This is a genomic window from Vibrio sp. FF145, assembly GCF_041439075.1.
Taxonomy (GTDB): Bacteria; Pseudomonadota; Gammaproteobacteria; order Enterobacterales; family Vibrionaceae; genus Vibrio; species Vibrio tasmaniensis_A.
Genome location: NZ_JBGONH010000022.1, coordinates 1 through 57,671, shown reverse-complemented (window position 1 = coordinate 57,671; position 57,671 = coordinate 1). Strand labels below are relative to the sequence as shown.

The following is a 57,671-nucleotide window of genomic DNA, read 5'->3' as shown; positions in this document are numbered from 1 at the left end:
GATTTCTAGTTCGTTGCCGATCTCTGATTTTTCGATCAAATCGGAGCTATCAGGTAAGTCTTGTTCAACTGTTTCAACTGTTTCTTTCTCGTCACTGCTAGGTTTTTCTTCCGATGTTGGCGTATCTTCATTGCCGTCTTCGACATCGAGTAGTGGGTTCGATTCAAGTGCTTCTTGAATCTCTTGTTGCAAATCCAAAGTAGACAATTGCAACAAACGAATCGCTTGTTGCAATTGAGGAGTCATTGCTAACTGTTGGCCTAGCTTAAGTTGTAATGAGGGTTTCATTCAGTGTTACTTACCTAGTTATTATTCTAAGAACTCTCGATACTCTCTATCTAATCATAGACGGAATTGTTCGCCTAGATAAACTTGTTTAACTTGTTCGTTATTGAGAACATCTTCAGGAGTTCCCTCAGCTATTAGATGCCCTTGACTTACGATGTAAGCTTTTTCACACACGTCTAATGTTTCACGAACGTTGTGGTCGGTAATCAAAACGCCTAAGCCGCGATCGCGTAAGTGAACAATGATTTTTTTGATATCGATAACCGATATAGGGTCAACACCGGCAAAAGGTTCGTCCAGAAGAATGAACTGAGGGTTTGCTGCTAGCGCACGAGCAATCTCAACACGGCGACGCTCACCACCTGACAAAGCCATACCATTACTCGCTCGAATATGTTGGATGTGGAACTCTTCGAGAAGATCTTCCAGCTTGTCTTGACGTTGCGCGTTAGTCATCTCATCGCGCGTTTGCAAAACAGCCATGATGTTGTCTTCAACTGACAATTTACGAAAAATGGATGCTTCTTGAGGAAGGTAACCGATACCAAGACGAGAACGACTGTGCATTGGTAAGATACTGATGTCTCGGTCGTCAATGCTGATAGTACCTTCATCACGCGCAACCAGGCCCACTATCATATAGAAAGAGGTGGTTTTACCTGCACCGTTTGGGCCAAGTAGCCCGACGATCTGACCTGACTCTACTTGCAAGCTTACGTCTGTTACAACTTTACGTTTTCCGTAGGTCTTCGCTAGGTTCTTTGCTGTAAGGACTGCCATGATTACTTATTCACTTCCGCTGGTTGTAAAACCGTTGATACACGCTCACTGCTATCACTATCGGCAACCAACTTTTGAGAGGTGATCTGATAGGTAATCTTAGAGCCACGAATGATACTGCCATCTTGAGATAGCATCGCGTTCTTAGTCATGATCAATCTATCGGCAATCAGCTGGTAATGTAAATCGTCAGCTTCACCATAGAGTGTTTTCCCATCGTCAGTAAGTTGAGAAAAGGTTGCGGGCTTTCCGAAACCTTGTATTTCTTCAATTTCACCGTTGACGGCATTACGTGTAACAATGACCTTATCGGCATTGATATTGATGCTACCTTGTTTAAGGTTCACATCGCCAAGAAAGGTTACTTGATTGCTTTTCATATCTAATTGCTGACTGTCTGAATCAATATAGACAGGCTGCTCGCTATCCGAAGATAGAGCATAGACATTAGACGCCGCAAGGGTCAAAGCCAATAAACTAAGGTGTGAGAGTTTCATATCTACCCTGAACAGAATTAAAGAGAGTCGCATTGTTGGTACCGAAGTTCCCTTTCATTGCTTGCCCCTCATTTTCAAAAAATGTACCGATCATATGGACCGGAGTGTCTGAATAAAAATCTCGGCTAGTCAGTTCAACAACCATTTTATCTGTGGTCATTGTATCGAAGCTAGCATCTGGCAACAGGTTTTTCGCCACAACATTGTCATAAAAAGTGATGACTTGATTTTCATCCATAATTGCGCGATCAGCGGTCACTCGCCATTCTATCGTATGCCCTTCACGGAATACTGAAAGAACAGGGTCTTGAAAGTGCGTATCGCCAACGACCGAGTAATGCTCTAGATAGGTCGATTCAACCTGATAGCTACGAATACCGCTTTCGCCATAACTAATATTATCAAGATTCTTGCCACTAAATGCAGGCAGTTCCAAGTTTGGATCTACTTGTATCGTCGAAGTTTGCTCTTTGTCGTACAAGTAATAAGCCGACCAAGAGGCAATAAAGATGAGTATTAAGTAGATAATACGATTAAAACTCATATGCTTAAACCTTTGTGCACGTCGAGTTCGTTTCTTGCTTGTAAAATAAGGTCGCAGACTTCACGTACTGCACCGTAACCGCCGTTAATGGTTGTTACGTAGTTGGCTCTTTGTGCAAGCAATGGGTGACCGTCTGCCACACATACCTTCAAGCCAACCTTTTCCATTACAGGCCAGTCGATTAAATCGTCTCCGATATAACCTGTGTTTTCAGGATTAACTGAAAGTTTATCGCAAATGTCTTGATAGGCTTTAACTTTATCATCCTGACCTTGATAAATTAGCTTAATACCGAGAGCGGTCATTCGATTCTCAACAATTTGAGATTTACGGCCAGTGATGATTGCGATTTCAACGCCCGCGTTCATCAACGATTTAATGCCGTAACCGTCGCGCGTATGGAAAGTTTTTAGCTCTTCACCATTGTTACCCATGTAGATGCGACCATCTGAGAACACGCCATCGACATCGCAAATAAGCAATTTGATCTCTTTTGCTACGGCAAACACTTCTGAATCTACCGTGCCGTATAGAGTTTCGACTGTTTGTGACATTACATTACTCCTGCTTTCAGTAAGTCATGCATATTTAAAGCGCCTACTAATTTGCCACTATCACACAACATCAAGCCATTGATGCTCTTAGCTTGCATCAAATTTAAGCCCTCAACTGCGAGCATGTTTGGTTCTGCTACCGTTGGGTTCAGTGTCATTACATCGCCGATCTGCGTGCTATGAATATCAATACGTTTATCTAAGATACGGCGTAAATCACCATCGGTAAAAATGCCCTTCATTTGGCCATCTTCACCGACGATTGCCGTCATGCCCAAGCCTTTTTGAGATATCTCTAACAGGGCATCTCGAACTAGTGCATCCGGAGCAACAGTTGGGAGTGCATCGCCGGTGTGCATGATGTCGTCTAGTTTCAACAGCAGTTGACGGCCTAAAGCACCACCAGGATGAGACAGTGCAAAATCTTGAGCGGTAAAACCTCTTGCCTGTAAAAGTGCAACGGCTAATGCATCACCCATAACCAAGGTAGCGGTAGTACTGGTTGTTGGTGCTAAACCAAGGGGACACGCTTCTTCGGGTACTGAAATCTGTAAATGAATATCAGATAAAGTCGCCATGTTTGATGCCGGCTTGCCAGTCATGCTGATAATCTTAATGTTTAAACGCTTTAATACTGGGAATAGGCTGAGGATTTCTCCTGATTCACCTGAGTTGGATATTGCTATCACAATATCGCCAGGTTCGATCATTCCCAAATCACCATGCGCCGCTTCACCTGGGTGTACAAAGAAAGCCGATGTACCAGTGCTTGCCAGTGTAGCTGCTATTTTGTTACCAATGTGGCCTGATTTTCCCATGCCCATCACTACGACTTTGCCTTTGTTGTTCAGGATTAGGTCGCAAGCTTTGCTAAAATCATCATTAAAATATTGGTCTAATTGCGTGAGACCTGCAACTTCAGTTTCCAAAACTTGTTTTGCAACGCTGCAATAATCAAATGGCTGAGACATCAAATACTCCAAGTACGGGAAGTTAAATCAACAATTAAGCTGACATGTTCATTAGTAGGTAACTTTGATATGCCACAAACGTCACGATTAACACGCCGCCTTCGATACGATTCACGCTACGAGATTTGCCTAGTGCCATGATAACAAGGAGTAGTGATACGCCTAGCATCACCCAGAAGTCACGACCCATTGCAAACTCGCTCAAGATGGAAGGGTTTAGGATGCCTGGGATACCCATCACGGCAAGGATGTTGAATACGTTTGAGCCAATGATATTACCCACAGCCATATCATCTTCACCTTTCATAACACCAGCTAGTGATGCTGCAAGTTCAGGTAAACTTGTGCCAACGGCAATAATGGTTAAACCAATCACAAGGTCGCTCATACCAAAGAACTTCGCGATAACAACCGCGTTATCAACCAACATGTTGGCCGCTAGAGGTAGAATAATCAGACCAACCACCACCCACATTGCGGCTTTGGGGTTGCTCACGCCTTCAGGAACTTCAGATTCTTGTTCGTCAAGAAAGGCATCACCGTTCTTTTTCTCACTACGGCTGATTTGCAGCATCGCAAATAAGAAAGCGGCAAAAAGAACAAACAACAACACACCTTCATAGAAACCTAAGTGATTATCCCAAAGCAGTGCGCCCGCTAATAGAGTGACACCTATCATTAAAGGTAGTTCACGACGAATCACACCAGAGCTAATCGATAATGGCTTGATAAGGGCTGTAATACCTAAAATCAGCGCGATGTTAGCGATGTTTGAGCCTAATACGTTACCTACCGCCGTATCTGTTTTACCATCAAGGGCTGCTGTAGCAGAAACCATCATTTCAGGAGCTGAAGATCCCATTGCTAAGATTGTCATACCGATAACTAGTGGTGAAATACCGAAGTTGCGAGCAAGAGCAGCGGCACCGTAGACCAGCTTATCTGCACTCCACACCAAAAAACCTAGACCGATAATAAGAAACGCAATCGCTTCAAGCATGATGATTCCTAAAAATTAATAAAAAACGGAGAATTAACCGCTAATTTTGACTTGTTGCTAGATAAAAGGGAAGTCACTCGACAAATTAATTGCTAGTTAGTGGTAAAGAAATGTTGATGAGGAATGAATTTCTCAATGCTTTCAAATCCCTGCCTTTGTTTTCTGTTTTTAATAATTAATTGAACAGCGCTTTTAATTCTAAAGTAGACTCATTACTATTGCAGCCATAATTGGCGTTTTTAAAGCAAGGAAACAACAAAAGTATGTTGAACACTGAGCTTGTGAAAGTTAAGAATCTCAGCTTCTCACGCGGTGAACGAATTATCTTTGATGACATCAGTTTAGAAGTTCCTCAAGGAAAAATAACCGCGATCATGGGGCCGTCAGGGATCGGTAAAACAACCTTATTACGTCTGATTGGTGGACAATTACCACCAGATGAAGGTGAAATTTGGTTTGATGGCGACAACATCCCTGCATTGCCACGTCGAAAGCTATATCAAGCACGTAAGAAAATGAGCATGCTTTTCCAATCGGGGGCACTTTTCACGGATCTGAATGTCTTTGATAATGTGGCGTTTCCTTTGCGAGAGCACACTGAACTTAACGAAAAATTCATTCGTACCATTGTATTGCTTAAGCTTGAGGCGGTAGGGTTGCGAGGCGCGGCGCAATTAATGCCGAGTGAGTTGTCTGGTGGTATGGCGAGACGAGCGGCGTTGGCCCGTGCGATCGCATTGGACCCAGAACTTATTATGTATGATGAGCCTTTTGTTGGCCAAGACCCAATCACCATGGGTGTTTTGGTTGAGTTGATTCGTAACCTCAATCAAGCCTTGGGTTTAACCTCGATTGTGGTTTCTCATGATGTCCCTGAGGTGATGAGCATTGCTGATTGGGTTTATTTGATGGCTGATGGGAAAATTATTGCTGCAGGTTCTCCTGATGAGTTGTACAACAACAGCGACCCAAGAGTGCAGCAATTTTTGCAAGGTGAATCGGATGGCCCTGTGCCATTTAGGTTTCCTACAAATAGCTTAGAAAAGGATTTGTTTGAATATGATTGCTAAAACTATTGCGGGTGTCGGTAAGCGCGCACTTGCGATCTGTGAGTCATTTGGTCGAGCAAGCCTAATGCTATTTGGGGCTTTGTTTGGCATCCCGAAACTAAAAAACTTCCCTCTATTAGTTAAACAATTTTATAGCGTTGGCGTTCAGTCATTGGCTATCATTTTAGTTTCGGGTTTGTTTATTGGCATGGTACTCAGTCTGCAGGGCTATGTCGTATTAATCGACTATGGCGCAGAGGGTAACCTTGGGCAAATGGTCGCGCTCTCGTTGTTACGGGAATTGGGCCCTGTGGTGACAGCACTTCTGTTTGCTGGCCGTGCGGGTTCAGCATTAACGGCTGAGATCGGCTTAATGAAAGCAACGGAACAGATCTCTAGCCTTGAGATGATGGCGGTTGATCCCCTTAAACGCATTATTGCGCCACGTCTCTGGGCCGGCCTTATTTCTATGCCACTGCTCGCTATGATCTTTATGGCGGTCGGGATTTGGGGTGCTCAGTTAGTCGGTGTGGATTGGAAAGGTATTGACCACGGCAGTTTCTGGTCTGCGATGCAATCTTCCGTTGAGCTTGGGCGTGATATTGGTAACAGTATGATCAAATGCATGGTCTTCGCTATCACCGTAACTTGGATCGCACTTTTTAATGGTTATGATGCAGTACCGACATCCGAAGGTATTAGTCAGGCAACCACACGCACAGTAGTACACTCTTCTCTAGCGGTATTAGGGCTAGATTTTGTTCTTACCGCATTGATGTTTGGGAATTAATCATGCAACAAACTCGAAAATTAGAATTATGGGTCGGCACCTTTGTTATTGCCGGAATTTGCGCAATCTTAATCATGATCTTTCAAGTCGCTGACGTAAAAGGTATAGGTTCAAACCATACTTATAACCTAAAAGCGACCTTTGACAATATTGGCAGCCTAAAGGTTCGCTCACCAGTAAAGGTGGGGGGCGTCGTTGTTGGTCGAGTTCAAAGTATTGAACTTGATACTGAGAGCTACCTTCCTGTGGTTGAACTGTCTATTGATGCGAAGTACTCACAATTTCCTGATACCTCTAGTGCTCAAATCTTAACGTCGGGTTTGATCGGTGAGCAGTACATCAGCTTAGTTCCAGGCTTCATCTTTGAAGATGAAGAGATGTTGGTTGATGGTGATTCTATCGAAGACACCAAGTCGGCATTAGTATTAGAAGATTTGATTGGTCAAGTGCTGTATAGCGTCGGTGGCTCTGATAATAGCGAAGCTAAGGAGTAGGCTCATGTTAAAGACGAATAATTTATTGAAGACTAATTACTTATTGAAAAGACTGCTTCTGACAGCTGTCGCTTTGCTGATGTCGACTCCAGCTTTTTCGGCAAAACCGATTGACCGAACTCAGCCTTATCAGATGATGACTCAAGTTGCAGAAGAGGCTTTCGCCCGTTTGAAGAACGAGCAAGAGAATATCCAACAAGATCCAGAGTTACTGAAGGTCATCGTGGAAGAAGAGTTGATGCCTTATGTGAATGCTCAATATGCGGCGCTGAAGTTGCTAGGGCCGAACTTGAAAGGTGCTGATAGAGGAGACGTGCGCGTATTTATTGATGCATTTCGTAAATATCTCGTTTCTTCTTATGCTCAAGTGTTAACTCAATATACAGATCAGACGATTAAATTTGGTCCAGAACCAACAATTAAAACAGATAGCCGTATTACCAGTATTAAGGTTGATATCATTGATACGCCTCGACCAAACATTAACCTTGAGTTTAAACTGCGCAAAGATAAGAAGTCAGGTGAGTGGAAGGCATTTGATATGGTTGCCGAAGGTATAAGCCTGCTATCAAGCAAGAAGTCTGAGTGGAACACTAAGATTCGTCAAGAAGGTATCTTACAAGTAGCTGACGAACTCGAGAAACTGGCTTCTCAACCGATTCGTTTTGAGAGTAATAAATAATGAGCCATTCCCAATGGCAAGCGCTAAGCTCTAAAGAATATCAACTTCTTGGTGATATAGATCGAGATAGTGTACCTGCAATCTGGCGTATATTGGAAAAGTGGCAAACGACGGAATCGAGCGTTGAAATTGACCTTAGCCATATAAATCGAGTCGATTCAGCAGGAATGGTGATGCTAATTCACTTATTAGAGCATGCAAAAAATCAAAACTGTCATATAATGCTCAGTTTCGTGCCAGAACAATTACGAACGTTGTTCCAATTGAGCAATATCCAGCCAATGATGGCAGAACACATAAAAAATTAGGCAGGATCTATTTGTGGACAGCACAAAAGTACAAGAATTATTAGCAGAGGCTCTGAACCTTCAGGAAATTATCGTGAAGGGTGAAGGCAGTCATTACGAAGTTGTTGCGGTTGATCCATGTTTTGACGGCATGAATCGAGTTAAGAAGCAGCAACTAATCTACGGCCCACTAATGGAATACATTCAACGCAATGATATCCATGCTCTTTCTATTAAGGCTTTCACGCCGGAAGAGTGGGAACGTGATAAGAAACTGATGTCACTTTAAGGTTTATGATGGAAAAGTTTCGAGTTATTGGATCGGATAAGCCGCTAAGCGGTGAAGTGACGATCTCAGGCGCAAAAAATGCAGCCCTACCAATCCTATTTGCTTCAATTCTAGCTGAAGAGCCGGTTGAAGTGAGTAATGTTCCTCACCTACGTGACATCGATACTACGATGGAACTACTTAAGCGTTTAGGCGCAAAAGTATCACGTAACGGTAGTGTTCATGTTGATGGCAGCGAGATTAATGAATTTTGTGCGCCTTATGATTTAGTAAAAACAATGCGTGCTTCTATTTGGGCTTTAGGTCCTCTAGTCGCTCGTTTTGGTGAAGGCCAAGTGTCCCTTCCTGGTGGTTGTGCAATTGGCGCTCGACCTGTTGATTTACATATCCATGGCCTAGAGCAACTAGGTGCGACCATTAAGTTGGAAGATGGTTATGTAAAAGCAAGTGTTGACGGCCGTTTGAAAGGCGCGCACATCGTGATGGATAAAGTAAGTGTGGGTGCCACCATTACTATCATGTGTGCAGCAACGCTAGCGGAAGGTACAACTGTATTAGATAACTCAGCGCGTGAGCCTGAGATTGTTGATACGGCTGATTTCCTAAACAAACTAGGTGCTAAGATTTCTGGCGCAGGTACAGACACGATTACTATCGAAGGCGTTGAACGTCTTGGTGGTGGTCATCACTCTGTGGTTGCTGACCGTATCGAAACGGGTACGTTCTTGGTTGCTGCTGCTGTTTCTGGCGGTAAAGTGGTTTGTCGCAACACCAACGCTCATCTTCTTGAAGCTGCATTAGCGAAGCTTGAAGAAGCGGGTGCGAAGGTTGAAACGGGCGAAGACTGGATCAGCCTTGATATGACAGATCGTGAGCTGAAAGCGGTGAAAATCGTAACAGCACCTCACCCAGGTTTCCCTACCGACATGCAAGCACAGTTTACTCTGCTCAATATGATGGCGAAGGGCAGTGGTGTTATCACTGAGACTATCTTTGAAAACCGCTTTATGCACATTCCTGAGTTACAGCGAATGGGCGCAAAAGCGGAAATCGAAGGCAACACGGCTATCTGTGGTGAAACGGAAAAATTAAGCGGCGCTCAAGTAATGGCAACGGATCTTCGTGCATCTGCGAGTCTAGTTATTGCTGGCTGTATTGCCCAAGGCGAAACTATCGTTGACCGTATTTATCACATCGATCGTGGCTACGATAAGATTGAAGATAAACTTTCAGCTTTAGGCGCAAACATTACACGATTTAGCGAGTCGAACTAACTTAGGTTAGTGGATTCATGAATCAGTAAGATGAAAACATAAAAGTCGGAACCTTGGTTTCGGCTTTTTTATAGTTGTATTTACCGCAAGTGAATCTATTGCCTATTTTGTGTGAATAGATGAATCAACTTGGCGGTTGTGAGGAGCAAAATGATAGCAATATTACGTATTTTCGCAGTGGCGATATTTGCGATTTTTATGTTTGTATTTGGTTGTGGCTATTGTCTATTAAGCCCACGTAACCCGAAACACGTATTTACCTTTGGCCGTTATTTCGGTCGCATGTCGAAAATCTTTGGCATGAAGTTAGAGCTTCGCATCCCGGAAGATGCTTACTCTCGTGGCCAACATGTTTATGTCGCAAACCACCAAAACAGCTGGGATCTATTCACGATTTCATCAGCGGTAACACCTAAAGTCGTGACTGTTGGTAAGAAAAGCTTAGCGTGGATGCCTCTTTTTGGTCAGCTGTATTGGCTGACGGGTAATATCCTAATCGACCGAGCTAACCGCAGCAAAGCGGTAGGTACGATTGACCAAGTGGTTACTAGCCTTAAAGAGAGTGATGTTTCAGTATGGATGTTCCCTGAGGGGACTCGTTCTCGTGGTCGTGGTTTGCTGCCATTCAAAACGGGTGCTTTCCATGCTGCGATTGGCGCTGGCTTACCTATTATCCCTATCGTGTGTAGCTCAACAGGTGGCGTGAAGCTGAACCGTTGGAACAATGGTCATGTGATTGTTGAAATGCTGCCACCAATCAGCACTGAAGATTACGATAAGTCTAATGTTCGTCAACTGGCTAACCTAGCTCGTGAGCAGATGGCTGCGAAGCTTGAAGAGTTAGACAAAGAAGTGGTTGAGCTTAATAAGAAGTAATCATCTAAGCGAAACGATGAACAATAAAAAAGGTTGCCAATTGGGCAACCTTTTTTGTATCTGATAAACGCTCAGCATTATGCCAACTTGTTTACTAGAAACCGTTTATTCTAGATATTAAAACCTATTTGCGAACCGCAATAGCTTCGATCTCGATACCTACATCTTTTGGCAGACGCGCTACTTCAACACATGAACGTGCAGGGTAGTTTGCAACACCGTGCTCATCAAAGAATTTACCGTAAACTTCATTTACTGTACCGAAGTCGTTTAGGTCTTTAACGAATACCGTTAGTTTTACGATGTCTTTTACAGTCAGGCCAGAAGCTTCAACAACCGCTTGAACGTTGTCTAGAGATTGGCGAGCTTGCACTGCGATATCAGCAGATACTTCACCAGTTGCTGGGTTTACTGGGATTTGACCAGAAGTCAGAACCATATTGCCAAGGTCAACACCTTGTACGTATGGGCCGATTGCAGCTGGAGCAGATTCTGTGTGAAGTACTTTAGTCATTGGTTATTCCATCAGTTATTGGATAAAAAGCGATTTTTAGTGTGCCTTCAAACTTAGGATAGGTAAAGAGCAAAATACCCCGCACAGGCGAGGTATTGAATAGTTTTTGCGTTCGATCGGCGTTGCCGTATGACGTTATCTTTCTGTAACGATCTCACGAGAGAAGACTTTTTCGCAGTATTTACACTTCAATCGAATATCTTCTTTCTTTTCAAAGATCTTAAAGCTGCTTTCAACGGGTTCATTGTGAGTAATACAGTTGGTGTTTGGACACTCGAACACATCGTTGATTTGCTCAGGAAGTTCTAGTGGTAGCTTCTTAACCACTTCGTAATCTTCGATTTGGTTTACGGTCGCGTGAGGCGCGTAAAGTGCTAACTTGCTCGCCTGTTCTTCAGTGATAAACACATTCTCTATCTTGAGCAGGTCTTTACCGCCTAGAGCAGAGGATGGCAGGTTTAGGCCAATCGTTACTCGCTGATTAGAGTTATGCATGTCGAACAGTTTGAGTACCTTGATCCCGATGTTGGCTGGGATATGGTCGATAACCGTTCCGTTCTTGATTGCTTCAACTTTTAATTGAGTCTCTTTAGACATGATATCTCTCCTCTACAGCGTTTCGTTAAGAACAAGGGCTAACAATGCTTCACGTGCGTAAACACCGTTCTCAGCTTGCTGGAAGTAGTAAGCGTAAGGTGTTTTATCGACATCGACAGTAATTTCATCAACACGCGGAAGAGGGTGAAGAACCTTTAGGTTATCACGTGCATTTTCCAACATCGGAGCTGTCAGGATGTACGCTGATTTGATGTGTGCGTATTCCGATTCATCAAAACGTTCTTTTTGAACTCGAGTCATGTACAGAACATCCAACTCTGGAATCACATCTTCCATGTCTGTTAGCAGTTGGTACTTGATGCCCGCTTCATCAAGTTCTTCACAAATGTAGTCAGGCATCGCCAGTGCTTCTGGTGCAACGAAGTAGAAACAGATGTTGTCGAATTTCGCGAGTGCTTGAGTCAACGAGTGAACCGTACGGCCGTACTTAAGGTCACCAACGAATGCAACGTTAAGGTTATCTAAACGGCCTTGAGTTTCGGCGATAGAGAACAGGTCTAATAGCGTTTGTGTTGGGTGTTGGTTTGCGCCGTCGCCCGCGTTAATCACAGGTACACCGTTAGAGAACTCAGAAGCCAGACGCGCTGCGCCTTCTTGAGGGTGGCGCATTACGTAAGCATCAACGTATGAAGAAATAACCTGCACTGAGTCTGCTAGCGTTTCGCCTTTCTTCGCCAGTGACGTGTTACCACCGCTATCGAAACCAATCACATCACCACCGATGCGCTGAATAGCCGTTTCAAAAGAGAGACGAGTTCGCGTTGAAGGTTCGAAGAAGCAGCTTGCAACAACTTTGTTCTTGATGAGTTCTGGGTTTGGTTCAGCTTTAAGTTGACCTGCCGTTTGAACAATTAATTCTAGCTCTTCACGAGAAAGCTCTGGAATTGAGATGATGTGCTTTTGATAGAGCGAATTCGCCATGATCTTCTTCCCCACAATAATGTATTGGCCATAAAAAAGCCCCCCATAATGGGAGGCTTTAAAAAAGTGCTGAAAAGCAGAATAGACGGCCTGGCAAGCATGCTAGCTTGCGAGCAATATTTGGTGTCTTCACAATTTTATTATGTGTTTTCACAATATCATTATGTTTTATCACAACATTGCTTGGCGTCATTTTCACTACTCTCAGACAAATTGCCGAGAATTATACGCTTTCAATTTGTGAGCGCAAGCGATTACATCAAGCTTTGTTTACTTTCATTATTCTCTATTGGCCAAGTGTCGCGACCATTACTGCTTTGATGGTGTGCATGCGATTCTCTGCTTCATCAAACACAATTGAGTAGTCGGACTCAAATACTTCGTCTGTTACTTCCAAACCGTTCATTCCATATTTGTCTGCGACTTGCTGGCCGATCACGGTTTCATTGTTGTGGAAAGCTGGCAGGCAATGCATGAACTTCACTTGAGGGTTACCTGTGAGCTTTATGACATCCATATTCACTTGGTAAGGTGTCATCACAGCCACGCGTTCGTCCCAAGCTTCAGGTGCTTCACCCATAGAAACCCAAACATCGGTGTAAAGGAAATCACAACCTTTTACGCCTTCGGCAACGTCTTCAGTCAGCGTTATTTGTGCACCTGTATTTTGCGCAATTGCTTGGCATTCTTCGACAAGCTGTTCTTCTGGCCAGAAAGCTTTAGGTGCAACAAGGCGAATATCCATACCCATCTTCGCGGCACCGACTAACAGAGAATTACCCATGTTGTTGCGTGCATCGCCTAGGTAAGCAAAACTGATTTGATGCAGATGTTTACCGCGACCATGCTCAAGCATAGTGAGGAAATCAGCCAAGATCTGAGTTGGATGGAACTCATCAGTAAGGCCATTCCACACTGGAACGCCAGCATAAGCGCCAAGATCTTCGACAATACTCTGGCCAAAACCACGATATTCAATACCATCGTACATACGACCTAATACACGCGCGGTATCTTTCATTGATTCTTTTTGACCAATCTGAGAACCAGAAGGGCCTAAATAAGAGACTTGAGCTCCTTGATCAAAAGCAGCTACCTCAAAGGCACATCGAGTTCGAGTTGATGCTTTTTCAAAGATCAAAGCGATGTTTTTACCGTTAAGCTTTTTTTGCTCTGTACCTGCATACTTAGCCTTTTTAAGGTAAGCAGACAGGTCGAGTAAAAACTGAATCTCTTTAGGAGTAAAGTCGAGAAGTTTTAGAAAGTTACGATTGCGAAGATTAAATGCCATCTCTCGCTCCTTGGGTATATAGAATCAATGAAGAACTTAGTTAAACATAAAAATGCTATATTTGTGAATAGTTATTTTATTAATTTGATAAAAAAGGCCAGTACAATGGTACTGGCCTAGATAAGTTATGTGTTCGCTTTACTGAACTACTTGAGTTAAATACCGTCTCTTTCTATAGGACAGCTCATGCAACGAGCGCCACCACGACCGCGACCCAGTTCATTGCCTGGAATTGTCAGAACTTCGATGCCTGCTTTGTCGTATTTCTCATTGGTGTAAACATTACGCTCATAACCGATAACCGTACCCGGTTTCACCGTCAGTACGTTGTTAGCGTCATTCCACTGTTCACGTTCAGCTTCGTAGTTATCACCACCAGTTGTGATGATCTTCAGTTGATCGAGATCCAGTGCGCCTTCAATCGCTGTTAGGTAGTTTTCAGCTTTCTCTACTCGCATTTCGCCATTTTCTTTTGGCGTTAAGCGCCAGGTGTCTAAATCTTTGCGAACGATCTCTGGATAGACAGAGAATGTGTCGATATCCATGTGCGTCATGACCGTATCAAGGTGCATACAAGAGCGGTGCTTCGGTAAATCAATCGCAATCACTTCTTTAGCTTGACCGGACTTGAATAAACTCGCAGCTAGGTTTTCGACACCTTGTGGCTTGGTACGCTCTGAAATACCGATAAGAACAGCGCCTTTACCGATTACCAGTACATCACCACCTTCAATATTGGCGTTGTCGTAATGAAGATCTTCATCACCGAAGTACTTAATGAAATCTTGCCCCGCGAATACAGGGTGCCAGCGATATATTGCTCGCAAGTGATTCGTTTCTCGTTGACGAGCAGGCATCATCATAGGGTTAAGAGAGACACCGCCATAAACCCAGCAAGAAGTATCGCGGGTAAATAGATGGTTAGGTAGCGGCTCAATAACGAAATCAAGTGGGCGGTGCATCTTCGGTAGCATTGAAGAAGATTTAATAGGAAGCTCAGAATAGGCTAAACCACCAAGTAGGATCGTCGCCAAGTGCTCATTGTCCATTTGAGCAAGGTACTCTCTTAAATCACGTGCGAATGTAGGGCCGTAACGGAAATCAGAGATTTGAGTATTAAGCAGCCACTCACGAGCTTGTGCTACAGCGAGTGTCTCAACCAGTAGGTCATGCAGTAATAACACTTCAACGTCTTGGTTACGAAGTGTTGTCGCAAAGGCATCGTGTTCTTCACCTGCTGCTTCTACTGCAAGTACATCATCAAAGAGTAGCTCATGACAGTTAGAAGGGGTGAGGTGGGTGAGTGCCCTTTCAGGCCTATTTAGGAGAACTCGTCTTAATTGACCGACTTCGGAGCCAACGTACAGCTTACTCATTTTGCATCCTTACTATTAATCCAGCGTCTATTTATGACAAGCTTGTTCGTAATATGCAAGTTTTGAAACTTGTGTAAAGGTTATGTTATTTTGATATTTTTGGTTTTAAATGCTGAGTTGTTTGTGATTGTTAATATTAAAATCCAACTGAAAGGCTGAGTTCTGGAACAAACTTTTTGCGGATCTATGCTCTAATTTCAGTGATTTGATAATCCACTTTGCTTGGTGAACGTGATTTTTCATTCAAAATTTATGCAGTTACTTACTTATAAGTGAGGTTTTATGCATCGATGAAGTGTTCGGCAGTATGCATCTGATATGACTAACCACTCAATTTTGAAGGAGTAAGGCTAAAAGTAACAATAAAAATGAAATGCTAAAACACACGGTGGTTAATAATATGTTGAAAATTTGTTTCTGTGATTTTGATTTCACTTTTTAATTGATATCCCTTCTGTTATCTAGCGATAAACTTGCTCTTCTACACCTGATCTAGGTGGCTTTTCTAGGCGATCCGTGCCATATTTCGTGGCAATCAAATTTGATCTTTTCATAGTCAACACTCTGGAGCAGACACATGTCTCACGAAGATGAATATCTATCAGTAGCGGAATTAATTGAATTTCAAAAAGGAGAGACTCGCGACATCATTGAAGCACTAATCGAAGATGGTAGCGATCCTGAAGCTCTATACGATATCGAGCATCACCTATTCGCTGAAGATTTCGCAGTACTTGAGAAAGCCGTTGTTGAAGCATTCAAAATGGGCTTTGAAGTGCTTGAAGCTGAAGAGACAGAAGACGAAGATGGCAACAAGCTACTTTGTTGTGATGCAACGATGCAGTGTACTCTGAACGCAGAAGCGATTGATGAGCAAGTTGAGAAGCTTGTAAATCTTGCAGAGAAGTTTGACATTATCTACGACGGTTGGGGCACTTACTACGAAGGTGAAGATGCTATCTACCCTGACGAAGATGATGAAGACGAAGAGTAATCTCTCCCAGCTTTAAAGAATGCCAGCCTTGAGCTGGCATTTTTTTGTCCTCAGAAAAATAAATGTCTTTATATGCATTCATTCATTATAATGCGGTCAAAATTGATCTAGCTCAAGGAATGACATGCGGCTACCTCTCGATGGTCTTTGGCAAATTTCGCCACTGACGGATCTCTCTATCCCACAAGATGACATTACCTTTCCTGCTCCATTAAGCTCAAAGCTCCCTAATAGCTTGAGTGAAGAGGAAATCGCAGAGCAAGAATGGCACCTGATGCATGACATCGAAGTGGATGATGCCATGTTGGCATGCCCATTTGTTGAGCTAGTCGTCGCAGGCGTTGACTACTTTGCAGAAGTGCGACTCAATGGCGTTGCCGTGTTTGACTGTGATGGCAGCGAAGCCGAATATCGCAAGGACATTCGTCCTTATATGCAGCCTGGTCGAAATCGTTTTGAGATCCTTTTCCTTGAAGAAGAGGAGAGCCTGTTGCTTGAAGAGGATATGGATGACTCTATCTCTTCACAGGTCGTCGCTAAATCAGATTCTCGTATCGGAATCTGGCAAGCTCCATATCTTCAGTTCGTTCGTAACGTCAAGCTTGAGCAAGTTGTCACCGAGCAAATCTGGCATCACGGTGGTGGGTGTGAGTTTAAAGTAGATGTTATCTATCAAACGCTAAAGCCGGGGTTAATATCTGCATCAATCAAGTTTAATGGTATGACTCTCGTGATGCCGATTGATGTGCGAGCAGAACATACGGGTGTTGTGTTTCAGGTTGAGGCTCCACTGGTATTTAACCTTGAGAAGCCCAATCCTAAGCATTTATATCAGTTAGAAGTGGAACTCGATGGGCAAAAAGAGAGTTCTTTCGTAGCCTTGAATCCAGCCTCTTGCGTGAGTAACTTTTTGCGTAACTAGCGGTTATTCAATTAGCCCGTTACGTAATGAATCAATTTTCTCACTCGCTTGTCATCTAATGAACTGCCAACGCTAACCCTATTTCAAAAACACATTATAGCGTTTTGGCCATGACAACCTCACAAGCGTCATGGCCTGTTTCTCCCCAAGCTGAATCAAGGTGTTCAAAGCCCAATTTTTCGTAAAGTTTAACGGCGGCATTAAGGCATTCGGTCGTTTCTAGATACATATGTTGATAACCCAGTTCCTTAGCTTTCTCCATCGACATATTAACCAACTTCTTCGCTAAGCCTTTGCCTCTGGTTTCTGGCAAGAAGTACATCTTTTGCAGTTCACAGACTTCTGGCATACCTGCTAGTGGTGCAAATCCACCACCACCAACAACCTTTCCATCAAGTTCAATCACCCAATATTGAGATCTTTCATTGTTATAAACACTGAACATGTCTTCTAAGGTGGGATCAGCCACACCATAACCTTTATCTTCAGTTAGCCCGTTTTCATAAGAGACTTGGCGAATCACATTGGCCACTACGATGTTGTCCTGCTGTTGTAGGGGGCGAACCACCACATCTATTGAAGCGTGGCTTTGTTGCAGTGCTTTAAGGTAGTGCTCGATTCCCCCCGAAACTTGTTGAGTTTCCGCTTCCGTTAAACGCTCAAGTACCGAGTCATAAAATTGATTTTGTTGATTGTGAAGTTTGGCAAGAGTGTTTTTCCCTTGCTCTGTTACTGAAGCCACAACACTGCGCTTATCGTTGGGGTGTGGTGAGGTTTGAATTAACGAGTTCTTCGCTAGATTGTTAACTGCTCTACTGGCGTTGGACTTATCAATATTGAGCTTATCCGCTAATTGGTTCACGGTTAATGGCTGCTGTTCCAGTTCAATAAGTGTATGAGCTTGAATCGGAGGTAGGGCAATATCACCACAATCTTTGTCGAGCATTCCAAGCTGTCGAACGAGCTGACGTGATAATTCTCTAAGTTGTGCTGAAGTCATGTTGCCTCTCAATATGGTTGCGATGTACAACTATAATTTAAGTGCGCATCGCAACTATGTCAACAGTGAACTCTCTAGGTTAAGTATGTTGGTGTAAACAAAACTGTGGTTGTGCTGCTTGGCTTTCTGCTTTTCGTAACCACACCTTCTCATGGAAGTAGTAAGCCACGGTATTCAAAGCGGGTTCTAACGTTGCCATCACACCACCAACAAAGGCATCGCCAGTCAATAAGTAGACAACGGTAAAGGCAACACTAAAGTGGATAGTAGCGAAGCTTGCTGTTTTTAATTTAGTCATCCACTGACGAGCTTTAAGCGCTGGAGCTTGAGCCCAAGCCTTTTCATGAAAATAGAAGGCGACGGTATTCACAGAAGGCTCAATCATAGCGATTAAGCTACCAATTAAGATATCGCCTGTTAGTACATAAGCGACACTAAATGCGATAGTAAAATGTAATGCGGCAAAGGTTAGTGTCTTTTTCATGATAATTACTCAGTCGTTGTGTTGTTTCGATAGAACTATTATTGAGAATTATTATCATTAAATCTAATGGGAAGTTAAGATTGTTTTGATAGGCAAAAGCTATCAATAAGCTGGAGTGAGGTTGATTGGACTGGAACTTAGGGCACAAAAAAAGGCTGACCATGAAGGCCAACCTTTTTGTCTAGAGCGGGAGGTTCGAAACCTCCTCGTTCATTCAGTTTTAAAGAGCAGCGATTGTCGCTTTTTGCTCTTCTAGCTTAACAAGAGTTTCTTGGTAGCCTTCAAGCTTTTCACGCTCTTTCGCGATAACCGCTTCTGGTGCTTTAGCAACAAAACCTTCGTTACCTAGCTTACCTTCGATACGCTTAATCTCACCGTGAGTCTTCGCTACTTCTTTATCTAGACGAGCAAGCTCAGCATCTTTGTCGATAAGACCCGCCATTGGGATCATCAGCTCAGATTTGCCAACAAGTTTAGTTGCACAAGCTGGAGTCGCTTCGCCGTCTGCTAGAACTTTAATATCGTCTAGCTTAGCTAGAGAAGTAAGAACGATCTTATTTGCTTCGATACGAGCTGCATCTTTCTCATCAGCGACTTTGATCATTACTTCTAAGCCTTGGCTTGGTGCAATGTCGTATTCCGCACGTAGGTTACGGATAGCTGTGATGAAAGTTTTAACCCATTCGATGTCGTCAACGATCTCAGCATTGAAGTTAGCTTCATTAAACTGAGGAAGCGCTTGAGTCATGATGGTCTCGCCTTCAACGCCGTCTACTAGCGGCTTAACGCTTTGCCAGATAGATTCAGTGATGTAAGGAAGAACAGGGTGAGCAAGACGTAGAGTCTTCTCAAGAACCGTGATAAGCGTGTAACGAGTCGCTTGTTGTTGAGCTTCAGTACCTTTCCAAAGAACAGGTTTAGTTAGCTCTAGGTACCAGTCACAGAATTGGTTCCAGATGAATTCGTAAAGCGTATTTGCTGCCATGTCTAGACGGTAGTTGTCTAGGTGAGCATTAAACTCTTTCGCTGCAACTTCAAACTGAGATTCAATCCACTTGTCTGCTAGAGAGAATTCCATGTTTGCACGGTCTTCAACAGACAGTGACATGCCACAATCGTGCTCTTCTGTGTTCATCAGTACGTAACGGCTTGCGTTCCATAGCTTGTTACAGAAGTTACGGTAACCTTCAAGACGCTTCATGTCCCAGTTGATGTCACGGCCAGTTGAAGCCATAGCAGCAAGAGTGAAACGCAGTGCATCGGTACCGTATGGTTCGATACCATCTTCGAAAGTTTTACGTGTTGCTTTTTCGATCTTAGCAGCCAGTTTAGGTTGCATCATGTTGCCACAACGCTTTTCTACTAGCTCTTCAAGGCCGATGCCGTCAATCATATCGATTGGGTCAAGTACGTTACCTTTCGACTTAGACATCTTGTCGCCGTTTTCATCACGGATAAGGCCCGTCATGTAAACTGTTTTGAAAGGTACTTGAGCCTTGCCGTCTTCGTCTTTCACGAAGTGCATAGTCATCATGATCATACGAGCAACCCAGAAGAAGATAATATCAAAACCAGATACTAGTACTTCTGATGGGTGGAATGTTTTCATTGCTTCAGTATCTTCAGGCCAGCCTTGTGTGCCGAAAGTCCAAAGTGCAGAAGAGAACCATGTATCAAGAACGTCGTTGTCTTGCTTAAGAACAATTACCGGTGAAAGGTTGTTCTTTTCACGAACTTCTTCTTCAGTGCGACCTACGTAAACTTTACCATCGTTGTCGTACCATGCTGGGATACGGTGGCCCCACCAAAGTTGACGAGAGATACACCAATCTTGTACGTCACGCATCCACGCGAAGTACATGTTTTCGTACTGTTTAGGTACAAATTGGATCTCACCATCTTCAACGGCTTTAACAGCAGGAGCAGCAAGAGGCGCTGTACGCACGTACCATTGGTCAGTCAGCATTGGTTCGATAACCACACCACCACGGTCACCGTAAGGAACGGTTAGATCGTGATCTTTGATTTCTTCAAGTAGGCCTAGCTCTTCAAATTCAGCAACCGTTGCACGACGAGCGGAAAAACGCTCCATACCTTGGTATTTAGCTGGAAGATCTGTTGAGTACACATCGCTTTCTTCACCGTTCGTTGTGAAGATTTCAGCCGCATCACGGATATCACCGTTGAACGTTAGGATGTTGATCATTGGTAGGCTATGGCGTTTGCCCACTTCGTAATCGTTAAAGTCATGAGCTGGCGTGATTTTCACACAACCCGTGCCTTTATCCATGTCAGCGTGCTCATCACCTACGATAGGGATAAGACGATTTACGATAGGAAGCAGGATTTCTTTGCCGATAAGATCTTTGTAGCGAGGATCTTCAGGGTTAACTGCAACGCCTGTATCACCAAGCATGGTTTCAGGACGTGTAGTTGCAACGACAATGTAGTCTTTGCCATCAGCGGTTTTAACACCATTCGCTAGTGGGTAGCGGAAGTGCCACATGAAACCTTTTTTGTCTTTGTTTTCAACTTCAAGATCAGAAATTGCAGTGTGCAGTTTAGGATCCCAGTTTACTAGACGCTTACCACGATAGATTAGGTCTTCTTCGTATAGGCGAACAAATACTTCTTGAGTCGCAGCTGATAGGCCGTCATCCATAGTGAATCGCTCACGATCCCAGTCTACAGATGCACCAAGACGACGAAGTTGTTGAGTGATCGTGCCACCAGATTCGCCTTTCCATTCCCAGATCTTGTCGATGAAAGCTTCACGGCCGTAGTCGTGTTTTGTTTTGCCTTCTTCAGCAGCGATCTTACGCTCAACAACCATTTGAGTTGCGATACCAGCGTGGTCAGTACCCACTTGCCAAAGCGTGTTTTTGCCTTTCATACGTTGAGCACGGATAAGTGTATCCATGATCGTATCTTGGAACGCGTGACCCATGTGTAGGCTACCAGTGACGTTCGGTGGCGGGATCATGATGCTGTAAGCTTCTTTTGATGTGTCACCGTGTGGCTTAAAGTAGCCTTTCTCTTCCCAAGTCTTATACAGAGCTTGTTCGATTGATGTTGGGTTGTATGTCTTTTCCATAGTGCTCTTATAACGGATACTGTGAATGGTTAATCGTGGTCAAACTTCATAAGTGAAGCTTCTTGAATCTAAATCCAAAGATAGCTTTAACTATGAGGTTTGACTATGGATGTTGAATCTCGATAGTTTGTAGCTGATATCCAGCCTGACGGTAAATTTTATACCTTTCTCGAGCGAGTTGCTTAGCTTTTTCTTCGCAAGGAACGAAGTCTATCACCTGAGCAAAGGCGTTCGCAAAGGTTGTATGATTATCGGCCAGATTTATTACCAATTGGCGGTTCCAATTAGGTTTGACTCCTTGATGGCCTATCTCAATATTCGTTGAATATTTTGGACCTTCGCCAACCAAGTTGTGCGCGATAAATTCAGTAGGCTCTACCTGCCAAAAAACTTCAGCGATACGCTCAGCATGAACTTTATCGTTACAGTTGAGATAAAGTTTAGCGCCTTGTTTTGCAAAATGCTGAGCAAGAAACAACACGTAGTGAGCAAAACCCTCTTCGCCGGCTTGTGGGCTGTCTGAAGACACAATGTAAAATGTGGCAGTCTGCATACTGAATACTCGAACTTGGAATCGTGGAAACCAATCATACTTGGTCAACAGGAGCTAGCAAATAACGCTTATTAAAAAAGGGCCCGTAGGCCCTTTCTATTATTTTGAAGATTGCTCTTCAGTCTCATGGCCGCTGCGGTTCAATAAGAATTGGACTAGCATTGAGACAGGACGACCTGTCGAGCCTTTCGCTGCGCCTGACTTCCAAGCTGTGCCGGCACTGTCAATGTGTGCCCAGTGGTACTTTTTAGCAAATTTAGATAAGAAACATGCTGCTGTGATTGTACCAGCAGGTCGGCCACCGATATTTGCCATATCTGCAAATGGACTCGTTAGTTGCTCATGGTATTCATCGGCCATTGGCATGCGCCATGCTCTGTCACTTGCTTGCTCAGAAGCATTCACTAACTCGTGAGATAGTGGGTTGTGATTAGACAGTACAGCACTGATGTGGTGACCTAACGCCATCACACACGCGCCAGTGAGTGTTGCTACATCGACAACACAGTCTGGTTCAAAGCGTTCAACGTAAGTAAGCGCATCACATAGAACCAAGCGACCTTCAGCATCCGTGTTTAACACTTCAACTGTTTGGCCTGACATGGTCGTTAGGATATCACCTGGGCGGTAAGCATTGCTGCCTGGCATGTTTTCACAACCTGCTAGGATACCAACTACATTAATCGGTAGGTTCAGTTTAGCTAGTGCCTTCATTGTACCGAATACAGAAGCCGCACCACACATGTCGTACTTCATCTCATCCATACCTTCACCAGGCTTAAGCGAAATACCGCCTGAATCGAAAGTAAGCCCTTTACCGACTAGAACAATCGGTTTTGCATCTGGGTCAGCAGCACCTTTATATTCCATGATAGACATCATAGATTCGTTCTTAGAACCACGGCCTACCGCTAAGTATGAAGTCATACCCAGCTTTTCCATCTCTTCTTCGCCAATGATCTTAGTTTTCACTGTCTCGTAATCATCGGCCAAGCGACGAGCTTGAGAAGCAAGGTAAGCAGGATTTGCGATGTTAGGTGGCATATTGCCTAGATCTTTAGACGCTTTCACACCTGAAGCAATCGCAAGACCGTGAGAGATTGCTTTCTCACCAAGGCTCAATTCACGACGAGTTGGTACGTTGAATACCAGTTTACGTAGTGGACGACGAGTCTCTGGTTTATTACTCTTGAATTGATCAAAAGTGTAAAGGCCATCTTTAGTCGCTTCTACTGCTTGGCGAACTTTCCAGTAAGTATCACGACCTTTAACGTGCAGTTCAGTCAGGAAACATACTGCTTCCATAGAACCCGTTTCGTTTAGTGTGCTGATGGTTTTTTGGATAATTTCTTTATATTGACGCTCGCCTAGCTCACGTTCTTTACCGCAGCCTACAAGCAGAACACGTTCTGAAAGTACACCAGGTACTTGATGCAGTAGTAGCATCTGGCCAGGTTTACCCTCTAGATCACCGCGACGAAGCAGTGAACTAATATAGCCATCGCTAATCTTATCTAACTGCTCGGCTACTGGAGAAAGGCGGCGCGGTTCGAATACACCGACAACGATACATGCGCTGCGCTGTTTCTCTGGGCTGCCACTTTTTACACTGAACTCCATGCGTACTCCTACATCCTGAAGACAAATCGAACTAAATGTTGGATAATGGGTTCTTACTTGTTGGATCCTATAATGGAACTGACCTTAAAGAAGAACGTTAACACTTAGCTAAAAATTTAAAAAATAAAAGGTTCAACGGGAAATTATAGTGATTCAATCAAAAAAACAAGTTTTGTATAGGTAATTTGAGCGTGATTATTGTTAGATATTTGATCCGAGAGACAATCAAGAGCCAATTTGCGATATTTTTTGTTCTCTTTCTTGTGTTTCTCAGCCAAAAGTTCATCAGTGTTTTATCCGACGCCTCTGATGGTGATATTCCAGCAAGCCTTGTATTATCGATCGTGGGTCTAAATATGCCAGCGATGGGGCTCTTGATGCTTCCACTTAGTATCTATATTGGCATTTTGCTGACTTTTGGCCGCCTTTATGCCGAAAGTGAGATTGTGGTGATGAATGCTACGGGTATTGGCAATAAATTCCTTATCCAATCAGCACTTTATCTGGCGTTAATTACCGCAACTGTCGCTGCTTTTAACTCCTTTTGGCTGTCTCCGTGGTCACAAGATAAAGTAGAACAAATGTATGAGGAAGTGGCTGCAGAGAACAGTGTTGATTTACTACCCAAAGGCAAATTTGCAAGGACTCCCGATGGTTCTTCTGTTGTGTTTATCGAGGGTATCGATGGTAATCAATTAGACAATGTGTTCGTTTCTCAAATGCGACCTCGTGACTCAGTGCTTCCTAGTGTGATGTTCTCTAAGTCGGGAGACGTAAAAGAATTGAGCGATGGCCGCCAAGTTATTGTGATGTACGATGGTACTCGTCATGAAGGAGTGCCTTCTCGCCTTGATTATAGAGTGACGCACTTTGAAGAGTATGAAGGCTTAATTGGTCAGCGTGAAGTAGAGAAGAAAGGTCGAGAGTGGGAAGCGATTCCAACTATTGATCTTATTGGAAATCAAGATAATCGTGCCAAGGCTGAATTGCAGTGGCGCATGTCACTGGTGTTGTGTATCCCATTGTTGACTATGCTCGTTGTACCGCTGTCAGCAGTTAATCCACGACAAGGTCGTTTTGCAAAAATAGGTCCGGCAATCCTGATTTATTTGACTTACTTCTTGGCAATCAGTGCAACCAAATCTTCAATTGAAGAAGGGGACATTCCTGCTGCAATAGGCATGTGGCCAATCAATGCATTATTATTGTTTGTCGCGATTGGTGCCAACTTTATGGATAGTGTGCCTGTTAGGCGTTTGAAAGAAAAATTCAAGAATAAGAGGTTGGCTTAAGCCGTGTTTAAGATTCTCGATTTATATATAGGCAGAACCATCATCGCGACCACGTCACTGGTATTGGTGACGTTTGTCGGTCTCTCTGGAATTATCAAGTACGTTGAGCAATTGCGGAAGGTAGGTCGTGGTACATACGATCTATTACAAGCGTTGTATTTCGTTTTATTGAGTATTCCTCGTGATATCGAAATGTTCTTCCCAATGGCGGCATTGCTTGGTGCATTGATTGGGCTTGGTATGCTTGCTGCGAGTTCTGAGCTTGTGGTTATGCAAGCCGCGGGTTTCTCTAAGTTAGATATTGGTTTATCGGTACTTAAGACTGCGATTCCGTTAATGGTGATAGTGACATTGCTTGGGCAGTGGGGAGCTCCGCAAGCGCAGAAGATGGCTCGTGACTTAAGAACCATCTCGGTTGCTGGTGGTAGTATTATTTCTACTCAAAGCGGTGTTTGGGCTCGAGATGCCAACGACTTTATTTTCATTGTTAAAATAGACGATGATAAGCTCTATGGTTTGAACATGTGGCGCTATGATGAGAACAAGGCTCTGAAAACGGCCATATACTCAAAAGAAGTCGATTACGTTGGAGACAACGTTTGGACAATGCGCGATGTGGAGGTCACCTCTTTTGAGAATGAAATTCAGGTCACTAAAGAGAATTTACCGACTTTTTCTTGGGAAACATCGTTAGCTCCAGACAAACTCGCGATAGTGACGGTGAAACCGGAGGAGCTGTCGTTAAGTGGCTTGTATGATTATGTTTCTTATCTCAAAGCATCAGAGCAAGATGCTGCACGTTATGAGCTAGCTTTGTGGAGGAAGATTACTCAACCTATTTCGATAGCGGTCATGATGTTGATGGCGTTGTCGTTTATCTTTGGTCCTCTACGTAGCGTGACCATGGGTGCAAGGATTCTCTCTGGTGTGATTGCTGGTTTTACTTTCTATATATCCAGCGAGTTCTTTGGTCCAATCAGCTTGGTTTATCAAATACCACCAGCCTTTGGTGCGATAGCCCCTAGCGTGGTATTTTTCGGAATTGCCATCATGCTCTTGAGGCGGAAACTATAAATAGAAGAAAGGAAGGCATTGCGCCTTCCTTTTTTGATCTTGTTTTAAGTTCGCTTAATTGCGTTATTGTGCTTTTGGCAACACAACGACTTCGGTCTTTGCCCAGATATCGTGAAAGCCACGTTTCTGAGGATCGAATGGAACACATAAGTTTGCAAGTCCAAACCCCGATGTACCTAAACGTATTAGCGCTTGAGTTATTGTGATCGCAGAGCCATCTTTGTTTTGAACTCGTAGCTTCCAAGCTCTCATCCCCAGAGTTTGACCTGCTCTGGTCCAGAAGAAGACAAAGAAGTAAATCCAAACGACGACCAAGTAAAAAGTATACGCAGGGCTCCAAATCGGATGATTAGTCAAGAAGTCACTGACATCGGCATACCCGCTATGGTTAAAAATACCAAGAGCCATGAGTGCGTGCAGTAGAGCAACAATGATGCCGGCAGCCATCATTTCAATAGCGATTACAATGAGTGCGTCATAGAACAAGGCACCAAATCGGCGCATTACCCCAGCTGGTGGCAGAGTGTTTGTTGATGTCATGGTGTTATTACTTCTTTAAAAATTGAGGCGTCAGAATATAGTTTAAGGCTTGGCCTGAAAAGAGACATGACGCACAGCTTATGACTTAGTGGCGAAATTATCGGCAAACACACATGAATTCAAGTTTTTATACTTGCCACATCAGTTCGCATACGTATAATGCCAAACATCGACAGGGCAATGCCCCAAGATAATGCCGGTATGGTGAAATTGGTATACACGACGGATTCAAAATCCGTTGCCTTCGGGCGTGGCGGTTCAAGTCCGCCTACCGGTACCATATTTAAATAACAAAGCCTCGACTCAAGTCGGGGCTTTGTTGTATCTAGCACAATCAAAAGCTTACCTCGACTTTCCTTTTCTGTTATCTGCACTTTTCTCCCTCAATAGACTCACTTTATCAGCCTTGAATTTTCTTCCATGGTGCATCTATGGTTCATCACATGTTGATTCTGTGCTCAAGGGAATCCTGGCAAATCCAACAAATGCAAACTTCTGTAATCTCGCAAGCCAGTATTACCAAGGGCTGTTGAGTCAGAGAACCATGGTACGACCATGGTGACTTTACGGTGCTATAGGGTTTTGGTTTAGTCTTTGTGAGGTAACTTTTCGTTTTGATGAATAGCGGAAAAGTCGGTTTGAGATAGGTGGTTTTAAGGTGTGTGTATTAAGGTCGTTGGGGATATACATTAACAATCAATCACACCCTGAAAATTAATTAGCATTCATAGCTGTTGAGTTAATAATAACTCAGGGTTTTAATCTCATGAAAATATCTTTCTATCATCCAACTACTAAGAAAAGAACTTCGGTAACAATCAATGATTCACTAGTTTGGTTATGCGCGACGACTAACGGTTGGCTTGAGCTCCCAATGTTATCTACTACTTCTAGCCCTGATTTAAGTTATTTAGATGATGGCAAAGTCCGCTCTGGAATGTTTAGCTTTATCTCTGTGTGTGCACTTGAGTATGTAAATGGTGATTTTGGGTTCAAAACTTTTGTTAGCTATGTAGAGCACCGTATCGCGTTAGAAGTTGACTATATGATCAAGCATTTATGGTTAAAGCAGGTTAAGGCTGATTGAAAATTTTAGTATGAAGTCGTTGTTGCTGTTACTGCTATCACTCACCATCAGTGGGTGAATATCACAGTTGTAATCTGTGTAGGTGTCAATCTGATAGTTTTCCAGCGAGTACTGTGCGCGATCACTGAGCTGGGAATCATCGCAGAACTTTAACTATGGTGTTGGTGGAAATGTTATGCGTGATATGGGTTTTGATCTAGGTGGTGGTATCGGTGGCTAGTTGATTGTATGAATGTGGTGGGATGAATTGAGAGCTAGGTTTTGGATAGAGTATTATTAATGCTATGTTAGTGGTTCTCGTGGTGAAATTCTGTGTTTAATATTGTTGAAAAGTGCATTCGAAACATAGAGAAACACGGACTGTAAGTAAACTGTAAACGGAGAGCACAATGCCACAATTTGGGCGAAGTATTAGGATCTTTCTGGCGGATGGTAGCCCGACGGGTTTACGCCATGTTGAAATAGCTAACTGGTCTGGTCAAGCATTGGCATGTCCTCGAAGCCGATTCTCCGAATTGAATGACTGGCATGAGTCGAAAAGACCGGGAGTATACTTCCTCTTTGAAAATGCAGCAGGTGATGATAATAGTGTTTATGTTGGTGAGTCGGAGAATGTTTTTAAGAGATTAGCTGATCATGATCGGCAAAAAGACTTCTGGAATGAGGTCGTGATTTTTACCAGTAAAGATGAAAATCTAACGAAAGGACATATCAAATACCTTGAAGCTCGATTGGTTAGCGTAGCTTGTCAGGCTGAACGATATGAAATCCAAAATGCGAACACTCCAACTCAATCGACATTGCCACGTGCAGATGAAGCTGCGATGGAGGAGTTCATCGACAATGTCAGGATTGTACTTGGTAGCTTAGGGCATCGTGTTTTAGAAATGATTTCACCTGTCGCTCAATCGAACGATGAAGTAAAGAAAGACGACTCAATTGGAGATTACCCTTTATTCTTCAAGACTAATGGTTTGACGGCTAAAGGTAGAGTTGTAGATGATGGCTTTTTGCTTTTATCTGGTTCTCAATTATCTAAGAAAAGCTCGAAAAGCTTATCTGAGAAGAACATAGCGATTAAAAACCAAATGCTTGATGATGGGGCTCTGCAAGATGAAAGTGGACACTTACTTCTCGTAAAAGATAAGCTACTGCGCTCTTCTTCATCAGCTGCCGATTTAGTTGCTGGAAACAGCCGTAGTGGTCCGCAAAGCTGGAAAACAGAAAGTGACGAACTCTTAAAGTCTCTTGAAGAAAGATTATTAACAGAATCAATTGGCTAAAGTGATTACCCGTAGCTAAAGACCTCTCAAATTTATATTACTGAAATGTGGGTAAATAAATTAACGGAGGTCTCAATGAGCAAGTCACAACGACTCACCACCACTTTCCTCAACAATCTCAAGCCCAATCCTGCCAACGCTAAATCCACCGATTACGAAGTTAATCTGTCTGCTATGAAAGATAGTGGCTTGCCTGTGGGAGTGCGGTGTCTAGTGGGCAAGAAAGTTAGGTCGATTAGGTTCATTTTTAGGTTTACTAGCCCTGTGACTGGCAAAAAATCCAGTATCGGTCTTGGGCGGGCGAGTGACGTTGACTTAGTTACTTTGCGTAAAAAGGCGAAAGAGTATCGGCAGCAGATTCTTGAAGGGATAGATCCGAAGATTGAGCGTGATACTGAAAAGGTCGATAATTCTATGACCCTTGAACGGTTCTTTAATGAAGTCTATTTACCACTACAGAAGCAACGTCGAACTTGGAAAGATGACGTATCCCGGTTTCGGTTACATGCTAAGTCGATACATCATGTTCCAATCAACCAGCTAACAGCTGCACATATCGTGAAAGTCCAGATGGAGATGCAAGGGAAAATCAGCAAAACCACTGGTAAGCCTTACGCAACCGCCAGTATTTGCCGGGTATTAGCACTTCTCAAGTCGATAAATAAACATGCATACCGTCTTATGGATTGCCCGTTGGTTGCAGATAAAGTCAGCTTACCGAAGTTGGATAATATCCGCACAGGATACCTCACCGAAAATCAACTGAAGGACTTTGTTCGTCATGCTTTGGAGTATCCAGATAAACACACAGGATCGTTCTTAGCGTTATTGTTTTTGACTGGATTAAGGGATCGTGAATTAAGGTATTTAAAGCACGAATCTATAAATTGGGAACAGAAAACTCTGTATATAAATCGAACAAAAAATGGTCGTGACCACATTGTTTATCTGAGTGATTACATGCTCTCTATTTTGAAATCGATACCCAAAGTGGCGAATAACCCTTATATCTTTGCTGGACGTCGTAAGGGTAAACCTATCAGTCCAGCTAGACACGCATTGAAAGTGATTAAGGCTAAGATGGGACTGCCTGATATACCAGGCGATAGAGCTAACATAACCCTGCACTCATCTCGCCATACGCTCGGAACACTTTTAGCGGCAAATGGTGTCCCTCTACATGATATTGCTAAACAATTGAATCACTCAGAGATAGGTATAACGAGTAAGTATTATGCCAAGCATACCGTTGGTCGTAGGCGTAAAGTTGGCTCTCATCTATCGGATATGGTCAGTGGTGATATATCACTTAAATCCAACGAGTAACTCTAAATAAAATCATTAGAAAAGCCCCTGTTTAGCGATGAGCTAAACAGGGGCTTTTTCATTATTAGAAGGAAATTCATGATGAAAACAGTAAACAAGTTTGAAGACATTCAATCACTACCAATGCCTGATGCAGTGAAAGCAAAGCTGCTAGAACACTTGATAGAGCCATTCGGTGATGAAGAAAGCACGAAAGCGTTCTGGGGTGAGGTTGGCACTACTTTGTATTTGATTGAGGAGTCCGATACCGATGAAACCTTGAGTGAAGAATCTGAGGAAAATCAGCATTTTTTAAGGTTCCTTAGTAACTACAGCGAATGGGTGCTTTTGCTAAATGATGATGACTCTCCTTGGCTACTTGCTGTTGCTATTGTCACTACGGCTGGTAGTGGGGTGTATTGCTGCGCTCCAATGAACAGTCCAACGTTCCCTGTCGTCAAGCTTGCTGATCAAGCTGAATCTTAATCTCGATTTTAATCTTAATAGTCACTAATAGTATGGAGGTGTCCCATGGCACGTAAAACCAATCAAAAACAAGAAATCGTTCAACCTGAAGCAGTAGAGAGTAATGAACAAGTCACGGTTACTGGTGACAATCCAGTAGACCATTTCACTAATACCGTGCTCGAAGGCAAAGCGAAAAAGTTATCACCGAAAACTCAGAATCATGTGTTCTATGAGCTTTCGGTACATGATGATCTAAATGCTCTATTCCTTAGGCTTTCGGGTAATGAAGGTGGCGGTCTTCATAGTAAAGAGTGGGTAGCCTTTGAAGATATTGTAGCTGTGTTAAATGAGCAAGACGACAAGCCGTTTAAAAGCACTGTACTTAAATCTGTGTTCAAAGGTGGGTCTGCTAATAATGCTGGATTTATGGCGGCGGCACTGCGTGGGTTATTGCTTATCCTGCCGTCAGAGAAATCGGTGTTTCTCCACGTTCTTGCGCCTGACTACGAGCAACGTCGTGATGAACTCCTGTCATTAGTGGACGGTGAAACCGAAGCTGAATAACCTCGAATTTCTTATCAATCCTTACCGACTAAACCACTTCCGAGCTTTCATACTGCGCACTACCCAAGAGCGCACCCTTAACAAACTAAAAGAGGATTTATTATGAACTTAACTTTTGACGTTGAGCGCTTACTGCTGCCAGTAAGTGTCGATCTTCAAGATACTTTAAACCGAGTGATTAGTGAATCAGGCAAATGGACACCTATGATCCAATCGGTCGTGATTAACTTCCGAGAAAAATCATACTGTCCTGAGAATGGTGGCTACCACCCTATTGAGATTTCTATTAGTAGACTTGGTGGCCAATGGGTTTTCGATTACATCACTGACTTTAGTTACTGTGGATTGATGCCTGAACTAGAGAAAGAAATAGACTTTGATTTTGGTCATGGAGTGGCTTACATCCGATACATGGGTGAAGTTTCCATTACTGAATCCAGTGTCGCTGAGTTCTATTCGATGTGGGAAACCAACTTCCTAAGTTACATCGGAATGGACTGCTTCGATGAGATAAAAGTCACGGTGGATTAGTCCATCACTAACGAATCAAGTTGAAAGCACCATGTATGCACCATAAAATCCGCCTCTCACTTCCTAGTGACACTAAGGCTTCCTATTGCTCCATGTAACTCATGGTGTGATGGGAAGCCTTTTTCATTTGGGTAACGTTCTACAACGGATTACTTAAACGTTGCCGTCGGGGTTCAGAGAGGGTGCAGTTGCTGGACTGTAATGGACGGTGGAAACACCAAGGAAGGGAGACTCAATTTTAACGAGTTTGCTTGGTTTACACTGGTGTTTTGTCATTAAAGACTCCCATTGCTATCTGGAAGCAATGGGAGCGAGTGTTTAGGTTTAGCTATGGCGTGTAACGTATAGAGGTATTGAGAACGACTTCCCCGGAGATTTTCTATAGTCATCCGTTCTAATTACAGCGCCAAGAGCGCACCTTAATTCAATGTTTACAGCTCGGGGTGAAAACTTGGTCATTTTCACTTTTGGCATGAGAAACAAGGTCAAAATGGGTATTTCGCTAAATTACAGAGATAAGCATTGATTGGAATTGGAACTTGTCATTTATAAGCTCAATGACAAGTCCAATACATTAAAAACATTCTCACTAAAACAACCAAGTTATCTGGCTCAAGGTAACCACCACAGCAACATTGGTGATATCGACCATAAACAGATATGGACTGGATTCAGTGATTTGAAGCAGAGTTCTAGCATCAGCTCTCATTGCAATACCCCTATATATTCAACCAGCTGAATGGCTGTTATTTATCTGTTTAGTTACCTTCGCTGAAAAATAGCATCGTTTTGAGTCTTCCCTTAACTGGTATCGGTTCTAAGCTTGGTAAAACACCCCAGCACCCATACCTAACATAGAAAGCTTAAAAAGCGCTGCATAGTGGTTTCTTTATGACATGGAGCGACTACAACAGAGAGCAGAAACAACATTATATCTTGGTGGTTGCATTTCATTTCAACGAACCATCAACAAGCCCAACGACATACTTCAATTAGCTCACTGCCTTCTACTTGGTTGAGTCTAGATACGCTTGGATCTCTTGCTTCAACAAGTAACGTATCCAATCAGGTGAGAGCACCTCCGCATGAGGTAGCCACGTTTTGAGTTTGCGTATTAACTCTGGAATGTTCTTGGTCTGGTGACTAATGAACACATCCCCTGAACTTAACTCTTTCAACACTCTGAACTTATCGGCATTACCTTCATTTAAGAATGCTTCTACCCCCTTAACGCTCATCTGTATAACCACTTCAACGGGATTGAGTAGTTCATCCTCATATCCACAACCAGTCAGCTTCTGCTCAACGCTAGGGTCATGAGAGTATTTATCCTCGTAACGCACTAACTCACGAACCTTAGCGACTCGGAGTGACTCTAGGCGGTTTCTGCGTGTCCCGACAATGAACCACAATCCGCGTTCATTCATCAGTTTGTAGCTGTGGAACTCATCGTAGGTTTTCCCTTCATGGCTAAAGCTAATCACGTTTCGTCGTTGTATCGATTCGATAAGTTTCTCGAACACTGAAGCACATTCACTAATGTCCTCGACTTGTGGGTTCTTGAAGAGAAAAGGTGGTGTGGTTTTGTTGTTCAATACGCCATTGCTTAGATAGTGCTTACCCGAAAACAAAGTATCGAACCCCATGTTTAACAGCAGAAGAGATAGCTCATTATTGGTCTGTCTGCCTAAGAACTTAGGGTCTAACGAGTAACAAGCTCCGTCACGTTGTATAGGTAGGTAATTTAACCGTTCATTGAAGTCCCGATTTAACGTCCTCCTTGCTACCCCAAATTCACGACTTAAATCGTCCAGATACAGTTTCTCACCCGTATTCAAACGGGTCAGGATGATGCCAAGTCGTTTCGCTAGTTTGTCATGCTCTTTCATTCTACGCATTGTAGATAGGTCACTCGTCAGGTGGTGTCGCACTGAGAAAGAACCTGATTATTTCTAGCGAATTTTCATAAGGTTACTGATATTGCTATAGCTTTCATTAGCTACCTCTAGGTATGCCTTACAAGGCATTCATCAATCATTTCAATATTTCTACATCTGAGCGACACACCCTGTCGTTCACCCCTTCTAAACTAATCATCAATCACGTTAACGCTGTCTTTATCAGTGGCGTCATTACGTATTTAAGGAAAAAAACAATGAAAGCATCAATCATCCTGCTAGGTCTAACTTCGTTTTTCACATCTTCGGTATTCGCAGGTGGCACGTTCGGTGGTAATCCGGGCGATATCTCGAAAATGAAAGAACTACTAGAGCCACAATGGAATGGTAAAGCAGGAATTCAGAACACATCGTCTTACGGTGTCATTGTGCAATGGAAAGCCGATGTCTGCGGAACAATGAATGGTCATGTCACTGATGCGACTCAATGCGGCCCAGATACCCCGAAAGGTAAAGCACAATAAGTTTTGTTGCGGAGCTTGGCTCATGGTATCTCAGTTTCGAAATTGGAACTCTCTAGGCCGAGGTGTCAATGAGCTCCGCAACACTCAATCAACCAACAAGAAGGAGCCTTTACATGGCGATTAAATCAATTACAACACTCGTTACAACCTGTCCTGCATGTGGTGAACGTGCTTATGATGATGGTAGCTGTCAGGTGTGCGGTCACTCTCATTAGGTAGGTAGTAATCGTAATTATCCAAGGGCGATATCGAGAGGTATCGCCCTTTTCGATTTCTAGAGGAAAGGAAAAACATTATGGCGAAAACACATTTTCATTCTAACTCTCAGCAGCGTTGGTTTAAGCCTAGCGTTTCAATGGGATTAAAAGGGGCACAGTATAGTTCTATTGCTGCATCTCGTGTTTGCCCTCAATTTATCGTTCTTGCGGGAGCTGTGGGGTTTGTCACTGGTGCTGTCATTGGTGGTGTTCTGGATGAGCTAGACGTTCTCTAATGAAAAAAAAGTAGAGGTGGTTTTTCCTCTACTTTTTTTTGATCGTAACCAATGGAAAGTGATTTCCCTTTGTGCTTTAAGGGGTGCAGCTTAGTGTGTCATTAGTCTGTTGGGGATGATCATAAATCACTAATCACACGATGATTATCATCAAGCTTTATTTATTCTAAAGAAACAAAAACATGAGGAGCTATTCGAGGTTTCTTTGTTCAGATTGCAAGAAGGTTTTAGATTTATTTTGAGTGATAATTTGTCTTTATATTCAATTTTGTTATATGTGGATAGTTGTGAAATTATGGTTCATGTTAAACAAAAAAATGAATCTAGGGATTTTGTGGCTTCTTCAAGGCGTAAAACTTTGTGAAGAAAATGTTGGCTATAAATGCTCTTTTTTTATCACATTTACAGTGAGTTGAGTGTGGTTTTTGTGTTGAAAAATAAGGCTTGATAAGGAGTTGGTAGTACGTATTATGATTTGCATCTACCGAGTGTAGTAACGAGTTTTCTTGATGAAAACTGTCTTTAAATAGCAATAGGGATACTTAACATGAATATTCAAAATGATACTAATCTGATGAATCTACAAGCTGACGTAAAAGCTTTTACCTTGGCGACAACCCCAAAGCGTCTTACGGGTAATGCTAGCTACTTTACCAACATAACAGCAGAGGTAATTGATGCTGCTGAGTATGATTTGGGCGATCGTGAATACTTGAAAAATAGCATTGAACACCGCTTGAATAGTACCTATGACAAACATGGTAAGAAGTGTACACAGTGGGGCTACAAACGTGTGTTAGAAGTTGTTGAGCAAGCTTTTAAGCACGTAAACAAATAAGCTGTTGATGAACAGTTAGGTTTAAAGTTCTAGTTGAGGATACACATCGCTTTAATATTGGTTTAGCAGACCGTGGCCTACGTGCGCACTATTACATACCAGTCTTTTTCTACATCAGTCTCATCCCTGAGCATCAGTCCCTATAGGGCATCCCTTTATTTCCAGTCATTACATATCCGATAACCGATAAAGCAACTTGGTTAGGGAGTTCTATGCCTTTCTTCCTGTTAATGGAAGTGATGTAGGTATCCCTAATTCAATCTAATTAATTGCTTTGACTATTAACTTATCGTTGTCTGTAAAAGAAGCGATAGAAAGCTGATATTTGGATGGATTAGATGAGCAGTACATCTATAGAAATGACCCAGAAGGTGCTCAATGTCTTGCCTCGTCCTGCTAAGGGCGAGCAAGGTGTTGAGTATCGATGGGCTAAGAACTCTCGCTTACGTTTATTGGTAACAGCTTCGAGTAAGCGCTGGATCGTTCGCTTTGGTTGGAAAGGACAACGTTACTACGAGTCATTTGGTACTTACCCTGAAATGAAGTTTGCTGACCTTGAGAAGTTGGCTTACCAGTTTATTGCTGATGTTCAGTCTGGTGCTTACCGCAAGGGATCGCGCCTGACTGTTCAGCAGTTCTTTGATGAAGTACTCGTGCCTTTCAGTCAACGTCACCACCGTGATCATAAGACGTTTGTATCTCGCTCTAAGCGTGTCATGTCTGCGATGGGAAATAAGCGTATCACTGATGTGACTCGTCGTGATGTGGAAAAATGCCTTCATTCTTTAACCGGCTTATCGCCTGCTACGGTAAATCGCTACCAAGCATTCTTATCTAAGCTGTTCTCTATGGCTGTAGAGCACGACATTATTGATAAGAGCCCTGTAAAGGGTATTAAAAAGCTGGTGGAGAATAACCAGAAAGACCGAGTGTTGTCCTCTAAAGAGATGGAAAGCTTTTGTCGTCATGCTTGCGCTGAACCTAACTTCATTCATGCCTATGCGTTGATGCTTAGTCTTCTTACAGGTATGCGTGTTGGTAACGTGATTAGTCTTTCTCGCTCCATGTTAGCTGATGATCTGTCGTCTGCTTTATTGCCTACGACTAAATCAGGTAAGCCTCAACGTATTTACTTATCTGAGCCTGCACAGCGACTTATCCGAAAGTGTCTCAAGGTTTCTTTTAATGATTGGGTGTTTCCATCGTTGAAGAACCAAGGTGAGCATATTGCCTACCCACGAGCTTGTATGGATCGTATTCAGCAAGCCATGAAAGTGGAAGGTTCGCTAGAAGCGCCTTTCACTATCCACGATCTACGTCGTACTCAAGCGACTCAAATGTTGCATGTAACGAACGACATTCGATTAGTTCAGCAAAGCCTTGGTCATTCTAATGTGAATGTCACCGAGCGTTACGCCTATTACCAAAACACCCATCTAGCGCAAGCTACTCAGCAGACTGTTGAGGCAATGCTACCTAATTTCCAATTCAGCTAAGGAGAACACGATGAAAAATGCATTAACAGTAGAAGAGTTTGCAGAGGCATACAGCCTTAACCCTGCCACAGTGAGAACTAATGTGACTCGAAAGCCTGACAGCTTACCCAAGGTATTACGCATTGGTCGTAGTGTCCGCTTTTTAGTCAGTGAAATTGATAAGTGGGAAAAAACGTTATTGGAAACGGCATAAATCACGAAATTTTCCAGTTCTTTCCAGCTATTACTTTTACCAGTCGAGATTGGCTTGATTGGTACGCAAACTTAAATAAAACATAAATCGATGGAGATTTTATTATGACTACTTCAACTCAACCACTATTCATCCGTAACGGTAACTCTGTAGTAAATGCGAGTACTGCAACGAGTTTGACTCATAACGGTGATTTTACTTTGCTACTGGATGAGAAGTGCCAAAAGGTAGCTTTTGACCAAAGTGAAAAAGCGCCTGAATTGTTTGAACGTGTGAAGAAAGCAATTAAACCGCATGACAAGTATGGATTGGCGTTAGATAACGGTGGCTTTATTGATGCACGTGTTATCTCAAATGTGTTCGTATCTCCGAAGACTGGTAATTTAGTTATGGTTGGACTTAATGACCGTCCTCTATGTGTTCTTGATGCTAAAACTTTCTCTGACCTAGATGGATTGACCGAAGTGATCTTGGATGCTCTGGTTAGTGTCGGTGAGGGTGAGAAGTTCCCTGTTATTGAATGGTCTGCTTACAAGGCTCAGTAATCTGATTTCGATTTAACACTATGGCTCTGCGGAGCCATTTTTTGATCTAAGAGGAGGATAAAATGGAAGAATCAATGAATTACTGGGCTGAAGATGCGGACATTAAAATTGAAGAATCATTTGATGGTATCGAGATCGATGAAAGCTTGGTTGAAGCGTGGGGCTGTGCGGGTAACGATGAGCATGTAGATGACACACTTGATAGTATTTCGGTAGAGACTATGCCGCCCGTTGAAAACATTAGTGAGTATGTAAACTCGAAGAAAAAGAGTAAGCGCTATAAGGCACGTACTAAATTCTTCGACCGTCCGATTATCTCATTCGATACGGAGTATGTGCTGTCTAAGTGTGGTAAGTACAACCGAGTTCTAAGCTATCAATTTGTCACTTTACATAATGGCAAAGTGTCTAAGTTGGTGTTGTATCCAGACTCAACCAAAAAGTCTGGTCGTTTATCGATGGATTACTGCTTTGCTCGTGTTATTGAAAAGGCCATTGAAGATGATGTACTTGAGCGTTGGCCTACCGATATCATCGTCACAGCTCACTTCATGAAAGCTGACCTATTTAACTTTAATCAGGCTTTTGAGCAAGTCAAAACTCATATCAAGGGTATCCGTAAAACCGTGGCTAGTCTGGGGGATGCGTATGAATTGGATTTGAGTAAGGTCATGACTCGTCGTATAGATAAAGAGCCAGTTCAGATTAAAGATAAGAACCGTAATTATCACACCTTACATATGTCATTTTTCGACACCATGTTACTTGCTCCAGCTAGCGCTCAGTCTTTATTGTTAATTGGAAATATCGTAGGCGTTCCTAAATTGGAAATACCAGAACCATACAGCATTGAACGTATGGATGAATATCTTGCCGGTAATAAGGCTGGATTTGAAGAGTATGGTTTAACCGATAGCCTCATATCAGCTCTTCATTTCAAGATGACGGCTGACCTATGTAAAGAGCTAGGTTTGAAGTCAGTGCCGTATACGATTGGTGGTATGGCGGTCAAAACATTCATTAACTCGCTTGATGACCCTAAAAGTTATCGCAAGCTATTTGGTTTTGAAGAGAAGAAGCGAGAAATATGGTCGAAAGAAACTGGCAAGGTTCTTACAGTCACTATTGAAGAGCCTACTCAAGCTCGTAAGACCATGGAGTGGTTCGCATCGGAATGTTATAGCGGTGGCCGTAATGAAGCGTTCTGGTCAGGTGTTACACCAGTTGATACTTGGCTAGATTTAGACGTTCCTTCGTGCTACGGAGCGATTACGAATGGTCTGCGCGAAATTTCTTACGAAGACATGTACATGAGTAACAAGGTGGAAGATTTCTTTGGTGACAGGATGGCACTTGCTTGGGTTGAATTTAAGTTTCCATCTTCTACTCGCCATCCGTCACTTGTTGTTCGTGATAAGGACTCACTAATTTTCCCACTCCGTGGTGAGACTCACTGTACAGGACATGAATTAGAGGTCGCCTATAACCAAGGCGCTAAAATTAAGATCAAGCAGGGTTTCATATTTCCATGGAAAAACGATGTGCGGATCTTCGAAAAGTACATGAAGTGGGGGCGTGAAAAGCGAAAGAGCTATGAGAAAGGCTCATTTCAGGAAAAGCTTGTTAAGGAAATGTTAAATTCCACGTATGGGAAATTTAGCCAAAACGTAAAACCTAAGCAAACATTTTCAGTGGAGGATGGATACAGTAAGCCTCAACCTCCATCCAAATTGACCAATCCATTTTATGCTTCGTATACATGTGGTCTGGCGCGTGCATTATTAAGTGAAATGTTAGCTAGTGTGCCAGATGATAAAACGGTTCTGTCAATTACGACTGATGGATTTCTGGGTAATACAAGTGTTGAAGAGCTTGATTTAACGGGACCAGTTTGCCAGCGCTTTCGTGAGTTGTTTCATCGTATGGAACCTAATGGTGGTGAGATATTAGAAGTTAAGCACAAGGCTAAGCAACTTATCTGTGCGAAGACTCGCGCTCAATATACGGTAACTCCAATGGACGGTTGGGAGCCTGTACTTGCGAAAGGTGGAGTTCAGGTTCCTAAAGGTGTTTCTGATCAAAATCAATACATGGTGGATCTATACAAAGAACGAACGCCTGAACATATGACTGATTCGTCACACCTTACTTCGCTCCGTTCAATGTGTACAGAACGTAAAGATATGATGATGGAACGAAAGCAATCACGCTTGAATCTTGAGTTTGATATGAAGCGTGAACCTATCAACCCACGAGTTATTGAAGTTGATGGTGTTCCATTAGTTAGCTTTGAAACTAAGCCGTTTAAGAATGCTTTTGAGATGCGTTATACACGTATCCGCTTTGATGCTTGGCGTAAGAGTGGTCGTTGTTTGAAGACCATGGATGATTGGTACGATTGGCAGGAGCGTTTGAGTATGTATAAAGCTAACGACAAAGGCGAAGTTCGTTTAAAGAAAGATGAAAAGTCTGATGAATTAATGGCTCGTTTGTTTGTTCGCTTTTACGGTCATGAAGTATCAGGTATCACTAAGAAAGATATTACCGCTAAAGCTCTATCTGAGTGGTTGGTAGAGTTAGGTTATGACATTAAGCCTAGTTTGGTACGTGGCGCTGGTCGTACAAAGCTTGTAGAAGGTACTGTTCCCCTCACTCCATCAACTTTGAAATTGGCAAAGCAGCTGATGGGTAAATTTCCTCAATTTGACCCTGTACCGTTGTTCAATGCCTCCCATGAAGAAGTTATGCGTCAATTAGAAAGTATTTCGTAAATGATGAAACGCTATGAGCCCTTGTATAGCAAGGGCTCATGGCCTGTGTGTATCTAGTTCGTTGGGGATACACATCAATAACCAATCACACAACCTCATTTTTTTCCAAATCTTTCCAGCTAGTTCCTATGCCACAACGTCGTGGTGATATTGTCAAACTAAACAAGGAGCTAATCATGGCTAAGAAAAATTACTATGCAGTTTACTGGGGTCGTCGCACTGGTGTATTCGATTCATGGGATCAGGTGAAAGAGTTAGTGCTGAAATACGATGATGCCAAGTTCAAGGGATTTCCGACTAAGCAAGAAGCTGTAGCGGCTTATCGTGCAAATTACGCCAAGGTTCAAGCTGAGACTAAGGCAAAACGTAACGAGAAATTTGCTGCCATGCGTGCGAAGCGTAAGAACAAGTAATTGAGTTCACGATTCTAACTAGCAATTAAGTAGCCCTACAGGGGCTGAGAGGCTTGTCCTCTCGGCTCCTGTGGGGATTTTTGTTATCTGAATTACGGGAATAATACCGATGAAAAATACTAAAACATTAACCGTAGAAGGTCTTACATTCACCTCTCGCACTGCTGCAGCGCGTCACTATGGCTTAAATCCAAAATTGGTTAATGAACGCGTAACAAAGTTTGGCTGAACACTAGAGCAAGCCCTTGAACTTGAGGCTCGCCCTACGACACCGTACCGCAAGAAAGTCGTTATAGACGGCACTGAGTACTCAAGTATGCGTCAGGCTGCTAAAGAGCTTGGTATGGCGCAAAGTACGCTGATGAATCGCATAAAGGTTGGCATATCTGTAGAGGAAGCGTTGTCGATTGCGCATACCGAGTGTGAGAAGTTGAAAGGACAATCTAAACCGATGCTCTACCAAGGTAAGCTCTATTCATCTGCACGTCATCTGTTGCTTGCTAACCCTACACTGGTTACTGGTGGTGATTTAGGTAAGGCGGTTACTTCGCTGAATGACAAGGCTCGTCGTGCTAAGAATAAAGGTGAGATTGAGAATCTGTCGATTGATGATATTTCGACTAAGTATGTTTTGCCGAAGATAAGGTTTGTGGATGAGTTTGATGAGTGGATCACGGTGTTGGGTGAAACTGTACTTAATTGCTTATTTTATGAAATGATGGGGTAATTAACATGGGAGCAGCTATGTTATATGGCTGCTCCAAATTTTTATTGTCTGTGATTCATACATAGCGAACTTCGTTGAAGGTCTAATAGTGTAGAAGCTAGCGCTATGCTTTACAGTGTTATCGAAAACTGTAAAAGCCAATGGCCTTAATACTTAAAATATAAGCAATGTTGCTCCATGGGTTTATTTAAAACCAAAGTATTCACAGCCCATTCAGTGAACACTAATGCATCTTCTTCAGTCATATCAAAGCATGAAGCAACAGAAATGGCTTGAGAGCATGCAATAACAAACTTATCACCATCACTTAGATTTCGTTCGATTGCTTCAAAACGGTCAACATATGCGTTGTAACGTTGTTCAACTTCAGCCTCTGCATTATCAAAGTGAGGAGGTTCTTGTTCTTTCTTACAAACCAAGATTGCATCAAGGTTGATTGGGTCTTTTGATAAGGCTTTCGGTGCTGCAACTGCCATTTCAGCTTTTACTGGGTGAGCAGCAATGATATCAAAACCAGCACGTGTAACCGCATTGTAGATTGCCATCCAACCTTTGATGTCTGAATGGTGATAACTGAAGCTCATTAGGCCATCATCGACTAGAACACGATGACACTCTTCGAAGATATTCTGAATCTTACGAGCAAAGTTCACGTTGTCTTTGTCTTGAACTTCGTTCTCATGCGAAGAGTCTTCGCGAGCTAGATAATCGTACTCGTCACCTAGTGCATTGCTAAGCCAAGCGTAGAAGAAATCACTCAATTCACTGTAATGGACAAAGTCAAAGTACGGAGGATCGGTCACGACTGCATCGACTGAACTATCAGGGATCGGAAGTTGTCCGCTGTCACCATTCAGCACCAAGGCTGCTCGATTGTGGTTTGCGAACTCTTCATACTCAGTGCAAAGGACATGGTCAATTGGGTCGCTGCAAAGAGGTTTCGTACTCTTCTTGACCATCTTACCTTTTTTGCTGTCGTAGACTTCTTCGATTGCTAAGTCGAACGGATTGTTCAGGTACGCTTTAGCCTTTAGTAATCGGCTACGGAATAGTCCAGAGAATGAGCCACTGCTCTTACCATCAACCCCCCAAACGGTATTTTCCAGAGGAGTACGTTCTGGTTTCAAGATGTGATTTGAGAACATATGGCGCACTGCGCCTGTACCTTCACCTTTGAATGAACAGAACAAGTTGTTGAACTCTAACGTACCGCTGAATAAACATACGAAATGGTCACGAATGACAGTATCTTCGATGCGAAGAATGCGTTGCAGCAAAATGCCTAAAGTCAAAAGCTGACGGTCATTGAAGAAATCACGCCAATGATTGTAGTTATACCCTCTTGCCTGGTTGGTATTGTGACCTGGACGAACTTCCATCGTTGGAAGTGGTAGTTCATCTTGGATTTCAGCAAGTCTTTGTGATGCTCGTTCAAGTAGATTGAAGTCGTAATCGGTTGGTTTGATGTAGACTTTCTCTCCTGCCACGTTCAAAGCCATGATTGCGTATAAGCGATGGCAAGGTACACCGTCTTGCGCATTAATCAGGTCTTTGATTTTGTGCTTGTCGCCATTGCTATCGGTTACGAAAGCACGATCGACAGGACCATTCTGAGGGTTAAAGTTTTCGTTACATTCAGGACAGTCTTCAGATTTCGAGTTGTACTTCGCTTGGAATATTCCACCGCAATGAGGGCAAAGTAGTTGCGCTTCTGGTTTTTTGCTAGCGTAGGCATTCTTGCTAAACACGTAACTGCTTAGCAGTGGAATCCGTTCCCCAGAGGGAGTCTGAACCTCTTTGACCCAGAAGTAGTACAGTGCTTGAGTTGGTTGGTTTGTTCCAGGAACTATCGTTTTATAATAGCCAAGAATTTCGTCTTTAACGTTTTCTTCGATTGAGTCAAACTCGTCGGTTAGTGTTTGAGCATCGACGTTCGTTAGAGCTTGGCGAACTAGGAAAGTACTCACTGGGTTGACGTCACAACCAATGACTTTTGCGCCTAGCTTGGCTGCTTCGCCTAGAGTAGTGCCTGAACCCATGAATGGATCCAGAATGACACTACCTTGGTAATTTTGGTTGGAATGGAAATCTGGCCATTCATTCTCAGCTAATGAGCCTGAAACGATAGAGCGAAATACGCTTCCTAGTCGTTTAGCCCACCATTTGTGGATATGATAGATCGGCCTGTTGATTTCCTTTCGGTAGCTTTCGTTTTCTGCGATTGGGTCTATTGTTTCAAACGGAAAATCGTTCTCTATAACTTTCATTAAATCTCGTCTAAGACGACCATCGAGGCGACGTTTCTGTGCTTTGGCTTACGAGCCTTCACTTTGTCAAATAAGTCATCTATCTCTCGTGGTCCATCGGTATTTGGTTTATTGTTATCCAGTACTGCAAACTTGAACTGATTTTCGTGGATGTCTGTGCGGATTATAAACTCAGTTACGAGTTCATCACAGGATAATTCTTCCAATGCTTCAACAGGAACAACTAGTACCTTACGCTCAAAGAAACAGTCGAGTTTGCTGTTCAATGGGTTAGCGTATGTGTACATAGCTCGGTGACGAACTGAACCTTCACCGTAAGAGCCATGCTTATACTCGCTGACGTTAGCAAGCTTTGCTTCTTTATGAAGTTCAAAGTTGTTGTTGATGAAGTCACCGTCAATGATCGCTAGCGTTTTAATGCTAGTGCTGTCGTTAGATAGCAATGCAAAGAAGTAATAAACAGGAATTGCTACTACTTCACTTCCAACTTTAATCTCCATCTTCCCACACGGAAGACAGCTGTTATAGTCAATGGTTAATCCACGAGAATCAGCGCCATTTGCTTTCTGAATTAGCTTCTTAACTTCAAGTCCAACAATAACGTCCGTATATTTGCGATGACGAATGACTACGTCGGGGGTAGTCAATTTACCAGCGCTTACAACTTCCCATTCAGGAAATGAACTAGCAATCGTATCCAAAACCAAGTTATCAAATGGGTCATCCTGAGTTGTGCCGACCAATGAAGGTGCTCTCAAATCAATCGGGATTTCACCATTGACTACCATTCCGTAGAAGTGGTCGTAAACTGCTTTGACGATGCGGTGTGTACTTGGAGTCATAATCTTGTTCCTTATCTCAGTTTCGATTCATACAAATCGTAACCGAGGATTCGGACAAAATAAAGGCCGTTATATTAAAATAAAGGCCGTTACTTAGATTAAATTAACCTAAAGGCCGTTATTTACCACATGCTTTTGTTATAACGGCCTTTATTTTTTGCGTACTAAGTTCAAAGACCTATGACGGGTTCAGTGTTAAAATGAGCTCAACTTTCGAATAACTACAACCAGGGACTTGCCTGGAAGAGGCGTGAATGGACATAGAACTACTAGAAGGCGAGAAACTGAAGTTGAATGACGGTAAGGTTCCTGTTGTAACCATGTCAGATGATGCTATCAATAAAAAATACCGTGAAGGTGAAATTCGAATTGTTACTGAACAGGCTCGTTACCCTTTGAACACTATTGCATCGATGGTTAAGAATACTGAAGAGTATAAAATGAACCCTGAATACCAACGTCGTCATCGTTGGTCAAATGCAAAACGTTCAGCGTTAATCGAGTCGCTAATTATGAACGTTCCACTGCCTCCGATATTTCTGTATGAATACGACTACTCATGCTATGAAGTTATGGACGGTCTTCAGCGTTTAACCGCAATATCATCGTTCTACGAGAATGAATTCCCGCTAGAAGGCTTGACCAAATGGCCTGAACTAAATGACAAGCGCTATCATGAACTACCTAAGTTGGTGAAGCAGGGTATCGACCGTCGCTATATCTCTTCGATTATTCTGCTGAACGAAACAGCAAAAACGCCAGAGCAAGCTGAGCAACTAAAGCAAATGGTGTTTGATCGCATCAACAGTGGTGGTGAGAAGTTAGAATCTCAAGAAAAACGCAATGCTAACTTTGATGGGAAGTTAAACCGTTTGTGTATCCGCCTATCTGAAAATGAGTCGTTATGCAGTACATGGGGGATTCCACCTCATGTTGATGGAAGTGATGGAATTCACTCAGAACGTGCGTCCAATAAGTTGTTCAAAACAATGTACGATGTAGAGTTAGTACTTCGTTTCTTCGCATATCGTCAGAAACATGATCTTCATACTGGCTCTTTAGAGAGTTACTTGGATCGTTTTCTTGAAAAGGGTAACTACTTCTCGCAGGAAGTTCTGGATAGTTTGGCTGATATCTTCAATCAAACGATTGACCTTGCTTACGATATTTTCGGCGAGCAAGCATTCCAGTTATACCGTGAGCGCAAAGGCAATTGGTCTTGGTATGACCGCTCTACCATAGCTGTTTACGACCCTATGATGCTTGTGTTGAGCCAGAATTTGGACAATAAAGCAGTTTTAGTATCAAGTAAGACTGAGATCGTCGCAGCGATTGAGGGCTTTTATCAAGCTAATTATGAAGCATTTGGCGGTCGTAACGTAAATGAGTCTGCGCTAAAGGAACGCGAAAATCTATTAGCTAAATTCTTTGAAGGGTTCGTATGATATGTTTATCAGTACGGATGAATTCTCAGATAACATCGACAAGCTGATTCTGCATTTAATTAGCGAAGACCTGAAGGATGATTTCTTTCGTAACCTAGTGAAGGCGTGTGATTCATCGAATCCGTTGTACGATATGGTTCGAGAGCATTTGAAAGACGTGGTACGCCCTTCCGGTACTGCATCCAAAGAGTTCACTTATACCAACTCGATAATTTCGCTGTACGGATACCTTGAGAGCTACCTTGAGAAACTGGCTGAAGAGTTTATCAGCAGCATCAATGACGCCATAATTCCAGTTTCTGCCTTGCCCAAAGAAATCAAAGACCGGCATCTTGACCTGTCTATGCAGTTTCTCAAGAAGATTGCATGGGACAAAAAACAAGACGCCGTTGAAAAACGAGAGTGTGAGAAGCAGGTAGTCGCCAACTTGCATTCATTTTTCCAAGAGGATGATGATTATACGCTGAATAGTAAGGCATTTTCGGTTCATACCGCTAACTTTAGGTATGAGCTGATTCAATCGCACTTTGCACAGCTGGGTGAGAAGTGCATTGCTGATCGTACTCTCGGTTTGAATGCTGTCTCAGATAAACTGGCTGTTCGCCAAGCCCAGGATGTACCTGAAGATAAAGAGGTTCTCAAATCTTGGTTGGAGTCTGAGCTAGGTGAACTTGCTCAGCTGCGGAATGAAATTGCTCATGGCGCGTTTGAAGGGCCAATTGAAAGCTTGGATTTGATCGTAGAGCGAGCAGAGTTTCTCAAGCACTTTGGTGTTGCTTTAGGGGATATCCTGTATCGTTCATTCCAAGAGATCACCTTTCATGGAAAAGAACGTCAGGTACTTGGTAATGCCAACAAAGCATACGCACAAGCATCCTGCTTTGGCTTTAAAGGTAAAGTCTTAGATGCTGATGACGACACCTTCACGATCAGGGTTGGTGATGAGATTTATGCTCACAATCCTAAATCTGGTGACAAGCTTTTGAAAGGCTCTGTGCAAGGTATCGTGTTGAATAAAGAACCCGTTGATGAAATGGACTTTCCAAATGCACTGGACTGCGGAATCAAGGTAGACTTTGTTGTTGCTAGTACGATGACTAACCGTGAAATCTCTGTGTCAAAAGTACGTAATTTAGATCCAAAATAATCCTAAGTTATGGTCTTTAATCTCTAACAAGATCCTAGTAAATCCAACTAGCTAAAAGACCATGTAAGGAATTCAAAATCCGTTGCCTTCGGGCGTGGCGGTTCAAGTCCGCCTACCGGTACCATATTTAAATAACAAAGCCTCGACTCAAGTCGGGGCTTTGTTATTTCTGAATCCCCAAAAAGAAAAAAGCGCGAGGGGTATGCCTCGCGCAAACTACTACATGGTGATAGTAGGAACAGTCTATAGAGCTGTGAACAAGGTTTTCTGTGTATTTGGAGTCCACTCGGCTTGTGATACGTGTGGTACGTTTACTAGGTAACGTAAACCTTGATATGTCACTACTTCACTTTCCTCATAAGCAACGTTTAGCGTCCAATTGGTTGCTGGGTCGGCATTAGTCCAAAGGCTAGAGGTTGAAGATGGCGCCCAGTCTTGTTGTGCAACGTGTGTCGTTACGGCTTTGTAAACGGTGCCTGAGTGAGTGACGTAATCGCCAGCTGCGTATGCGCTGCCAACTTGCCAAACCGGAGTGTAGTTATCCATGGTGTCGAAGACATATCCTGCTTCTTGAGCTATTTGAATGAACTTAGCTAACTTAGGTAAATTTTTGGTTGCTCCCATACCACGTTTACCATCTTCAAATAAGAATTCATGCGTTAACACGATCACTTTGTCTGCGTGTAACGGCGTACCACAAGGAAATTCTTGTGCTTTGGAGTTGATAGGATTAATGGTAGTTGGTGCACAACTATTAAGCGCTGCATTAACATAGGTAAGGAATGGTTTTGCTTCTGTTAAGCTGTTTGCTGGCATCGCTATGCCCCAGTTCTCAGGTGCCCAGTCTAAGTCCCAACCATGGGTTTGGTATCCATTATTCGCTAAGATGTTTTGCACTTCAATCGAGGCCTTAACACTGTTTGAAGGGTTTTCAGTGTCACAGAAGTAACCAGGCTCCCAAGGTTTAAAATCATCAGATGTTGCACATAAACCATCTGCCTTAAAGTTCTTTGTTACACGCCAGCCATTGGTGTAAGGCAGTCGAGCAAATTCCTCTCCACGATAGTTTGGATAGCTGTTGATACTTGGTAAGTATCGTTCTAACACGGCTAAGTTTTCGGTAAAAGTACCCGCATCATGAGCAGGATCTTGGTAAGAGTTGATTTGATGATCGCCGGTTGAATTACACTCTGCGCCACTGTTAGGGCCAAACTCTTCAACACAGTTATGAATCATGTGTGCGTAACTGTGGTTAGCCACGATATGCCCCGTATCAAGAGCAAGTTTTAAGGCCTCTAAAGCACGATCTTCATTTTCATCACCAATGCCATCTAAATGCCAAGCATTAAAATAAAAAGTACCTTTAATACCTTGTTCATTCAGCACATTAATTACATCGATAGATGCATTAATAGGGCCGTCATCGAAGGTTAAATATATGGTACCTTTTGGTGCTTCTTGGGCATGAGAAAATTGAGATAGGGCAGTGCCTAAAAGTGTAATCATAGCCAGTTTATTTAATTTCATTTTATATTCCTTAGTAGAAATTAATTATGACGTTGTCAGAAATAATATATTGATAGTTATAAATATAGGTTGTTGCTTTTAATTTCTTTCTGGCTTTTATCCTAGACCTAAATAATTAGTAAAAAATAGGCCGTATTTTCTAAAGTGGGATTCAGTTCACGAACAATGCAACCGGTTGCGCTTTTTTGCGTTGGTTATTTTTGCTACAATTTTTGCAGGTTGAAATTTACACAATGGGAGTAAGGCTATGAAAAAGATCCTTTTATGCTGTAGCGCAGGAATGTCGACCAGTATGCTGGTTAAGAAAATGGAGCAAGCAGCTGAAAAACAAGGAATTGTATGTGAGATTAATGCTTTGTCTGTGAACGCGTTCGATGAGGCTATCAAAGAGTACGATGTTTGCTTACTTGGTCCTCAGGTTCGTTTCCAGCTAGAAGAACTACGTAAAACCGCACAAGAGCATGGTAAAAATATAGAAGCGATTTCCCCCCAGGCTTATGGAATGATGAAAGGGGAAGAAGTACTACAGCAAGCTTTAGATCTGATTAACTAATTCAATAATTTTAAATATAAATAAGAGTACCACTGAATATTAATGTTTGGTGCGGGATTCTTTTGTCTGAAAATAAGGATGGACTCTATGAAGCTTTATGATGCGATTATAGGAATCGTCGAAAAGCATATAGCCCCAATAGCGGCTAAAGTGGGTAATCAGCCCCATGTTAGAGCAATGAGAGACGGGTTTATTGTGGCAATGCCGTTTATTATTGTCGGTAGCTTTATTTTGATTTTTGCTTTCCCCCCATTTGAAGAGGGTACCTCGTTTACTTTAGGTCAAATATGGTTGGACTTTGCGACGACGCATTTCGATACTATTATGATGCCGTTTAATATGTCGATGGGGATAATGACCATATTTGTCTCGCTTGGGGTCGCCTATAGCTTGGCTAAAGCGTACAAAATGGATGGAATCACCAGCGCAGTATTATCGCTCATGAGCTTTTTATTAGTTGCTGCACCTGCAAAAGATGGTGCCTTGGCGATGAAGCACATGGGTGGTACTGGTATCTTTACTGCTGTCATGTGTGCTTTCTTCTCGGTAGAACTCTACCGCTTTATGAAGAAGCATAACATTACGATTCGTATGCCAGAGCAGGTCCCACCTGCAATCGCTCGTTCTTTTGAAGTTCTTTTACCTGTCTTAGCGATTTTCATTACGTTATATCCATTAAGTATTTTTGTTCAGACTCAATACGACATGCTGATCCCAGATGCGGTGATGGCAATGTTTAAACCACTGATCAGTGCTTCAAATACCTTACCAGCGATCATCGGCGCGCTGCTTGTTTGCCAATTATTATGGTTTGCAGGCATTCACGGTGCAGCGATCGTTGTTGGACTATTGTCTCCAATCTTCCTTACAAATATTAGCGTCAACATCGATGCGTTTGTTGCCGGTCAACCAATTCCAAATGTATTTACTCAGCCCTTCTGGGATTTCTACATCTTCATTGGTGGTTCGGGTGCAACTCTAGCGCTAGTCTTGTTGATGTCTTTCAGCCGTTCAGCGCACCTCAAAAGTATAGGTCGCATGAGTGCGGTGCCGGGTTTCTTCCAAATCAATGAACCGGTGATCTTTGGTAGCCCAATTGTGATGAACCCAATTTTGTTTATTCCATTCGTTTTCGCGCCAATCTTAAACGCAACCATCGCTTATTTTGCTATACATCTTGGTTTTGTTGGTATGGGGGTGGCGACAACACCTTGGACAACCCCTGCAATCATAGGGGCCTCATGGGGTAGTGGTTGGACGTTCTCACCAGTGTTGTTGGTTATTGCTCTTCTTATTCTCGACCTTTTCATTTATTTACCTTTCTTCAAAATGTTCGAGAAACAGGTGCTGGAGCAAGAGCTACCAACTAATAAAGAAACGAAAAATGCAGAAAAACCAACAGGCGAAGGCGTGACAGCCTAATGATTATTTGGGCTGTCATTTGGCAGCCCTCCTTTCTGGAGAGAAGATATGGAACAAGAATTAGTGGTAATGGAAATTATCTGTAATGCGGGCGAGGCCAGAAGCTTAAGCTATGAAGCATTGCGTCTATCTAGAGAAAAAGATTTTGCAACGGCTGAAGAAAAGCTATCCCAAGCAAGAGAATGTATTAACAAGGCGCATTTGGTTCAAACTCAACTAATTGAAGAAGATCAGGGAGAAGGCAAAGTGCCAATGACCTTAGTGATGGTGCATGCTCAAGATCACTTAATGACCACAATATTGGCTCAAGAAATGGCCGTTGAAATCGTCGCATTGAACAAGCAACTTGCAGAGAAGTAGGGAAGCAATTATGTCGAGAGATGCAATCAAACTTGCCATCATTGGTGGTGGTAGTAGCTATACACCAGAACTCGTTGAGGGCGTTATCAAGCGCTTGGAATTTCTACCAGTGAAACAAATGCACTTTGTTGATATCGAAGTGGGGGCAGAGAAGCTCGAAATCATCAAAGGGTTAGCTCAGCGTATGGTTGACAAGGCTGGCGCCGATATTGAAATCAAAGCGGGATTTGATCGTCGAGAAGCCATCAAAGGTGCTGACTTTGTAATGACTCAATTTAGAGTAGGAGGCTTAGCTGCACGAGCTAATGACGAACGTATCCCCATCAAGTATGACGTTATCGGTCAAGAAACCACTGGGCCAGGTGGCTTTGCCAAAGCACTACGAACCATCCCTGTGATTCTCGATATTTGTAAAGACATTGAAGAGTTAGCGCCAAATGCATGGATGCTGAATTTCACAAACCCAGCAGGCTTAGTTTCTGAAGCAGTGAGTAAACACTCCAAAGTGAAGAGTCTTGGCTTGTGCAATGTACCAGTCTCGATGGAGATGATGATCGCTGAAATGATGGATTGTGAGCCAAAAGAATTGCAGCTTGAGTTCGCAGGTTTGAATCACTTGGTATGGGTACACAAAGCATGGCTTAGAGGGGAAGATATTACTCAAACTGTATTGGAAAAAGTCGGAGATGGTGCCAACTTCAGTATGAAAAATATTTGGGAAGAGCCATGGGACCCTGCTTTCCTTAAAGCTTTAGGTGCTATTCCTTGTCCTTACCATCGCTATTTTTATCAGACCGACGCTATGTTAGCAGAAGAGAAAAAGAGTGCTAGGGAGCAAGGTACCCGTGCTGAACAAGTCATGGAAACAGAATCAGCCCTTTTTAAGTTGTATCAAGACCCTAATTTGGACCATAAACCGAAGGAACTAGAGGAACGAGGCGGAGCTTATTATTCCGACGCGTCATTGAACCTAGTTGATTCGATTTATAACAACCGCAACAGTATTCACGTCGTTAACGTGTTAAATAATGGGGCCATTAACAGTTTGCCAGATAGTGCTGTGATTGAGTGTAGTGCAGTGATTGGTAGTTGGGGGGCAAAACCACTCGCGGTAGGGGAGCTATCTAACAACATCAAAGGTTTGCTCTATCAAGTGAAGGCTTACGAACAATTGGCGATTGAAGCCGCCGTTGAAGGCAGTTATGACAAAGCACTTATGGCGTTGACCAATAATCCGCTAGTGCCTGATATTGGTCGGGCGAAATCCATTTTGGATGACATATTAAGAGTCAATGCGTCATACCTTCCTCAATTCAAATTAACAACGTTATAGATAAGGTTGTATCGTCATGAAAGTGATTTTTAACGCAGATGACTTTGGCTTAACGTCAGGAGTAAATATTGGAATCATCAAAGCACACCAGCAAGGCGTTGTTAACTCGACCACTATGATGGTAGGCATGGATGCAGAGAAGCATGCTGTTGAGTTGGCGAAACAAAATCCAGATTTAAAAATTGGCGTGCATCTGCGTTTTACAGCGGGGGATCCAATAACGGGGCACCCTAATCTTACCAACAATAAGGAGGAGTTTGTTAGTTACGCTGACCTGTGGAAGAAACAAGATTTCGATGCCAAGGTAGTGTATGAAGAAGCTGAAAGTCAGGTAGAGCATTTCCTTGCTTTAGGTTTATCCCTGAGTCATCTCGACAGCCACCATCATGCACACACTCACCCTCAATTACTGCCCGTAATTAGGGAGCTTGCTGCAAAGTATCGAGTGCCTTTACGTGGGAGTGGACTATGCCATGAAAGTAATTCTACTCGATATTTCTTTACTGATGAGTTTTACGACCAGGGCGTGAATTTAGATGGACTAATGAGGAACTTGCTCAGACTAAAGGCTCAATACGATATTGTCGAAGTGATGTGCCATCCTGCAGAAATCGATAAACCTCTAATACATAAAAGTGGTTACGCATTACAGCGAGAGTTGGAGCTACAAGTACTGACCTCTTCGATACTTAAACAGGAACTTCTTCAGTGTGGTATCGCAGTCACGGATTACTCTGCACTTAGTTCTTCTCATCAAGCCGTCAGTGTATGATTTAGGCTGCCAGCGTCGACCCCCTATAATCACCTTACGATTTGCTGGTGGCCGCTTTATTTTTGGTCTCCCTTTTCAATAAAACAAGTAGTTGGATTAAGTAGTCATATGGCAAGGATTAAAGATGTCGCCGAACTCGCCGGAGTAAACCGCTCTACCGTTTCTCGTATTATTAATGGGGAGGGTAAGTTTCGAGACGAGACAAGAAAAAAAGTCGAAGCGGCCATGGCACAGCTCAATTATCGCCCAAGTGCTATTGCTCGCTCTCTCGCTACTTCATCAAGCAACATGGTTGGCTTGTTAGTGACCTACTATACAGGTGGGTTCTTTGGGGAGATGATGGAGCAAGTTCAAACTGAATTAGACACCCATGAAAAGTTCCTGATTACCGCGCAAGGCCATCATTCTGCAGATGGTGAGCGAGAGGCGATTCAACGTTTTCATGATCTTCGCTGTGATGGGTATGTGCTCCATAGTCGCTACCTTTCTGATGATGACTTACGTGAACTTGCCAAGTTGCCGACACCATTTGTATTGCTAGATCGCCATGTAGAAGGTATTGAAGAACGATGTGTTACGTTTAATCATTATGGTGCGAGTCGTATTGCTGTAGAGCACCTTATAACAAATGGTCACAGAAACATTGCTTGTATTATGGGACCTTCACAACGGCATAATAGTTTGCTGAGGAAGCTTGGTTATGTCGATGCAATGACAAGCGCAGGGATTGAAATTGATGAGAGCTGGTGTGAAGAAGGGGATTACGGACGTCAAAGTGGTTACGATGTAATGGCTGCTATATATAGACGACATCAAGAAATGACCGCCCTTTTTTCTTGTAGTGAGGAGATGACGGTTGGCGCTATGCAATTTCTACATGAACATAAAATCCCGGTCCCAGAGAAAATCTCGATGGTGAGCTTTGATAGTGTTGATTTATGTGAAAGCCTTTATCCAACGGTATCAGCAGTACATTTCCCTATCAGTGATATGGCTAGAGCCGCAGTACAAACACTTATGGGACTAGTAAAGGATCAGCAATTAGAGAACAAGCTGCTCTTTGAAACTCATTTGAAAATACGCAAAGCAGAGAGGCCCATATAGCTTCTATTTAAAGCCATACTGCACACCATCTACATGGCGTGTTTATTGATGAATTCGTTTACAAAATCTATTATTAAAAGATTATAAAGAAAAGTCAGTAGTGGAAAAGTGGCAGACATTAAACTTACAGTAGATCGCACCCAGCCCGGCCTACATATACGACTCCCCCTAAAATGGAATGACCCCCCATTTTTATTCACAGCTTCAAAATAAAAGATGACGCTCAAGTGAAAATAATTCGGCATCTTGGGATTAAGCATGTCTATATAAATCTAAGTCAAAGCGATACTGCACCTTTACCTTCTAATCACGAGATAGAGAAAGGGGCCGATTCAGATCTACAGATAAGCCTTGAAACTGAAAGGATGTGGAAAGATAAGCATGAACGTATCGAAACCCTAAGCTCTTACCGTCGTAGAGTCAGTCATTGTGAGAAAGAATTGTCGCAAGCATCCTCAATAATGATTGATTTACCATAAATTTCGTTGTGCGAACTAAATGGGGGAGGTTGTACTCATCCTGTCCAGGTTTTGGTTGTGCGAGTGTCATGTGAATACTCGAAAGTTAAGCCGATACATCTAGATCTAGTTGCTGACAACCTGAGAACAAAATAGGTACCTGTAGATCTAAGTAAGTATCGGTAACCTTCACGCTTTCAAAATTCGTTGCCTTCGGGCATGGCGGTTCAAGCCTGCCTAGCGGTACCATATTTAGATGACAAAGCCTCGACTCAAGTCGGGGCTTTGTTGTATCTGGAGAGCAGAAAACGTTGCCTTCGTAGTAGCGGCAGGAACGCCTGTCCAATCAGTCAGTTCTTATTGTGCCATTCCAAAATATTATCGTTTCCGTTCGTAATGCGATTCCTTAGTAAATTAATTATCTTAAATCAGAATGTTATCTGTCATTCTCACGTCTATTGTCTATGTTTAAAGGACTAATAGAGGAGAAACATATGCTGACAGTAACCCCTTACTTGTTTTTTGATGGTCGTTGTAGTGAAGCGTTAGATTTTTATCATAAATGCTTTGGTGGTGTTGTTTTATCGAAGCAACTCTTTAGTGATGCTCCTCAGGTAATAGAGGGGGCACAACCTAGTTGGGTTATGCACGCTGAGTTCGAAGCATTTGGTATGAAGCTCATGATGTCTGATGGCGTTAAAGCTAAAGAACTTGAAGGGAACAATCTGGCACTTTCCTTGGTTACCGAGGATACCGCGACTCAAGAGAAAATTTTTGAGAAGCTTAAACAAGGAGGGCGAATAATGACGCCACTCGCAGATACGTTTTGGGGCGCTAGATTTGGTAAAGTGGAAGATAAGTTCGGTATTCGTTGGATGGTGCATTGTGATTCTTTAAGTTGAACCTGTGAAATTGGATAGTGAAATTCCCGTGTGGTTTTATTAGAATTATAAATATAGATTATTAATCAATATTATATAAATATGGGCAGCATAAAGATTACTGTAGATCGCATCCAGCCCGGCCTACACATACGACTCCCCCTAAAATGGAACGAACACCCATTTTTATTCAACAGCTTCAAAATAAAAGATGACGCTCAAGTGAAAATAATTCGGCATCTTGGGATTAAGCATGTCTATATAAATCTAAGTCAAAGCGATACTGCACCTTTACCTTCTAATCACGAGATAGAGAAAGGGGCCGATTCAGATCTACAGATAAGCCTTGAAACTGAAAGGATGTGGAAAGATAAGCATGAACGTATCGAAACCCTAAGCTCTTACCGTCGTAGAGTCAGTCATTGTGAGAAAGAGTTCGAGCGCTCGCTTGCTCGAATGCGTTCAGTAATGACAAAAATTCGTAACCGACCTATAGATGCGGTAGGAGAGGTTAAAAGTCTAGTTGATGATATTGTTGAAATACTGGCAAGTGACGATAGCGTTACCTTACATCTTATGAATGCTAAAGCTGACTTTGAAGACATTTACTTTCATACATTAAATGTCTCTGTCGTTGCGTTAATGATAGGTAAAGCTAAAGGCTACAATACTCAACAATTGAAAGCGCTTTCTTTTGCTGCTTTGTTCCATGATGTAGGAAAGATCAAAATACCAGCTGCAATACTTAGAAAGCAGAGTACGCTGACAGCACCGGAAGAGAATTACCTAAAACTTCATACGAAATATGGTGCTGATATTGTCTCTGGAATTGATGACTTTCCTGAAAGTGCCAAAAAAGTAATCGTTCAACATCATGAAATGAATGATGGCTCTGGTTATCCTGAAGGCTTAAAAGAAGAAGAGATAGATGAACTTACCAAAATAGTTTCAGTGGCTAACGCATTCGATAATCTTTGTCATGGTAAAGCGCAATCTCAACAAATGATCCCATACTTGGCATTGTCCCACTTATATAAGAACTGCAAACATCTATATAGTCAGGATAATTTGAGCCTATTAGTTAAGTTCATGGGAGTCTATCCGCCGGGTACTGTCGTGCAGCTTTCCAATGAATCAATTGGAATCGTGATTTCGGTTAATGCCAAACATATGCTTTATCCGAACGTACTGATCTATGATCCTAGCGTTCCAAGAACCCAAGCCCCGATCATTGACCTATTTACTAAAGAGATAAAAATTGTCAATGCAGTTAATCCAAGCAAGTTACCGGAGCAAGTTAGAGAATATCTAAACCCTAGGGCTCGTTTATCTTACTTTTTTGATAATTGCGAGTAGTTATCCACAGGTTGTTGTGGGTAGTTTGTTCGAAACTTGGGTTGAAAGTTGTATAAATGAGCCCTTGGTTGAAATGTCTTCACTTAACCTCTTTTTTTAATAAAAAACGCATTTAATGCTTGCCAATAAAAGCTGCATCTCTATAATGCCGCCTCACTGACACGGTAGACGCCATAAGGCTTCAGCGAAGAATGTTGGTAAGGCAACTAGCTTAAAGCGTTTAAACGCTCCTACTTTTAAAAAGTAGAAATTAATTCCCAATAAGTGTTTGACACTAAGAATTAAAACGCTAGAATGGCCGTCCACTTCGAGAGGCTCCTTGCTTAAAAGGAACGCTCAACAAGTGAAGCTCTTTAACAATTTAAACCTATCAATCTGTGTGGGCACTCGTTGATGAATA

Annotated in this window: 59 protein-coding genes, 1 tRNA gene and 1 pseudogene (1 of these 61 running past the window's edge); 39 read left to right on the top strand and 22 right to left on the bottom strand. The window is 42.7% G+C overall.

The window, feature by feature from the left end; all coding sequences use genetic code 11:
* The 7 genes in view from ACED42_RS10350 to ACED42_RS10320 are tightly spaced (at most 54 nt apart) and all read right to left on the bottom strand, a layout consistent with a single transcriptional unit that may run on beyond the window.
* Positions 1-288, bottom strand: the start of a protein-coding gene (locus tag ACED42_RS10350) for an RNA polymerase factor sigma-54 (protein ID WP_009847741.1). Its footprint begins 1,173 nt before the window's first position; the window shows 288 of its 1,461 coding nt (coding positions 1-288); its start codon is at positions 286-288; the stop codon falls past the left edge of the window.
* A gap of 54 nt (positions 289-342) precedes the next feature.
* Positions 343-1,068 (bottom strand): LPS export ABC transporter ATP-binding protein, encoded by a 726-nt coding sequence (lptB, locus tag ACED42_RS10345; protein WP_009847740.1) that lies wholly within the window; start codon positions 1,066-1,068, stop codon positions 343-345.
* Positions 1,069-1,070: 2 nt separating this feature from the next.
* Positions 1,071-1,565: a lipopolysaccharide transport periplasmic protein LptA gene (lptA, locus tag ACED42_RS10340; protein WP_009847739.1), complete on the bottom strand. Its 495-nt coding sequence runs from the start codon at positions 1,563-1,565 to the stop codon at positions 1,071-1,073.
* A complete protein-coding gene (lptC, locus tag ACED42_RS10335) occupies positions 1,546-2,109 on the bottom strand; it encodes an LPS export ABC transporter periplasmic protein LptC (protein ID WP_371695533.1) in 564 nt (187 codons plus the stop codon). Before lptC ends, lptA begins: the two co-directional genes overlap by 20 nt.
* Positions 2,106-2,663 carry a 3-deoxy-manno-octulosonate-8-phosphatase KdsC gene (kdsC, locus tag ACED42_RS10330; protein WP_371695534.1) on the bottom strand — a complete coding sequence of 186 codons (558 nt, stop codon included), beginning with the start codon at positions 2,661-2,663 and terminating at the stop codon, positions 2,106-2,108. The genes lptC and kdsC overlap by 4 nt, the downstream gene beginning before the upstream one ends.
* Positions 2,663-3,634: an arabinose-5-phosphate isomerase KdsD gene (kdsD, locus tag ACED42_RS10325; protein ID WP_371702477.1), complete on the bottom strand. Its 972-nt coding sequence runs from the start codon at positions 3,632-3,634 to the stop codon at positions 2,663-2,665. Before kdsD ends, kdsC begins: the two co-directional genes overlap by 1 nt.
* Positions 3,635-3,668: 34 nt before the next feature.
* Positions 3,669-4,634 (bottom strand): calcium/sodium antiporter, encoded by a 966-nt coding sequence (locus ACED42_RS10320; RefSeq protein WP_009847735.1) that lies wholly within the window; start codon positions 4,632-4,634, stop codon positions 3,669-3,671.
* Positions 4,635-4,897: 263 nt separating this feature from the next.
* Between ACED42_RS10320 and mlaF the strand changes: the two genes are divergently transcribed.
* The 8 genes from mlaF to ACED42_RS10280 all read left to right on the top strand — a co-directional run bounded on the left by mlaF (position 4,898) and on the right by ACED42_RS10280 (position 10,375).
* Positions 4,898-5,704, top strand: a complete 807-nt coding sequence (gene mlaF, locus ACED42_RS10315; RefSeq protein ID WP_371702476.1) for a phospholipid ABC transporter ATP-binding protein MlaF — start codon at positions 4,898-4,900, stop codon at positions 5,702-5,704.
* On the top strand, positions 5,694-6,473 hold the full coding sequence (gene mlaE, locus ACED42_RS10310) for a lipid asymmetry maintenance ABC transporter permease subunit MlaE (protein ID WP_009847733.1): 780 nt from the start codon (positions 5,694-5,696) through the stop codon (positions 6,471-6,473). Before mlaF ends, mlaE begins: the two co-directional genes overlap by 11 nt.
* Positions 6,474-6,475: 2 nt before the next feature.
* Positions 6,476-6,967 carry an outer membrane lipid asymmetry maintenance protein MlaD gene (gene mlaD / locus ACED42_RS10305; protein ID WP_009847732.1) on the top strand — a complete coding sequence of 164 codons (492 nt, stop codon included), beginning with the start codon at positions 6,476-6,478 and terminating at the stop codon, positions 6,965-6,967.
* Positions 6,968-6,971: 4 nt separating this feature from the next.
* Positions 6,972-7,649: a phospholipid-binding protein MlaC gene (locus ACED42_RS10300; protein WP_009847731.1), complete on the top strand. Its 678-nt coding sequence runs from the start codon at positions 6,972-6,974 to the stop codon at positions 7,647-7,649.
* Entirely contained in the window at positions 7,649-7,957 is a 309-nt protein-coding gene (locus ACED42_RS10295; RefSeq protein WP_004735315.1) for a lipid asymmetry maintenance protein MlaB, read from the top strand. Before ACED42_RS10300 ends, ACED42_RS10295 begins: the two co-directional genes overlap by 1 nt.
* A 13-nt stretch (positions 7,958-7,970) precedes the next feature.
* A complete protein-coding gene (gene ibaG / locus ACED42_RS10290) occupies positions 7,971-8,225 on the top strand; it encodes a BolA family iron metabolism protein IbaG (protein ID WP_004738686.1) in 255 nt (84 codons plus the stop codon).
* Between the two features lie 8 nt (positions 8,226-8,233).
* Complete coding sequence (murA, locus tag ACED42_RS10285) at positions 8,234-9,499, top strand: UDP-N-acetylglucosamine 1-carboxyvinyltransferase (protein ID WP_004735317.1); 1,266 nt, start codon at positions 8,234-8,236, stop codon at positions 9,497-9,499.
* Between the two features lie 150 nt (positions 9,500-9,649).
* Positions 9,650-10,375: a 1-acylglycerol-3-phosphate O-acyltransferase gene (locus tag ACED42_RS10280; protein WP_371702474.1), complete on the top strand. Its 726-nt coding sequence runs from the start codon at positions 9,650-9,652 to the stop codon at positions 10,373-10,375.
* Between the two features lie 124 nt (positions 10,376-10,499).
* Here ACED42_RS10280 and ACED42_RS10275 read toward each other — a convergent pair whose 3' ends face one another.
* The 5 genes from ACED42_RS10275 to arcA form a co-directional block, all read right to left on the bottom strand.
* Positions 10,500-10,889, bottom strand: a complete 390-nt coding sequence (locus ACED42_RS10275) for a RidA family protein (protein ID WP_009847729.1) — start codon at positions 10,887-10,889, stop codon at positions 10,500-10,502.
* Positions 10,890-11,024: 135 nt separating this feature from the next.
* On the bottom strand, positions 11,025-11,486 hold the full coding sequence (pyrI, locus tag ACED42_RS10270; protein ID WP_004735320.1) for an aspartate carbamoyltransferase regulatory subunit: 462 nt from the start codon (positions 11,484-11,486) through the stop codon (positions 11,025-11,027).
* A gap of 12 nt (positions 11,487-11,498) precedes the next feature.
* A complete protein-coding gene (gene pyrB / locus ACED42_RS10265; RefSeq protein WP_004735321.1) occupies positions 11,499-12,428 on the bottom strand; it encodes an aspartate carbamoyltransferase in 930 nt (309 codons plus the stop codon).
* Between the two features lie 286 nt (positions 12,429-12,714).
* Positions 12,715-13,719 (bottom strand): ornithine carbamoyltransferase, encoded by a 1,005-nt coding sequence (locus tag ACED42_RS10260; RefSeq protein ID WP_017103687.1) that lies wholly within the window; start codon positions 13,717-13,719, stop codon positions 12,715-12,717.
* Between the two features lie 155 nt (positions 13,720-13,874).
* Positions 13,875-15,095 carry an arginine deiminase gene (arcA, locus tag ACED42_RS10255; protein WP_009847726.1) on the bottom strand — a complete coding sequence of 407 codons (1,221 nt, stop codon included), beginning with the start codon at positions 15,093-15,095 and terminating at the stop codon, positions 13,875-13,877.
* Positions 15,096-15,672: 577 nt separating this feature from the next.
* On the opposite strand from arcA, the gene rraB reads away from it, so the two are divergent.
* Positions 15,673-16,089 (top strand): ribonuclease E inhibitor RraB, encoded by a 417-nt coding sequence (rraB, locus tag ACED42_RS10250; RefSeq protein ID WP_004735324.1) that lies wholly within the window; start codon positions 15,673-15,675, stop codon positions 16,087-16,089.
* Between the two features lie 124 nt (positions 16,090-16,213).
* Positions 16,214-17,011, top strand: coding sequence for a beta-galactosidase (locus ACED42_RS10245; protein ID WP_012604859.1), 798 nt, complete (start codon positions 16,214-16,216; stop codon positions 17,009-17,011).
* 94 nt (positions 17,012-17,105) lie between these two features.
* On the opposite strand, the gene ACED42_RS10240 is transcribed toward ACED42_RS10245, so the two are convergent.
* The 5 genes from ACED42_RS10240 to pepA form a co-directional block, all read right to left on the bottom strand.
* The gene (locus ACED42_RS10240) at positions 17,106-18,011 is read right to left on the bottom strand and encodes a GNAT family N-acetyltransferase (protein WP_371702471.1); all 906 of its coding nucleotides are present in this window, start codon (positions 18,009-18,011) and stop codon (positions 17,106-17,108) included.
* A gap of 79 nt (positions 18,012-18,090) precedes the next feature.
* On the bottom strand, positions 18,091-18,495 hold the full coding sequence (locus ACED42_RS10235; protein WP_371702469.1) for a DUF2061 domain-containing protein: 405 nt from the start codon (positions 18,493-18,495) through the stop codon (positions 18,091-18,093).
* A gap of 220 nt (positions 18,496-18,715) precedes the next feature.
* A complete protein-coding gene (locus ACED42_RS10230) occupies positions 18,716-21,589 on the bottom strand; it encodes a valine--tRNA ligase (protein WP_371702467.1) in 2,874 nt (957 codons plus the stop codon).
* Positions 21,590-21,692: 103 nt separating this feature from the next.
* Positions 21,693-22,142, bottom strand: coding sequence for a DNA polymerase III subunit chi (locus ACED42_RS10225; RefSeq protein ID WP_009847719.1), 450 nt, complete (start codon positions 22,140-22,142; stop codon positions 21,693-21,695).
* 99 nt (positions 22,143-22,241) lie between these two features.
* Positions 22,242-23,762 (bottom strand): leucyl aminopeptidase, encoded by a 1,521-nt coding sequence (pepA, locus tag ACED42_RS10220; RefSeq protein ID WP_017097529.1) that lies wholly within the window; start codon positions 23,760-23,762, stop codon positions 22,242-22,244.
* A 191-nt stretch (positions 23,763-23,953) separates the two neighbouring features.
* On the opposite strand from pepA, the gene lptF reads away from it, so the two are divergent.
* On the top strand, positions 23,954-25,054 hold the full coding sequence (gene lptF / locus ACED42_RS10215) for an LPS export ABC transporter permease LptF (RefSeq protein WP_029223043.1): 1,101 nt from the start codon (positions 23,954-23,956) through the stop codon (positions 25,052-25,054).
* A 3-nt stretch (positions 25,055-25,057) separates the two neighbouring features.
* Positions 25,058-26,128, top strand: a complete 1,071-nt coding sequence (gene lptG / locus ACED42_RS10210; protein ID WP_017103680.1) for an LPS export ABC transporter permease LptG — start codon at positions 25,058-25,060, stop codon at positions 26,126-26,128.
* 63 nt (positions 26,129-26,191) lie between these two features.
* On the opposite strand, the gene ACED42_RS10205 is transcribed toward lptG, so the two are convergent.
* Complete coding sequence (locus ACED42_RS10205; RefSeq protein WP_371695542.1) at positions 26,192-26,668, bottom strand: RDD family protein; 477 nt, start codon at positions 26,666-26,668, stop codon at positions 26,192-26,194.
* A gap of 195 nt (positions 26,669-26,863) precedes the next feature.
* Here ACED42_RS10205 and ACED42_RS10200 point away from each other — a divergent pair.
* The 7 genes from ACED42_RS10200 to ACED42_RS10170 all read left to right on the top strand — a co-directional run bounded on the left by ACED42_RS10200 (position 26,864) and on the right by ACED42_RS10170 (position 31,906).
* Positions 26,864-26,948 (top strand) — tRNA-Leu (locus ACED42_RS10200).
* A gap of 486 nt (positions 26,949-27,434) precedes the next feature.
* A complete protein-coding gene (locus ACED42_RS10195; RefSeq protein ID WP_371702464.1) occupies positions 27,435-27,755 on the top strand; it encodes a hypothetical protein in 321 nt (106 codons plus the stop codon).
* 389 nt (positions 27,756-28,144) lie between these two features.
* Positions 28,145-29,038 (top strand): GIY-YIG nuclease family protein, encoded by an 894-nt coding sequence (locus ACED42_RS10190; protein WP_371702463.1) that lies wholly within the window; start codon positions 28,145-28,147, stop codon positions 29,036-29,038.
* A 75-nt stretch (positions 29,039-29,113) separates the two neighbouring features.
* Positions 29,114-30,364 (top strand): tyrosine-type recombinase/integrase, encoded by a 1,251-nt coding sequence (locus ACED42_RS10185; RefSeq protein ID WP_371702461.1) that lies wholly within the window; start codon positions 29,114-29,116, stop codon positions 30,362-30,364.
* A gap of 78 nt (positions 30,365-30,442) precedes the next feature.
* Positions 30,443-30,829 carry a hypothetical protein gene (locus ACED42_RS10180; protein WP_371702459.1) on the top strand — a complete coding sequence of 129 codons (387 nt, stop codon included), beginning with the start codon at positions 30,443-30,445 and terminating at the stop codon, positions 30,827-30,829.
* 45 nt (positions 30,830-30,874) lie between these two features.
* Positions 30,875-31,375, top strand: coding sequence for a hypothetical protein (locus ACED42_RS10175; RefSeq protein WP_371702457.1), 501 nt, complete (start codon positions 30,875-30,877; stop codon positions 31,373-31,375).
* 102 nt (positions 31,376-31,477) lie between these two features.
* A complete protein-coding gene (locus ACED42_RS10170) occupies positions 31,478-31,906 on the top strand; it encodes a DUF2787 family protein (protein WP_016796242.1) in 429 nt (142 codons plus the stop codon).
* Between the two features lie 1,007 nt (positions 31,907-32,913).
* Here ACED42_RS10170 and ACED42_RS10165 read toward each other — a convergent pair.
* Entirely contained in the window at positions 32,914-33,795 is an 882-nt protein-coding gene (locus ACED42_RS10165; protein WP_371702487.1) for a helix-turn-helix transcriptional regulator, read from the bottom strand.
* A 266-nt stretch (positions 33,796-34,061) separates the two neighbouring features.
* On the opposite strand from ACED42_RS10165, the gene ACED42_RS10160 reads away from it, so the two are divergent.
* From ACED42_RS10160 to ACED42_RS10120, 9 genes are all read left to right on the top strand, one after another.
* Positions 34,062-34,328, top strand: coding sequence for a hypothetical protein (locus tag ACED42_RS10160; RefSeq protein ID WP_371702454.1), 267 nt, complete (start codon positions 34,062-34,064; stop codon positions 34,326-34,328).
* A 295-nt stretch (positions 34,329-34,623) separates the two neighbouring features.
* On the top strand, positions 34,624-34,821 hold the full coding sequence (locus ACED42_RS10155) for a hypothetical protein (protein WP_017084383.1): 198 nt from the start codon (positions 34,624-34,626) through the stop codon (positions 34,819-34,821).
* Between the two features lie 547 nt (positions 34,822-35,368).
* The gene (locus ACED42_RS10150) at positions 35,369-35,659 is read left to right on the top strand and encodes a hypothetical protein (RefSeq protein WP_371702452.1); all 291 of its coding nucleotides are present in this window, start codon (positions 35,369-35,371) and stop codon (positions 35,657-35,659) included.
* A 338-nt stretch (positions 35,660-35,997) separates the two neighbouring features.
* Positions 35,998-37,155 carry a tyrosine-type recombinase/integrase gene (locus ACED42_RS10145; RefSeq protein ID WP_371702450.1) on the top strand — a complete coding sequence of 386 codons (1,158 nt, stop codon included), beginning with the start codon at positions 35,998-36,000 and terminating at the stop codon, positions 37,153-37,155.
* Positions 37,156-37,165: 10 nt separating this feature from the next.
* Positions 37,166-37,348 carry an AlpA family transcriptional regulator gene (locus ACED42_RS10140; RefSeq protein ID WP_081230769.1) on the top strand — a complete coding sequence of 61 codons (183 nt, stop codon included), beginning with the start codon at positions 37,166-37,168 and terminating at the stop codon, positions 37,346-37,348.
* A gap of 104 nt (positions 37,349-37,452) precedes the next feature.
* Positions 37,453-37,893: a hypothetical protein gene (locus ACED42_RS10135; protein ID WP_102504230.1), complete on the top strand. Its 441-nt coding sequence runs from the start codon at positions 37,453-37,455 to the stop codon at positions 37,891-37,893.
* A 62-nt stretch (positions 37,894-37,955) separates the two neighbouring features.
* On the top strand, positions 37,956-40,664 hold the full coding sequence (locus ACED42_RS10130) for a DNA polymerase (protein WP_371702448.1): 2,709 nt from the start codon (positions 37,956-37,958) through the stop codon (positions 40,662-40,664).
* A 176-nt stretch (positions 40,665-40,840) separates the two neighbouring features.
* Positions 40,841-41,077 (top strand): viroplasmin family protein, encoded by a 237-nt coding sequence (locus ACED42_RS10125; RefSeq protein WP_371702446.1) that lies wholly within the window; start codon positions 40,841-40,843, stop codon positions 41,075-41,077.
* A 316-nt stretch (positions 41,078-41,393) separates the two neighbouring features.
* Positions 41,394-41,804, top strand: a complete 411-nt coding sequence (locus ACED42_RS10120) for a hypothetical protein (protein ID WP_371702444.1) — start codon at positions 41,394-41,396, stop codon at positions 41,802-41,804.
* A gap of 146 nt (positions 41,805-41,950) precedes the next feature.
* Here ACED42_RS10120 and ACED42_RS10115 read toward each other — a convergent pair whose 3' ends face one another.
* Entirely contained in the window at positions 41,951-44,071 is a 2,121-nt protein-coding gene (locus ACED42_RS10115; protein ID WP_371702443.1) for a DNA methyltransferase, read from the bottom strand.
* Positions 44,071-44,913, bottom strand: a complete 843-nt coding sequence (locus tag ACED42_RS10110) for a hypothetical protein (RefSeq protein WP_371702442.1) — start codon at positions 44,911-44,913, stop codon at positions 44,071-44,073. The genes ACED42_RS10115 and ACED42_RS10110 overlap by 1 nt, the downstream gene beginning before the upstream one ends.
* A gap of 254 nt (positions 44,914-45,167) precedes the next feature.
* On the opposite strand from ACED42_RS10110, the gene ACED42_RS10105 reads away from it, so the two are divergent.
* Both ACED42_RS10105 and ACED42_RS10100 read left to right on the top strand, forming a co-directional pair.
* A complete protein-coding gene (locus tag ACED42_RS10105) occupies positions 45,168-46,358 on the top strand; it encodes a DUF262 domain-containing protein (RefSeq protein ID WP_371702441.1) in 1,191 nt (396 codons plus the stop codon).
* A gap of 1 nt (position 46,359) precedes the next feature.
* Entirely contained in the window at positions 46,360-47,505 is a 1,146-nt protein-coding gene (locus ACED42_RS10100) for a HEPN domain-containing protein (RefSeq protein ID WP_371702439.1), read from the top strand.
* A 243-nt stretch (positions 47,506-47,748) separates the two neighbouring features.
* On the opposite strand, the gene ACED42_RS10095 is transcribed toward ACED42_RS10100, so the two are convergent.
* Entirely contained in the window at positions 47,749-49,032 is a 1,284-nt protein-coding gene (locus ACED42_RS10095) for a carbohydrate-binding protein (RefSeq protein WP_269335792.1), read from the bottom strand.
* 247 nt (positions 49,033-49,279) lie between these two features.
* Here ACED42_RS10095 and ACED42_RS10090 point away from each other — a divergent pair, with 247 nt between their 5' ends.
* From ACED42_RS10090 to ACED42_RS10050, 9 genes and pseudogenes are all read left to right on the top strand, one after another.
* On the top strand, positions 49,280-49,585 hold the full coding sequence (locus ACED42_RS10090) for a PTS sugar transporter subunit IIB (protein WP_029225390.1): 306 nt from the start codon (positions 49,280-49,282) through the stop codon (positions 49,583-49,585).
* 87 nt (positions 49,586-49,672) lie between these two features.
* On the top strand, positions 49,673-51,007 hold the full coding sequence (locus tag ACED42_RS10085) for a PTS sugar transporter subunit IIC (RefSeq protein ID WP_017100048.1): 1,335 nt from the start codon (positions 49,673-49,675) through the stop codon (positions 51,005-51,007).
* A 48-nt stretch (positions 51,008-51,055) separates the two neighbouring features.
* Positions 51,056-51,367: a PTS lactose/cellobiose transporter subunit IIA gene (locus ACED42_RS10080; protein WP_017100049.1), complete on the top strand. Its 312-nt coding sequence runs from the start codon at positions 51,056-51,058 to the stop codon at positions 51,365-51,367.
* A gap of 10 nt (positions 51,368-51,377) precedes the next feature.
* Entirely contained in the window at positions 51,378-52,700 is a 1,323-nt protein-coding gene (locus ACED42_RS10075; protein WP_371702437.1) for a 6-phospho-beta-glucosidase, read from the top strand.
* 16 nt (positions 52,701-52,716) lie between these two features.
* Positions 52,717-53,472 carry a chitin disaccharide deacetylase gene (gene chbG, locus ACED42_RS10070; RefSeq protein ID WP_371702435.1) on the top strand — a complete coding sequence of 252 codons (756 nt, stop codon included), beginning with the start codon at positions 52,717-52,719 and terminating at the stop codon, positions 53,470-53,472.
* Between the two features lie 108 nt (positions 53,473-53,580).
* The gene (locus ACED42_RS10065; protein WP_371702434.1) at positions 53,581-54,576 is read left to right on the top strand and encodes a LacI family DNA-binding transcriptional regulator; all 996 of its coding nucleotides are present in this window, start codon (positions 53,581-53,583) and stop codon (positions 54,574-54,576) included.
* A gap of 108 nt (positions 54,577-54,684) precedes the next feature.
* A pseudogene (locus ACED42_RS10060) lies at positions 54,685-55,040 on the top strand (DUF3391 domain-containing protein); the annotation flags it as partial.
* Positions 55,041-55,528: 488 nt separating this feature from the next.
* A complete protein-coding gene (locus ACED42_RS10055; RefSeq protein WP_029223884.1) occupies positions 55,529-55,936 on the top strand; it encodes a VOC family protein in 408 nt (135 codons plus the stop codon).
* A gap of 81 nt (positions 55,937-56,017) precedes the next feature.
* Positions 56,018-57,271 (top strand): HD-GYP domain-containing protein, encoded by a 1,254-nt coding sequence (locus tag ACED42_RS10050; RefSeq protein ID WP_371702433.1) that lies wholly within the window; start codon positions 56,018-56,020, stop codon positions 57,269-57,271.
* The last annotated feature ends 400 nt before the right edge of the window (positions 57,272-57,671 follow it).

Coding starts and splice junctions, on each gene's coding strand:
- ACED42_RS10090 (WP_029225390.1), top strand. CDS start 49,280: ATGAAAAAGATCCTTTTATGCTGTAGCGCAGGAATGTCGACCAGTATG.
- ACED42_RS10300 (WP_009847731.1), top strand. CDS start 6,972: ATGTTAAAGACGAATAATTTATTGAAGACTAATTACTTATTGAAAAGA.
- rraB (WP_004735324.1), top strand. CDS start 15,673: ATGTCTCACGAAGATGAATATCTATCAGTAGCGGAATTAATTGAATTT.
- ACED42_RS10110 (WP_371702442.1), bottom strand. CDS start 44,913: ATGACTCCAAGTACACACCGCATCGTCAAAGCAGTTTACGACCACTTC.
- ACED42_RS10180 (WP_371702459.1), top strand. CDS start 30,443: ATGATGAAAACAGTAAACAAGTTTGAAGACATTCAATCACTACCAATG.
- lptA (WP_009847739.1), bottom strand. CDS start 1,565: ATGAAACTCTCACACCTTAGTTTATTGGCTTTGACCCTTGCGGCGTCT.
- ACED42_RS10055 (WP_029223884.1), top strand. CDS start 55,529: ATGCTGACAGTAACCCCTTACTTGTTTTTTGATGGTCGTTGTAGTGAA.
- ACED42_RS10075 (WP_371702437.1), top strand. CDS start 51,378: ATGTCGAGAGATGCAATCAAACTTGCCATCATTGGTGGTGGTAGTAGC.
- ACED42_RS10105 (WP_371702441.1), top strand. CDS start 45,168: ATGGACATAGAACTACTAGAAGGCGAGAAACTGAAGTTGAATGACGGT.
- mlaD (WP_009847732.1), top strand. CDS start 6,476: ATGCAACAAACTCGAAAATTAGAATTATGGGTCGGCACCTTTGTTATT.
- kdsD (WP_371702477.1), bottom strand. CDS start 3,634: ATGTCTCAGCCATTTGATTATTGCAGCGTTGCAAAACAAGTTTTGGAA.
- ACED42_RS10065 (WP_371702434.1), top strand. CDS start 53,581: ATGGCAAGGATTAAAGATGTCGCCGAACTCGCCGGAGTAAACCGCTCT.
- ACED42_RS10085 (WP_017100048.1), top strand. CDS start 49,673: ATGAAGCTTTATGATGCGATTATAGGAATCGTCGAAAAGCATATAGCC.
- ACED42_RS10170 (WP_016796242.1), top strand. CDS start 31,478: ATGAACTTAACTTTTGACGTTGAGCGCTTACTGCTGCCAGTAAGTGTC.
- kdsC (WP_371695534.1), bottom strand. CDS start 2,663: ATGTCACAAACAGTCGAAACTCTATACGGCACGGTAGATTCAGAAGTG.
- ACED42_RS10080 (WP_017100049.1), top strand. CDS start 51,056: ATGGAACAAGAATTAGTGGTAATGGAAATTATCTGTAATGCGGGCGAG.
- ACED42_RS10195 (WP_371702464.1), top strand. CDS start 27,435: ATGAAAATATCTTTCTATCATCCAACTACTAAGAAAAGAACTTCGGTA.
- ACED42_RS10095 (WP_269335792.1), bottom strand. CDS start 49,032: ATGAAATTAAATAAACTGGCTATGATTACACTTTTAGGCACTGCCCTA.
- ACED42_RS10190 (WP_371702463.1), top strand. CDS start 28,145: ATGCCACAATTTGGGCGAAGTATTAGGATCTTTCTGGCGGATGGTAGC.
- ACED42_RS10205 (WP_371695542.1), bottom strand. CDS start 26,668: ATGACATCAACAAACACTCTGCCACCAGCTGGGGTAATGCGCCGATTT.
- ACED42_RS10125 (WP_371702446.1), top strand. CDS start 40,841: ATGGCTAAGAAAAATTACTATGCAGTTTACTGGGGTCGTCGCACTGGT.
- ACED42_RS10120 (WP_371702444.1), top strand. CDS start 41,394: ATGCGTCAGGCTGCTAAAGAGCTTGGTATGGCGCAAAGTACGCTGATG.
- ACED42_RS10235 (WP_371702469.1), bottom strand. CDS start 18,495: ATGAAAAAGACACTAACCTTTGCCGCATTACATTTTACTATCGCATTT.
- ACED42_RS10230 (WP_371702467.1), bottom strand. CDS start 21,589: ATGGAAAAGACATACAACCCAACATCAATCGAACAAGCTCTGTATAAG.
- ACED42_RS10145 (WP_371702450.1), top strand. CDS start 35,998: ATGAGCAGTACATCTATAGAAATGACCCAGAAGGTGCTCAATGTCTTG.
- lptC (WP_371695533.1), bottom strand. CDS start 2,109: ATGAGTTTTAATCGTATTATCTACTTAATACTCATCTTTATTGCCTCT.
- pepA (WP_017097529.1), bottom strand. CDS start 23,762: ATGGAGTTCAGTGTAAAAAGTGGCAGCCCAGAGAAACAGCGCAGCGCA.
- ACED42_RS10135 (WP_102504230.1), top strand. CDS start 37,453: ATGACTACTTCAACTCAACCACTATTCATCCGTAACGGTAACTCTGTA.
- ACED42_RS10165 (WP_371702487.1), bottom strand. CDS start 33,795: ATGAAAGAGCATGACAAACTAGCGAAACGACTTGGCATCATCCTGACC.
- ACED42_RS10150 (WP_371702452.1), top strand. CDS start 35,369: ATGAATATTCAAAATGATACTAATCTGATGAATCTACAAGCTGACGTA.
- ACED42_RS10100 (WP_371702439.1), top strand. CDS start 46,360: ATGTTTATCAGTACGGATGAATTCTCAGATAACATCGACAAGCTGATT.
- murA (WP_004735317.1), top strand. CDS start 8,234: ATGGAAAAGTTTCGAGTTATTGGATCGGATAAGCCGCTAAGCGGTGAA.
- ACED42_RS10140 (WP_081230769.1), top strand. CDS start 37,166: ATGAAAAATGCATTAACAGTAGAAGAGTTTGCAGAGGCATACAGCCTT.
- ACED42_RS10130 (WP_371702448.1), top strand. CDS start 37,956: ATGGAAGAATCAATGAATTACTGGGCTGAAGATGCGGACATTAAAATT.
- lptB (WP_009847740.1), bottom strand. CDS start 1,068: ATGGCAGTCCTTACAGCAAAGAACCTAGCGAAGACCTACGGAAAACGT.
- ACED42_RS10115 (WP_371702443.1), bottom strand. CDS start 44,071: ATGAAAGTTATAGAGAACGATTTTCCGTTTGAAACAATAGACCCAATC.
- ACED42_RS10225 (WP_009847719.1), bottom strand. CDS start 22,142: ATGCAGACTGCCACATTTTACATTGTGTCTTCAGACAGCCCACAAGCC.
- ACED42_RS10260 (WP_017103687.1), bottom strand. CDS start 13,719: ATGGCATTTAATCTTCGCAATCGTAACTTTCTAAAACTTCTCGACTTT.
- ACED42_RS10245 (WP_012604859.1), top strand. CDS start 16,214: ATGCGGCTACCTCTCGATGGTCTTTGGCAAATTTCGCCACTGACGGAT.
- ACED42_RS10320 (WP_009847735.1), bottom strand. CDS start 4,634: ATGCTTGAAGCGATTGCGTTTCTTATTATCGGTCTAGGTTTTTTGGTG.
- ACED42_RS10275 (WP_009847729.1), bottom strand. CDS start 10,889: ATGACTAAAGTACTTCACACAGAATCTGCTCCAGCTGCAATCGGCCCA.
- ACED42_RS10240 (WP_371702471.1), bottom strand. CDS start 18,011: ATGACTTCAGCACAACTTAGAGAATTATCACGTCAGCTCGTTCGACAG.
- chbG (WP_371702435.1), top strand. CDS start 52,717: ATGAAAGTGATTTTTAACGCAGATGACTTTGGCTTAACGTCAGGAGTA.
- ACED42_RS10295 (WP_004735315.1), top strand. CDS start 7,649: ATGAGCCATTCCCAATGGCAAGCGCTAAGCTCTAAAGAATATCAACTT.
- ACED42_RS10160 (WP_371702454.1), top strand. CDS start 34,062: ATGAAAGCATCAATCATCCTGCTAGGTCTAACTTCGTTTTTCACATCT.
- ACED42_RS10050 (WP_371702433.1), top strand. CDS start 56,018: ATGGGCAGCATAAAGATTACTGTAGATCGCATCCAGCCCGGCCTACAC.
- pyrI (WP_004735320.1), bottom strand. CDS start 11,486: ATGTCTAAAGAGACTCAATTAAAAGTTGAAGCAATCAAGAACGGAACG.
- ACED42_RS10175 (WP_371702457.1), top strand. CDS start 30,875: ATGGCACGTAAAACCAATCAAAAACAAGAAATCGTTCAACCTGAAGCA.
- ACED42_RS10185 (WP_371702461.1), top strand. CDS start 29,114: ATGAGCAAGTCACAACGACTCACCACCACTTTCCTCAACAATCTCAAG.
- ACED42_RS10155 (WP_017084383.1), top strand. CDS start 34,624: ATGGCGAAAACACATTTTCATTCTAACTCTCAGCAGCGTTGGTTTAAG.
- mlaF (WP_371702476.1), top strand. CDS start 4,898: ATGTTGAACACTGAGCTTGTGAAAGTTAAGAATCTCAGCTTCTCACGC.
- pyrB (WP_004735321.1), bottom strand. CDS start 12,428: ATGGCGAATTCGCTCTATCAAAAGCACATCATCTCAATTCCAGAGCTT.
- mlaE (WP_009847733.1), top strand. CDS start 5,694: ATGATTGCTAAAACTATTGCGGGTGTCGGTAAGCGCGCACTTGCGATC.
- ACED42_RS10280 (WP_371702474.1), top strand. CDS start 9,650: ATGATAGCAATATTACGTATTTTCGCAGTGGCGATATTTGCGATTTTT.
- arcA (WP_009847726.1), bottom strand. CDS start 15,095: ATGAGTAAGCTGTACGTTGGCTCCGAAGTCGGTCAATTAAGACGAGTT.